The organism is Candidatus Pseudoscillospira sp. SGI.172 (genome assembly GCF_050313575.1).
Lineage (GTDB): Bacteria > Bacillota > Clostridia > Oscillospirales > Oscillospiraceae > Vermiculatibacterium.
The window spans coordinates 1-49,615 of record NZ_JBNPLQ010000023.1 but is presented as its reverse complement, the minus strand read 5'-3'; the positions used below and the strand labels follow the sequence as shown (position 1 = coordinate 49,615).

Sequence of the window (49,615 nt, the reverse complement as noted above, 5' to 3'; positions counted from 1 at the left end):
CGGGACTCTTCGCCGCACTCGATCTCCAGGAGATCTTCCGGCTCGGGGGGCTGCCAGTGAAATTCGCAGGTCTTGTCCTCGCAGCGCCCATCCACCATGATGGAACCGCACAACGGACACCGCTCGTTCTCAGGCTCTCGGGTGAACATACGATCCCTCCTCCCAGGTTTGAAATCGGGGTGCTTCCCCACCCTTATGATACCACAAAACCGAAAAAAGAGCAGGAGAAGGGACATTAAGATTTTCTTCACCTTCTCTTCAGGTTCTCTTGTTGACTCTCTGCTATACTCAGGGCATACTCACAAAGAAGAGAGGTCATGTGAAATGGCGGAAAATATCCTGGTGACCAGGGGGCTGACCAAACGTTACGGCGCAGCCCTGGCGGTGGACCACGCGGATATCACACTTCCCAAGGGAGAGATCTACGGCTTGGTGGGCCGCAACGGAGCGGGCAAGACCACGATTATCCGGATGGTGGCGTCTCAGACGGTGCCCACCTCCGGTGAGGTGGAGCTTTTTGGAGCCACCGGCGAGCGGGATCTGGAGAAGGCGCGCTCCCGCACTGGGGCTATGGTGGAGATCCCCAGCTTTTATCCCTATCTCACCGCCCGGGAGAATCTGGAATACTACCGCCGCCAGCGGGGGATCGCCGGTGCCCGGGTGGTGGAGGATGCGTTGGAGCAGGTGGGACTGACCGATACGGGAAAGAAAAAGTTCAAGACTTTTTCCCTGGGCATGAAACAGCGGCTGGGGTTGGCCCTGGCGCTGATGAACCGCCCGGAGCTGCTGCTGCTGGACGAACCCATCAACGGACTGGACCCGGAGGGGATCGTGGAATTCCGCAACCTGCTTTTGGAGCTCAACCGGCAGTATCAGACTACCATCCTCATCTCCAGCCACATCCTCTCGGAGCTGCAAAATCTGGCCACCTGCTACGGCTTTATCGACAAGGGACGCATGTTGGAACAGCTCACTGCCGTTCAGCTGGCGGAGAAGTGCCGGGACTGCCTGGAGCTTCGGGTGGACGACGCGCCACGCGCCGCCGCCATGCTGGAGCGGGAGCTGGGACTTCGGGACTTCGAGATTTTGCCCGGAGGAGCCATCCGGCTCTATGAGGGCCTCTCCGAGCCGCAGAAGGTCACCCGGCTCCTGGTGGAGCAGGGGATCGCCCTGTCTGGAATGGAGCATCGGGGAGCCAATCTGGAAGACTACTTCCTGAGCTTGATCGGGGGTGTTCACCATGCTTAAATACATGAATGCCGAGTTCTACAAGGTTACTCACCGTGTCTATCCGGCCGGTTTTCTGGGCGTCATTGTGGGCGGCATCGCCTTGATCATGGTGCTGCTCCGCCAAAACGCCGGGCCGGGGGCCAGCTTCGATTTTATGGCGGGGGCCCTCTGCATGGTTCTTTCCGTGGGGCTGTATCTGGTTGTGATCACCTGTGATATGGTGTTTTCCGATCAGTATAAGTACAATACCCTGAAAAATGAGGTGGCTTACGGTCTGCCCCGAGCTCGGATCTATCTGGGCAAACTAATCGCTGCGGCCATCGTCTCGGTTGTGCTCTGTGCCGTGATCCTGGCCTTCTATCTGCTTCTGGCCCGGCTGCTCTTCCCCCTGGGTGCGGCGACCGGGGAGACCATGACCGCCCTGGGGCAGGCTCTGCTGGTGGCATTCCCCCTGTGGCTGGGCGGCATGGGCCTGTTTCATATGCTCCTGTTCCTGATGAAGGGGTCCACCGCCGCCTCCATCGTGTATGTGCTGGTGGTAGGCGTACTGGGCGGCGGGACCCTGGAGCTGTTCAGCACGTTTCTCCCCCGCCTGCGCCCGGTGATCGAGGCGATCCAGGTCTGCCTGCTCACCACTCCCTTTGACCGTTTGCTGAGCGGCGGCCCCTCCAATGGGCTGATCGCTTACGCCTGGATCGTGGGGATGGCCTGGCTCCTGGGCTCCACAGCGCTGGGGCTGATCGTGTTTCGAAAGAGAGAGATTTCCTGATGCTCAACTATATCGGCGCTGAGTGCTATAAGCTCTGCCGCAAAAAGAGCCTTTTTATCGGCATGGCTGTGCTGCTGGTGCTGGAGAGTCTGGTTTTTCTGCCCATGCTCAGCGGGGAAGAGGTCGGGCGAGGCTTGGCCTATCTGTTTCTGCTGATGATGCTCCCCATAGGTCTGCTGGTGGCTCCTGTTTTTGCATCTCTCACCGTCGATGACCAGTACCGGAACGGGACGCTGAAAAATGAGATCATCTTTGGGATTCCCCGCTCCAGGGTCTACCTGGGCAAGTTGGCGGCGGCCATTTTGGTGGGGACGGCCGCGGCTGCTGTAACGGTCGGATGGTATCTGCTGCTGTGTCAGCTCTGCTGCACGCCGGAGGGCACTTTGGAACTGCCGCTGACACAGGTGCTGTTCCATGTGGCTTGTACGCTGCCCTTATGGATCGGGGCACTTTCGTTTTCATTTCTTTTGCTGATGCTGCTGCGCAGCGCCTCGGGCGCGATGGCGCTGACCTATCTGATCTGTGTGTTCGGCACGCCGGTGGCCCTGGTGGGCTGCGGGGAGGATTCCTCCCTGGCCCTGCGGCTGTTTGACACGCTCTTTTATGCGGCGCCCTTCCGTGCGCTTTACGCCGATCAGAGCGGCCTGCGCTTTTGGAATCTGTCCGGCGGATTGACCTGGCTTTCCTGCTGGGGCCTGGGACTGGGCTGGGTCGTTGTGACCAGTGCCATTGGTCTGGCTGTATTTCGGCGGAGGGAGATTCGATAATCAAAGGAGGCGGCTCCATGCTGCTGACGGCTATCCTGACCCTCCTGTGCATCCTGCTCCTGATCCGGGTCTATGCCCTGGAGCGGAATCTGAGGCTGGGAGCGGAACAACTGAAACAGCGGCGGCAGGAGGGGGGCGGCGCCCCCCTCCGTTTGGCTGCCCCCAATCGGGCCGCCGAGAAACTGATGGCCGAGGTCAACGACCTTTTAAAATCCGGAGAGGAGGCGCGGGCTGATTTTCGCCGCCGGGAAAAGATCCTGCGTCAGCAGATCGCCAACGTCTCTCACGATCTGCGCACCCCGCTGACCTCCATTTTGGGATATCTCCAGCTGCTGGAGTCCGAGACCCTTTCTGAGGAACAACGCCGGGAGTATCTGGAGATCGTGGAGAGTCGGGCAAAGGTACTTCAGGGGCTCATCACCAGCTTCTACGACCTGTCCCGGCTGGAGGCGGGGGAGTACCCCATCCAGAGGGAACGGGTGGATCTGCGAGAGGTGATCAGCGAGCTGCTGGCCGCTTTTTACGATGAACTGGAGGCATGTTTCCAAGTGACGGTGGAACTGCCGGACGACCTTTCGGCGGTGTGGGGGGACCGGGGAGCGCTCTCCCGGGTGTACACCAACTTGATTCGAAACGCGCTGGAACACGGCTCGGGGACTCTCACGATTTCCGCGCGGCAGGTACCGGGAGGCGTGGAGACCCGCTTTTCCAACGGGGGAGCCGATCTGAAGCGGGGAGAGCTGGATCACGTGTTTGACCGTTTCTTCACCTCCGATCAGACCCGCTCCGGACGAAACACCGGTCTGGGGCTGGCCATCGTGAAGGCGCTGGCCGGACAGATGGGGGGCACAGTCTCGGCCGGCCTGGACGGGGAGACCTTTACCGTGCTCCTGCGTTGGAAAATATGAGAAAATAAAGGCGGCAGAGTTCTCACGCAAGGGGAGAAATCTGCCGCTTTATCTTGACATTGCGTGCAGAAGCTGATAGAGTTTTTATATTGCATTTCGGCGAAAAACGAGGAAGAAAGAGGTCGTTTGCGCATGGCAAAAATCGTACGGAAACAGGTGCTCAATCCCACAGTGACCCTTCTGGAAGTGGATGCGCCTCTGATTGCTAAAAAGGCCAGGGCCGGACAATTTATTATTTTCCGGCTGGATGAATACGGGGAGCGGGTGCCGCTCACCATTGCCGATTATGACCGGGAGAAGGGGACTGTCACCATCATTTTTCAGAAGGTGGGTCTGTCTACACAGCTTCTGTCCGATTTGAATGAGGGGGACTCCATCCTGGATTTTGTGGGGCCGCTGGGGGTGCCCACGGAGATCCCCGAGGGGGCCAAACGGGTGTGCGTGATCGGAGGCGGCGTTGGCTGCGCCATCGCCTATCCCCAGGCCAAGGCCCTCCACGCCGCCGGGATCACGGTGGATGTCATCGCAGGCTTCCGCTCCCGGGACATTGTCATTCTGGAGGATGAGTTCCGGGCGGTGAGCGACAACTTTTACCTGATGACCGACGACGGTACATACGGAGAGAAGGGGCTGGTCACGCAGAAGCTCCAGGAACAGATCGATGGCGGTGTGGCCTACGATGCCGTCATTGCCATCGGCCCCATCCCCATGATGAAGTTTGTCTGCAAGACCACCCGGCCTTACGGTGTAAAGACCATTGTCAGCCTCAACCCTCTCATGATCGACGGCACCGGTATGTGCGGCTGCTGCCGGGTCACCGTGGGCGGGAAGGTGCGGTTTGCCTGCGTGGACGGACCTGATTTTGACGGACACCAGGTGGATTTTGACGAGTTGATGAACCGTAACGCCGTCTACCGAGAGAGAGAGGCGGAGGAAAAGGAACACCACGCCTGCCGTCTGGATCAGCTGGGCAAGTCCATGATCCATTGAGGAGGAGACAACGATGCCGAATATGAGCTTGACCAAGGTTCCCGCCGAAGAGCAGGAGCCGCTGGTGCGCAATCAGAACTTTCTGGAAGTCACCATGAGCTATACGCCCGACCAGGCGGTCGAGGAGGCCAGGCGGTGCCTGAGCTGCAAGAACAAGCCCTGTGTGGCGGGCTGCCCGGTGAATGTGCGCATCCCCGAGTTTATCGCCAAGGTCGCCGTGGGCGACTTCAAGGCCGCCTATGAGATCATCTCCGATACCAACGCTCTGCCCTGCGTCTCCGGCCGGGTCTGTCCCCAGGAGAACCAGTGCGAGGAGCGCTGTGTCCGGGGGATCAAGGGAGAGGCTGTGGCCATCGGCCGGTTGGAGCGTTTTGTGGCCGACTGGTATCTGAAACACGGCAATGCCCTTCCGGAAAAACCCCAGCCCAACGGCGTCAAGGTGGCGGTGGTGGGTTCCGGACCCGCCGGGCTCACCTGTGCCAGCGATCTGGCCAAGCGCGGCTATGCGGTCACGGTCTTCGAGGCATTCCATACCGCAGGCGGCGTGCTGGTCTACGGGATCCCGGAGTTCCGGCTGCCCAAGGCCATCGTCCGGAGCGAGGTGGACAAACTGAAGGCTCTGGGAGTGGACCTCCGCCTGGATGTGGTGGTGGGGCGTACCATCACCATTGATGAGCTGATCGAGAATGGCTATGAGGCCGTCTTTATAGGCTCGGGTGCGGGCCTTCCCATGTTCATGGGCATTGAGGGTGAGAACCTGGCAGGGGTCTACTCTGCCAACGAGTATCTCACCCGAGTGAACCTGATGAAGGCTTACCGGAATGACCACGATACCCCGCTCCGGCACAGCCGGGCGGTGGCGGTAGTGGGCGGCGGCAACGTGGCCATGGACGCCGCCCGCTGTGCCAAGCGCATGGGGGCGGAAAAGGTCTACCTCCTCTACCGCCGGGACGAGGAGGAGATGCCCGCCCGCCGGGAGGAGGTCAACCACGCCAAGGAAGAAGAGATCGACTTCCGCCTGCTGACCAACCCGGTGCGGATCCTGGGCAATGAAAAGGGGCAGGCCTGCCAGATCGAGTGCATGCGGATGCGGCTCCAGGCCCCCGATGAGAGCGGCCGCCGTTCGCCCAAGGCGGTCCCCGGCTCCAACTTTTTCCTCAATGTCGATACGGTCATCATGGCCCTGGGCACCAGCCCCAACCCACTGATCCGCTCCACCACACCAGGCCTGGAAACCAACCGGAAGGGCTGCCTTGTGGTGGATGAGGACACCATGCGCACCACCCGGGAGGGCGTCTACGCCGGCGGCGACGCCGTCACCGGCGCGGCCACCGTCATCCTTGCCATGGGCGCGGGGAAAAAGGCGGCGCAGGCCATGGACGAGTACCTGCGGGGCAAGCGGGCCTGACAGAAAAAAGATCATGGAAGCCTGGGCAGCGCCCATAAAACCCATAAAACAGGAAATCCTCCGTATGGCTGCGTTCATACGGGGGATTTTTGTATTCATGCACCGGCGTGGGACGCACCCGGCAGGAAGGAGGGCGCGTCCTTGCGCCCCAGGCGGGCTTTCAGCAGCCAGACAAACGGGAAGCTGTTTATTTCTTGGCTGCTCTTTTTATACCAAAGAAAATGGATGTAGAAATAATAATACCGAATGAGTTTAGAATAATATCGTTTATATCAAATGCTCTGCCGAAAATGGGTTGAAGCACTTCGATCACTACAACTACAAAAAGTCCGGCAGTGACGGTTTTCTTCCATGTGGGGGTTGCCTGTGATAACGGATAAAGAAAACCAAATGGAAAAAACATCAAAAAGTTTCCGATTGTTTCTCCGCTGATATTGTTGAAGAAATCGGGCACAAGGTCAATCTCGCCACCAGACCAATCTATCTCGATACCGGAATTCATAGAGTAGAACAGGTTATAATAAAATGTATTCATCAGGTCTAATCCGATTACCAAGCAGATAAGCCCTGTGATATAGCAGGCAAAAATACATGAGAATAGCTTTCTGCTCTTATGCGTTTCTTTGTCTTTCCTAAATCTAACAAAACCATATATTGTACTTGTCACCAATGCAATGGGCAGTGCTTGTAGAAAGTAACCTATATATGTATCAAAGAAGAAGTATTGGAAAGTCATATGATCAGGAAAATACATAATATCCTCCTTTGTCAAACCCCGACTGTGCGTACCATTTTATTGAGAAAGTATACCAAAAAACGCGGAAAAAGCAACCATTTACACAGAGGAACGCCCGAGCGGTTTGAACCTCTCTCGGGCGTTCTTCTCTGTATTCGGATCATGGCTTTCCCGGATTCGCTCTCTGCCTGGTTTGACGAACAGTCGGCTTATTATGCCTGCGCGGTATTTTTATGGCACTCGCCCTCGTCAGAGGGATCTTCCGCGGACTCTACGGCCAGGAGAGCCAGGCTGTCCCCCACAGTGGTGAAAAAGGCGGCCAGGAGAGCAAGCTGATCGGCTGTGACTTGATGGGAGATTTGAATGGAGATCAAAGAGGCCAGCAGCAGCAGCCCTTCATTGCCGGAACGCCCGCATTTTTCCATTTTCATCCCCACATCAGCTTATTTTACGCGGGGATGGGCTAAAAGGTTCGCCGGGCGCCCAGCTCGGAGACCAGTGCCCGCATTTCCGACCGACTGCCCACCTGGTGGGAGCGGGAGACATACCCTGCCTTTTCCTCCGGCGACAGGCGGCCAAAGGCATCCAAGGCCGCCGGGTCCTGGGCCAGAGCCATGGCAAAGCCCTCGGGCAATTCGGTAAAGGGATCAAAATGGGACATGAAAAATCCCTCCTTTCAGCCTTAGTATGGGCGAAAAAGGAGGGAAATATCGTCTGGATCACGGCTCCAGTGGATCCACCCGCTCCCGGCGCACTTTCCGATAGAGCAGAGCGGCAAGGGCGCAGGAAAAAATTTCTGCGGCGGGGAAGGAGAGCCAGACGAGAGAAGGATCCACCAGAGCCAGGATCAGGCACACCGGCAGAACGATGACGATCTGCCTGGTGAGCCCCAGGAGCAGGGCCAGATTGGGGGCGCCCAGAGACTGAAATGCGCCGGAGAGAATAAAGGAGGCCCCGGCGCACAGAAACGTGGCACTGATGACCCGCAGGGCAAAGATGCCGGTGGGGATCATCTCGGCCGGAGTGCTGAAGATGGCCAGGAGCTGAGAGGGGAAGAGCTGAAAGAGGAGCGTTCCTGCCGCCATGATTCCCAGGGAAACTTTGAGGGCGAAGTGGACGCCGTCCACGATGCGGGTCCGGTGCCTGGCACCATAATTGTAGCCGAGCACCGGCGTCATGCCGTTGTTGAGCCCGGCTACCGGCATAAAGACAAAGGACTGGAGCTTGAAGTAGGCCCCCAGCACAAAGACGGGGGCGTCCCCGGCCACAGCGGTCACCCGGGGCAGGCTGAGGATCTTATTGAGCCCCAGGGTCATGAAGGTGCCCAGAGACTGCATGGCCATGGCGGGAAAACCAATCCGGTAGATATCCCGGATGGCTCCGGTGTCGGGCCGGAAGCTGCGAAAAGAGATCTGAACCACCGGACAGCGGTGAACCAGAAGAAACCCGACACACATCCCCACAAGCTGTCCAAACACCGTGGCGATGGCGGCCCCGGTCACGCCAAGGGCCGGAGCGGGGCCTAGGCCGAAGATGAGAATAGGATCCAGGATCAGGTTGATGACAGCGCCGATCCCCTGAATCACCATCGGCCCCACCGGTCTTCCGCTGGCCTGGAGGACCCGCTCTCCGGCAAACTGCATGCACATCCCCATGGAACCGCACAGTACCACCGTGAGATACTGCCCGCCATAGGCCACCACCTGGGCATCCGAGCTGAAAAAGCCCACAAAGCGGGGCCCGAGAAGGACCCCCGCCGCCAGGAAGACCAGTCCGGTGAGAAAGTAGACAAAAAAGCCATTGGCGGCCACTGCGGCGGCCGCATCCTTCTTCCCCTCACCCAACCGCCGGGAGAGCATGGCGTTGACACCCACACCTGTGCCCACGCAGACGGAGATCATCAGCGTTTGCACGGGAAAAGCCAGGGAGAGGGCCAGGAATCCCTTGGGATCGCATAGGGAGACATAGTAGCTGTCCACCATGTTGTAAAGCGCTTGGATGAGCATGGAGAGCATCATGGGCCAGGACATGGTCAGAATAAGGCTCCGGATGGGCATTGTGCCAAATCGGTTCTCTCTCTCGTCCATCCACAGCACCTCGCTACGGGGAGAATAGGTGTAGAGTGCTTCTCCCTTTCAAGATATCCCCTTTCATAGGGGAAAAAAGAAATTTCAAAAAACGAAAAGTGTTTTCCTTTTCATCTGCTGCGCTGCAAGGGAATTACCGGGCAGAAACGGGTTCGCCCGAAGGTCCTTCCTCTGGATCCAGGGTGCGGGCACGCTGTTCCTTGGCCAGAGCCCGGGCGTTGGCAAGCATGAGCTTAATGCGGTTTTCCTGATTGATCCGGGTGGCGCCGGGGTCATAGTCGATGGCCACCACGTTGGACCAGGGGTAGTCGTCCTTGATCTTGCGGATCATCCCTTTGCCCACGATGTGGTTGGGCAGGCATCCGAAGGGCTGGGTGCAGACGATGTTGGGCACGCCGGTGTTGATGAGCTCCAGCATCTCGGCGGTGAGGAGCCAGCCCTCCCCCATCTTGTTGCCGTCGCCCAGGTAGCCGCTGATATAGCTGTGAAGATCGTGGAAGTCCCCCGGGGCCCGGAAGCGGCCGGAATTTTTCAACGCGTCGATCATGGCGTGCTGGTACTTCATCACATACTTCTGAAGCCAGCGGCAGAAGACCTCCTTGACCCACTTGCCGCCGTAGATGCCCACGTCCACTTCCCGGTTGTTGATTTTGAAGAGAATGAAATCAATGAGCCCGGGGACCACCGGCTCCGCCCCCTCGGCAAGGAGGAAGTCACACAGGTTGTTGTTGCCCAGGGGGGCGTATTTGACGTAGATTTCGCCTACCACGCCCACCAGCACCTTCTGCTCCCCAGTTACGGGGACGGCCTTGAAAGCTTCGATGATGCGGTCAAAGTTGGCCCGCATGCTCTTGAAGGTCATGCCCTTGCCCGCGTCCATGTCCTTCAGGAGGAAATCCATGCAGGCGCTGACTGCGGCGTCGGCGGCCCCCGGTGTGACCTCGTAGGGGCGGACCTGGTGGGCCGCATTCATGATGAGGTCGCCGTAAATAATGGCAAAGACGGCCTTGCGCAGCAGGTTCAGGCTCAGCTTGAAACCGGGGTTGGACTCCAGACCGGACAGGTTCACGGAGATGACGGGCACGAAGGAGAGCCCCGCCTTCTCCAGCGCCTTGCGCAGCAGATGGATGTAATTGGAGGCCCGGCAGCCGCCGCCGGTCTGCGTGATGACCAGCGCCACTTTGTGGGGATCGTATTTCCCGGACTGGATGGCGTTGATGAGCTGGCCGATGACCAGAATGGCGGGGTAGCAGGCGTCGTTGTGGACATATTTCTGCCCGGCGTCGATGACGGGGCGGCCGGTGTTGTCGAGCATCTCCACCTGATAGCCCTCGCCCCGGAAAATGCTCACCAGCATAGCGAAGTGGTCGGGGAGCATCTGCGGGATCAGGAGGGTATATTCTTTTTTCATCTCCTTGGTGAAGAGGAGACGTCCGGTTTTGTCATATTTCAGTTCTGCCATAAGTTCCAGGTCCTTTCTGCGGGACGGCAATCAGTAGAGCGCGAAAGAGGTGGATGCACCTGCGCTGCCCCAAAGCACACTTCGTGTATGATATACAGCCGCAATCAAGGCGTTCCTCGGCCGCTTTCTTTCTCGGAAGAAAGTGACCGGGCGTCCATGGCGGCCATGAGGGAGCGGATGCGGATCTTGACGGCGCCCAGGTTGTTGATGTCGTCGATCTTGAGCTGGGTGTAGAGCTTGCCGCCCTGCTCCAGGATGGAGCGGATCTCGTCGGCGGTGATGGCGTCGGTGCCGCAGCCGAAGGAGACCAGCTGCACCAGCTGCATGTCCGGCTGGGTGCAGACATACCGGGCGGCGTTGTACATCCGGGACTGGAAGGTCCACTGGTTGAGCACCTTCCGGGGCTCGTAGCCCTCCAGATGGGAGACGGCGTCCTCGGTGATGAGGACAAAGCCCTGGCCGGTGATGAGGTCGTTGATGCCGTGGTTGATTTCCGGGTCGATGTGGTAGGGCCGTCCGGCCTGGACCAGGATGGGGAGCTTGTGCTCCCGGGCATAGGCCACATACTGCTGACCAGTGGTCCAGAGATCCCGCTTGTAGGCGTCATAGGCGTCATAGGCCGCCCGGGCCGCCGCCACTGTTTCCCGCCTGGGCACGGAAAACTCGGATTCCATGAGAATGGAGATCCGCTTTTCAAAATCACGGTGCCGCCACAGCCCAACATAGGGATCCAGGAAGCGAGTCTGCTTCAGGGCCGGGACATTGGCGGCCAGAAGCTCGGGATAGTAGGCCACCACCGGGCAGTTGTAGTGGTTGTCCCCGATGCCCTCGTCGTAGTTATAGGACATGCAGGGATACCAGATGGCCTCCACGCCCATTTCCACCAGCGCCTCCACATGGCCGTGGAGCAGCTTGGCGGGATAGCACACCGTGTCGGAGGGGATGGTGTGCTGACCCTTGAGATAGAGCTTCCGGGAGGATTCAGGGGAGAGGACCACCTCGAAGTTGAGGCGGGTGAAGAATTCGTACCAGAAGGGGAGGTTTTCGTACATGTTGAGCCCGAAGGGGATGCCGATCCGGCCCCGGACGCCGGTGCCTGTGCCCTTGCCCTCCATGGCGCGGAGCTTCCGGTACTTGTAGAGGCCCAGGTCGGGGAGCTCGGCCTTTTCCCGTCCGAGCGGCCGGGAGCAGCGGTTGCCGGAGATGAACCGCCGCCCGCCGTCAAACTGGTTGACGGTGAGAGAGCAGTGATTGGTACAAAGGCCGCAGGTGGCAGGCTTGGCTGTATGGGAGAAGGAGCGCAGAGCCTCTTCGCTCAGCAGCTCGCTCTGCGCCAAACGGAGATCACGGGCGGCCAGCGCGGCCCCAAAGGCCCCCATAAGCCCGGCGATGGTGGGGCGGATCACGTCCCGGCCCAGCTCCTGCTCAAAGGCCCGGAGAACGGCGTCGTTGAGGAAGGTGCCCCCCTGGACCACGATGTGCTTTCCCAGGTCGTCGGCGTTGGCCGCTCGTATGACCTTGTAGACGGCGTTTTTCACAATGGAAATGGAGAGACCGGCGGAGATGTCGGCCACATTGGCCCCGTCCTTCTGGGCCTGCTTCACCGAGGAGTTCATAAACACGGTGCAGCGGGAGCCCAGATTCACCGGGTGCGGGGAGAAGAGGCCCAGCTTGGAAAACTCCGCGATGTCGTACCCCAGCGCCTTGGCGAAGGTCTCGATGAAGGAACCGCAGCCGGAGGAGCAGGCCTCGTTGAGCATGATGGAGTCCACCGCGCCATTGCGGATCTTGAAGCACTTCATATCCTGTCCGCCGATGTCGATGATAAAATCCACGTCGGGGTTGAAGTGCTTGGCGGCGTTATAGTGGGCCATGGTCTCTACCAGGCCCAGGTCGCACTGGAAGGCGTTTTTGATGAGCTCCTCGCCATAGCCGGTGACGGCGGCTCCCTTGACGACCACCCGGTCTCCGCAGCGGCGGTAGATCTCCCGGAGCTGTTCCAGCACGATGGCCACAGGGTTGCCCTGGTTGGAGTGGTAGTAGCTGTACAGGATCCCGCCCTGAGGGTCGATGAGGACCATCTTGGTGGTGGTGGAGCCGGCGTCGATGCCCAGCCAGGCATCCCCGGTATAGGCGGCCAGATCGGCCTCGGGGGGATGGTTGGCGTTGTGCCGGGCCAGGAAGGCGCCGTACTCGGCCTCATCGGCAAAGAGAGGGGGCATGGTGTCCAGCGCCTCGGAGGCGTCCACGCTCTCCTCCAGCAGCCGGAGGCATTCCTCAAAGGGGCGGGGGGCATACTCCTCAGCGCACAGGGCGGCGCCCATGGCGGCAAAGCAGTCGCCGTCGGCGGGGAACACGGCGTGCTCTTCATCCAGCTTCAGCGTGTCCACAAACCGCTCCCGCAGGCCCTGCAGGAAGTGGAGGGGGCCGCCCAGGAACACGATTTTGCCCTTGAGCTCCCGGCCCTGAGTGAGCCCGGCCACCGTCTGATCCACCACGGCCTGGAAGATGGAGGCCGCCAGATCTTCCTTCCGCCCGCCCTGGTTCAAAATGGGCTGGATGTCGCTCTTGGCGAACACGCCGCAGCGGGAGGCGATGGGATAGATCTTCTCATGCTTCAGAGACAGCGCGTCCAGTTCATCGATGGTGACGTTCAGAAGGGAGGCCATCTGGTCGATAAAGGCCCCGGTGCCGCCGGCGCAGGAGCCGTTCATCCGCTCCTCCAGAGCCCCGCCGAAAAAGATGATCTTGGCGTCCTCGCCGCCCAGCTCAATGACGGCGTCGGTGCCCGGAATGTAGGTGTTTACGGCGGCGGCGGTGGCGTAGACTTCCTGAACAAAGTCAATGCCGCTGGCTTTGGCCACACCCAGACCGGCGGAACCGGTGATGACCATATGTACGTCCTTGCCCGCCAGCAGGCCGCTGATGGACCGCAGGGTCTCGGCGGCCCGCTCCCGGGTTTTGGAGTAGTGCCGCTCATAGGAGCGGAAAAGGAGCTGATTGTGTTCATCCAGCACTACCACCTTGACAGTGGTGGAGCCGATGTCAATGCCGACGCGCAGGTTCATAAATACACCTCGAAGGGGTCATGCCCATAATTTCTTAGCCTATAGTTTATCCCAATTCGACTGGATTTACAACTATAAAATCATACGAAAACAGAAGGAAAAAAGAACCGGTTTGCGGGGATAGAAACGGTGGAGACCGGCGGAGCACCGAAAGACTTATCTCGGTGTTCTGCCGGTCTCAATGGGGCTCAGCCGATCCCGTGAAAGACAAAGCCCAGGATCAGGATGATCACGGTGAGGGGGACATACAGGTATTTGGCGCAGGGGCCGAAGAACTGGGAGAGGGGCTTTTGCCGTCCCAGTTCCAGCTCCCGCCGGATGGTGGGCCAGCCCAGCACATAGTAGATGGCCACCGCCCCCAGCATGGCCCCGATGGGGACCACCACGATGGTGATGAAGTCCATCCAGCTCCCAACCAGGGGTTCTGCCTCCAAAAAGACTCCGGCGGTCAGAATGATGCCGCTGCAGAGGAGGACCGCAGCGGTGCGGGAGAGCCGGAACCGGGTCTGCCAGCTTTCGCAGACGGCCTCCACCATGTTGACCAGCGAGGTCAGGCCGGCAAAAATGACAGAGACGAAGAACAAAACGGCAAAGACCCGGCCCAGAGGCATCTGAGCGAAGATGCCGGGAAGTGTGATAAACAGGAGGGAGGGCCCTGCGGAGGGGTCGATCCCGAAGGAGAACACAGCGGGCATGATGGCCAGGGCGGAGAGCAGGGCCGCACAGGTATCGAAAAAGGCGGTGCGGAGCGCCGCACCGGGGATATCCGCGCTCCGGTCCAGGTATGCGCCGTAGACGATCATGCCGGAGCCGGTGATGGACAGGGAAAAGAAAGCCTGTCCCATGGACATCACCCAGGTGAAGGGATCGAGCAGGGCGGACCAGTCGGGGGCGAACAGAAAGCGGTAGCCCTCGCCGGCGCCGGGGAGAAAGGCCACCCGTACCGCCACTACCAGGAAGAGCAAAAAGAACAGGGGCATCATGACCTTGCTGATCTTCTCAATGCTTCCCGCCGCGCCGGTGAGGAGCATCAGACACACCAGAGCCACCACCAGAACGTGCCAGGGGAGACTGCCGAAGCTGCCGGTGGCCTGGGCAAAGAAGTCCGGCTCGGTGAGCAGGGCCCCGGTGACGGCTCCGGCCGCGGAGCGGACTACCCAGCCCACAATGATGGCATAGCCGATGGCGATACCCAGTGAGCCCATCAAGGGGATCCAGCCCAGAGCTTTACCGACGGTTTCCCGGCCCCGGCTGCGGAAGCAGAAGGCATATGCGCCCAAGGTCCCGGTGCGGGCCAGGCGCCCAATGCCGAACTCGGCGGAGAGTCCCACCCATCCAAAGAGGAAAACGAACAGCAGATAGGGGATGAGAAAGGCCCCGCCGCCATACTGCCCCAGGCGGTAGGGGAACAGCCAGATGTTTCCGAGGCCTACGGCGGAGCCGACGCAGGCCAAAACGAAGCCGAAGGAGGAGCTGAAGCTCCCGTTGCGGTGGGTGTCTGTGGCCATGGAGAATCCTCCTTTTCAAGTGTGAGGTCAAAAGAAAGGGATGGCCCTTGAAAACGAATGTTTCCAAGGGCGGAAAGACTGTGCGGTGTTTCCTATTATAAAGGACTTCTGTGGCTTTGGCAAGACATGTCCGCCCGAGTGGGCGCATAAACTTCACAGAGGGGGTGGAATGGGATGGAGTGGAGCTTTGACAGTCCCGGCGGCGCGGTGACGGTACGGCGGGAGGGAGATCAGGCAATCTGCCAGGCCATCCGGGCCTCCGACGGCAGTGGGTTTTACAAGGCGTGGCTGCACGGGGCAGGGAAGCGCTTCCTGCTGGGAACGCTCATCCCGGAGGGCGGGGCGCTTCGGCTGCGGAGAGCGCTTCCTGTCGCCCAGCTGGAGCGTCGGGGCGTCTGGCCGCCGGTGGGGGCGGAGATCCTCCCGGCGGAACCCGCCGGGGAAAACCGGCCTCCGGCCGGCTGGAACTGGGTGGATTGCCCCGGCCGGCTCATGCGGGATCCCGTGGCGGCTTCCGCAGGGCGGAGGCTGACCCGGGCCCTGCTCCGCCGGGGGGAGGAGGGCTTTGAACTGGCGTTTCCCCTTGACCCCGCCGCGCCCTTTCCACTGGAGCCCCTGTTCTGCCTGTGCCGCCTGGAGCGGATAGAGCGGGCTTGGTACCTTCTTTTTTCCTTTTCTGCCCGGGGATGTCCGGAACTTCCGCATAGCGGCGGCATCTTTGGAGAGACTAAGAGGGAATCTTGAAAAGGAGGGAAAACCTATGGCTAATCTCAGTGCGAAGGAACTTGACGCTCTCGGCGATCAGCTCAATTTTGAAAAAGTGCTCTGCTGCAAGTATCAGGCCGCGGTACAGGAGGCGGAGGACGCCCAGCTCAAGGCCAGCTTTCAGCAATACGCCGACCAGCACCGGCAGAATTTTACCTGCCTGCTGAACTATTTGCGGTAAAAGGAGGGACTTGCATGAACGACCAGGAGCGTATCACAGATCTGATCCTCAGCGAGAAAAAAATGAGCGGCAACTATGACGCCTTCGCCTCGGAATGCGTCAACGTTCAGCTTCGGGACGAATTTTTGAAGATCCTGGATCAGGGTCACCAGACCCAGACCGATCTGTTCCAGGCGGCCAAGAGCCGCGGCTGGTATCAGGTGGAGCCCGCCCCGGCCAGCAAGGTCAGCGAGGCCTACAACAAGTTCAACGCCCAGAAGCCCTGAGGCTGAGCAGGGAGCGATTTTTTCGCTCCCTGCTTATTTTTTCCTTGACAAACAGAGATTTTTTGTTATAATCATATTAAACATATAGGAATTATATAAAATCGAAAATCCGAAAGGAGTTCTCTGATATGACAAGGATCGTTTACGCTGACCATGCGGCCACTACGCCTCTTTCCACGGCGGCTCGGGAGGCTATGGAGCCCTTCTTTTCCCAGCGCTTTGGAAACCCTTCCAGCCTCTATGCCTTCGGCCAGGAGGCCAAGACCGATCTGGACGAGGCCCGGGCCCTCATCGCGGCCTGCCTCAACGCCCAGCCCGGAGAGATCTATTTTACTTCCGGCGGCACCGAGGGAGACAATTGGGCGCTGAAGGGAGTGGCCGAGCTGCGGGGGAAGAAGGGAAAGCACATCATCACCTCTGCCATCGAGCACCACGCCATTCTCCACACGGCGCAGTATCTGGAAAAGCAGGGCTTTGAGGTCACGTACCTGCCGGTGGATGCCCTGGGCCGGGTGGATCCGGAGCAGGTGCGCGCGGCCATCCGCCCCGACACGATTTTGATCTCCATTATGGCGGCCAACAACGAGATCGGCACCATAGAACCCATTGCGGCCATCGGGGCCATCGCCCGGGAGCACGGGGTGCTCTTCCATGTGGACGCGGTGCAGGCGGTGGGCCATATCCCGGTGGATGTGCAGGCCTGGAACTGCGATCTGATGTCCTTCTCGGCCCATAAGTTCTACGGTCCCGGCGGTGTGGGAGGATTCTATATGCGCAAGGGCGTCCGCCTTCCGCCGCTCATCCTGGGCGGCGGACAGGAGAGGGGCCTGCGCTCCGGCACTGAGAATGTGGCGGGCGCCGTGGGCATGGCGGCGGCGCTGCGGGAGTCCGTGGAAGAGATGAAGACGGAATCCCGCCGGCTGTCGGCCCTGCGGGACCGGATTTTGGACGAGCTTTCCAAGCTGCCCTATTCCAAGGTGACCGGAGATCGGGAGAACCGACTCCCCGGTACGGCCTCCCTTATCTTTGAGGGGGTGGAGGGCGAGGCCCTGCTCCTCCATCTGGACAGCCGCGGCATCCGGGGATCCTCCGGCTCGGCCTGCTCTTCGGCCTCGCTGGATCCCTCCCACGTGCTGCTGGCCATCGGCCTGCCCCACGAGGTGGCCCACGGCTCCCTGCGGCTCTCCCTGGGCCGGGAGACCACCGATGAGGACGTGGATTATATTTTGAAGGAAGTGCCCGAAGTGGTGAATTATCTGCGGGCCATGTCGCCGGTCTGGGATGAGGTGCAGCAGCGTCCCGTCTGGTACGAAAAGTGAGAAAAGGAGCGAGTGAATATGCTTTATTCGGAAAAGGTCATGGACCATTTTGAGCATCCCAGGAACGTGGGCGTTCTGGAAAACGCCGACGGGGTGGGCCAGGTGGGCAACCCCAAGTGCGGCGACATCATGAAGATGTACCTGAAGATCGACGACGGCGTCATCACCGACGTAAAGTTCAAGACCTTCGGCTGCGGCTCGGCCATCGCCACTTCTTCCATGGCTACCGAGCTGATCAAGGGCAAGCGGGTGGAAGAGGCACTGAACCTCACCAACGCCGCTGTCGCCGAAGCGCTGGATGGCCTGCCCGGGTACAAGATGCACTGTTCCGTGCTGGCCGAGGAGGCCATCAAGGCGGCACTGGGCGACTACTACCGGAAGCAGGGACTGCCGGTACCGGAGAGCTGTAAACTGCCCTGTGAGGATGAGCACGGAAGCTGTGCCTGCGGTCACTGAGACAGTTTGCCCCAATGTTTGAAATCGATGCCCGGACGTAGTGCTGCTGAAGCAGCACTCGCCCGGGCATTCTGCGCCGGATGGGAAAAACAGTTGCCCCCGCTTTTGCCCGGTGCTATACTGGGAACAAGACAAAAGAGGAGGGAAGGTCATGGAGAGCCTTTACAGCGTTAAGCTGTCCACGCTGGTGGAGGAGTTCGGCCTGGATGTCCTGCGGAAGGGGAAAGGGTACGACAAGTGCCTCATCCGCACCGAGGACGTGAATCGGCCCGGACTTCAGCTCATCGGTTTTTTCGATTATTTCGACCCCATGCGTCTTCAGGTGCTGGGCAAAGTGGAGTCCACCTTTTTAGAGGGAATGTCTCCGGAGGAGCGCCGCAAGAGCTTTGAACAGCTCCTGGCGCAGGACATCCCCGCTCTGATCCTCACCCGGGGAATGGAGCCCTTTCCCGAGTGCCTGGAAATGGCGGAAAAATACGACCGCACCCTGTTGAGCAGCCAGGAGACCACCTCGGCCTTCATGGGTGCGCTGATCTCCGGCCTGCGGACCAACCTTTCTCCCCGTATCACCCGCCACGGCGTACTGGTGGAGATCTACGGCGAGGGTGTGCTCATTCTGGGCGAGTCCGGCGTGGGCAAGAGCGAGACCGCCATTGAGCTTATCAAGCGCGGCCACCGGCTCATTGCCGACGATGCCGTGGAGATCAAGCGGGTGGCCGCCCACCAGCTGGTGGGCAGCGCCCCGGAGCTCATCCGGCATTATATGGAACTCAGAGGCATCGGCGTGGTGGATGTGCGGCAGCTCTTCGGCGTTTCCGCCGTCAAGGACGAGGCCAACATCGACCTGGTGGTGAATCTGGAACAGTGGCGCGATGGGGCCATGTACGACCGCCTGGGGCTGGAGGAGCTTTTCACAACGATCCTGGACGTCCAGGTCCCCGCCGTCACCATCCCGGTAAAGCCGGGCCGGAATCTGGCTGTTATCGTGGAGGTGGCGGCTATGAACAACCGCCACAAGAAGATGGGCTACAACGCGGCCCAGGCCTTTACCGAACAGATCAACAGGCACTTCGACGAGGCCATGGCCGCCCAGAACCAGCAGGAGGAAGAAGAGTAGAATTTTTCTCCGGAAAAAGGGAAATAATCCTTGCATTATGAACCCTTTCATGATAAAATACCAGAGCATGTGACCAGAACACACACCCCAGGGATGGCGGTCTTGTGTCCCCCACAGGGGATAGACCAGGCCAGATGACCAGGGTGGCGGCACAACAAAAAAGGAGGAAAACAAACTATGGCAGTCGTATCTATGAAGCAGCTTCTCGAGGCGGGCGTTCACTTTGGCCACCAGACCCGTCGGTGGAACCCCAAAATGGCCGCTTATATCTACACCGAGCGCAACGGTATCTATATCATCGACCTGCAGAAGACCGTGAAGAAGCTGGAAGAGGCCTATAACTTCGTCCGCGATACTTCCGCTCAGGGCGGCACGCTCCTGTTCGTGGGCACCAAGAAGCAGGCTCAGGAGGCCATCAAGGAAGAGGCCGGGCGCTGCGGCATGTACTATGTCAACGCCCGCTGGCTGGGCGGCATGCTCACCAACTTCAAGACCATGCGCGGCCGCGTGGATCGTCTCAATCAGCTCAAGAAGATGCAGGAGGACGGCACCTTCGACATGCTTCCCAAGAAGGAAGTCATGAAGCACATGGGCGAGATCGCCAAGTTGGAGAAGTACTTGGGCGGCGTCACCGAGATGCGCAAGCTCCCCTCCGCCATGTTTGTGGTCGATCCCCGCAAGGAGCGCAACGCCATCAATGAGGCCCGCAAGCTGAACATCCCCATCGTGGCCATCGTGGACACCAACTGCGATCCCGATGAGATTGACTATGTCATCCCCGGCAACGACGACGCCATCCGCGCCATCAAGCTCATTTCCGGCGTGATGGCCAACGCCATCCAGGAGGGCCGTCAGGGCCAGGATGCTCCCACTGCTGAGGCCTAAGTCTCTTATCACAGAAGAGAAAATGCGGAGCGCCCGCCCGTGCGCGGGCAGGCGCTCCTTTTATTTAAATTATTTGGAGGTATATACCATGGCTGCAATTACCGCAAAAGACGTACAGGCTCTGCGCGAGAAGACCGGCGTTGGCATGATGGAGTGCAAGAAGGCTCTGGTTGCCACCGAGGGCGATATGGATAAGGCTGTCGAGTTCCTGCGTGAGAAGGGCCTGGCCGCTTCCATCAAGAAGGGCGGCCGCATCGCCGCCGAGGGCGCCGCTTACGCTGCCGTGATCGACGGCGTGGGTGTGGTGGTCGAAGTCAACGCCGAGACCGATTTCGTGGGCAAGAACGAGAAATTCGTGGACTTTGTCCACGGTGTGGCTGCCGTGGTGGCCAAGTCCGCCCCCGCTGACTTGGACGCCTTGATGGCCGCTCCCTACGGCAACGGCCGTACCGTCCAGGAGGAGCAGCAGGAGATGGTCCTGGTCATCGGTGAGAACATCAAGGTCCGCCGTTTTGCCCGTTATGCTGAGAATATCAGCGTGCCATACGTCCACGCCGGCGGCAAGATCGGCGTGCTGGTGAACCTGGAGAGCGACCTGCCCGCCGAGAAGGTGGAGGTCATCGGTAAGGATGTGGCCATGCAGATCGCCGCCCTGAACCCCCGCTTCTGGGATAAGTCCCAGGTGGATGACGCCACCTTGGAAGAGGAGAAGAAGATCATGATGGTCCAGATGGCCAATGATCCCAAGATGGCTGCCAAGCCGGAGAAGGTTCGCGAGGGCATTGTCACCGGCAAGCTGCGCAAGTTCTACGAGGAGAACTGCCTGCTCCAGCAGTCCTTTGTCAAGGACGGCTCCATGAGCGTGGAGGCCTATATTGCCTCCGCCGCCAAGGCCGCCGGCGGCAGCGTGAAGTTCCTCACTGCCGTTCGCTTTGAGAAGGGCGAGGGCATCGAGAAGAAGCAGGAGAACTTTGCCGAGGAGATCGCCAAGCTCCAGAAGTAAGCAGTTCTTGTTGGCGTCCCCTGAAAACGGTCACTTGGTCTGCAATGTTGACCCGTTCAGCCGTTTCAACAAGTCCATTTAGAAAGACTCTAAGACACATTTTCGTGCCTTAGAGTCTTTTTTATCTATTTTCAGGCTCAAAGACGTCGCCGTGACGGCCTCACAAGGCGGGTTGCGCCATGCGGAAACGGATTCCTGCCCGCCCGATACTGTCTGCCGTGAAAGAAGAAGGCTTGTGTACCAACGGTTTCCAGGGAGGATGACGAGGAGATTGAATCCGGGGCCATAGAAAAATGGTTTTGGAAAACGGGAATGATGGGGGTAAAATCTAAAATAGGGAGGAAAAGGCCGCTGTGAAGCGGACTCTTTCTTGCAGCGGAATCCAGTCCCTCAAAATTCAATCCCGAATTGCTGAGACTGTATTCCACGGCCGGTTTTTGCCATGCCATCCTCGCTCCTCCCAATAAGAGTAATCCGGTTCGATATTCAGGGAGTGCATGTGCGCAAACCTGACGGCATAAAACCAGAATTTTGCCTTGAGGCTTGGCGCGGAGGGGGGATTGTTCCTGCGGATCTTGTTTGCCAGAGCATCTGTTTTTCGGTGAATCTTCTGACGTATTTTTTCCGGGATTTCCTTTGGCCCGGCGGCTCGAACAGCGAATCCAAGCCGGTAGATTTTTGGAAGACCCCAGAACATCAGGCTGTGATACATGTCCTGATTGGTGCTCCGCATACCCCCGCCCGCCGCCGTGGAGATGCAGACGCCCTGTTTATGAAACATGCGCTCGTCGGGCCGATGTACCATCCAGCGGGTTCCGTAGTGGTCGAGAAAGGACATCATCTGGCCGGTGGCGTGAAACACGTAGACGGGGCTTGCCAGAATGATCAAGTCTGCCCGATCCATTGCATCTGTAAGCTTTTGCAGTTTCCCATAGTGGGGGCAATGGGACAGTTCGGTCCGAAAACAGGTCCAACAGCCAATACAGGGTTCGTCAAAATCCCGGGGCAAGAAGAATTCTGTAATTTCTCCGCCCACCTTTTCAGCAAGCTCCCGCGCCACAAGGTATGTGCTGCCTTTGTGATTTTGACCGCTGATGATGACGATATTCATGTCTGTTGTCCCCCCCTGTTTTTGTGCCGCCCTTTTTTAAATGAAGTACTGGGACCTGCTCCAGGGCATCTTTCATGATTTTTGATTATATTCTTTTTCAGCAAAAATACAACCGGACGATGGATCCTGCAGGATGTGCCGACTCGAAACGACCTGAGTTCAGATCTGAAATGCAGGAATTGTTTGCCCCAAAAGTGCCGGACGCCTTGAATTTAAGCGGAGAGTGCTCCACAATATCTTTGTGATACGGTCAAAGGCCGGATCAACATTAAAATTTTAGGAGACTGCTGTTTGAAAAACAACACCTTGGAGATTGTCGGCTGACCGGGAGGTTTGTGCCAGACGATTTCAACCAAACCTCCCCAAATTGAACGCCAACAATTTTAGGAGGAGTACCATGAAAAAAGACGGTATTATTCGGTTAGAGACCGCAGAAGACTATCGTGAAGCAGAAAATTTGACCCGGGAGGCATTCTGGAACGTATATCGTCCCGGGTGTCTGGAGCATTATGTCCTGCACAGCTTTCGGGGCAGGCCGGACTTTGTTCCGGAACTGGATTTTGTGCTGGAACGGGACGGCAAACTCATCGGCCATGTGATGTATGCCCGCTCTGAGATCCGGACGGATGGCGGCGGCACAGTCTCCAGTATGACGTTTGGACCCATCAGCATAGCCCCGTCGGAGCAGCACAAGGGCTACGGCACCGCCCTGCTCCGGCACTCTATGGAGGTGGCTGGACGTCTTGGAGCGGGGGCCCTTGCCATAACCGGAAATATCCATTTTTACGGGAAATCCGGCTTCGTGGTTGCCGGTACCAAGGGGATCCACTACTACCACTCACTTTACTCTGGGGATGCGGCGCCTCAATCCGCTTATTGCAGACATACATTTCACATCGTGCAGCAATGCCGTCAGGGAAGTGACAAAGGCCTTGTCCTGTTCTGCCGTTCGATTGGAAGAGTCCTGAACCGGCCGCCGTTACGAATCTTTTGGCTGGGTACCGCGCCGCCAGCAGGGGGGCGATGATGCCGCCCGGATCTCTTCATCCGACACCGGGCAGCCATCGGCATTCGCATGGTTTGCCCCTTCTGTCAAACAAATGCGTTTCCTTGAAGTCTATTTGGCCATAGAAAACTGATACGCCTCGTTGATCCGGTCCAGCAGCTGTGCATCCAGATCTTCCGCCCGCTCTATGATCACGTGGTGCGTCCATCGACCGGGATATGCCTCCACCGCCGCTGCGATGCGTGGTGATTCCTTTTGCACCGCCAGCCCGAAGGAGACCATCAGGTATTTGTCGGGCCAGTCTTTTTTGCGCCGGCAGGGCAGTGAAACCATGGTGAACACGTATCTGCTCCGAAAGGAAATTTGCGTTTTCGTTACCCTGACGGTCATCTCCGGGTAACGCGCTGCGAGGGTGTTCTTCAGCGCTTCGTAGACAGACAAAAATTGTGGCAGCGGGTCAAAGAACAGCAGTTCATCCGTAGTCATGGATACCTCCTCAAACTTTCCGGATCGGATGCCGAATCACCGTTTTCCACTTTTCCGGGGCGACCTTACAGGCGTCGGTCAGATAGATTTCATGGTGCAGACGGGTGCCGGAAAGGTCGTTTTCGCAGCCGTTTTCTGCGAGATAGGCGTCCATCCGGGCTACGGAGGCGGGCTCGTCGTCATACGGCCCGAGGTGCATCATCTGTACGCAGGGCCCCTCGTCGACGGTCAGAAATTCGGCGGCGGAGCAGTCCGGCGTTTTCTTCTTCGAGGCGGTTTCCAGCGCCCAGCCAAAGTCCTCCCGTGCCGCGAAGTACGGAAGGCGGATGACCGGGATCAATTGAAACGAATCCTTGTGCGCACTGTCCACACCTCGCACGCCCTCCTGCCACCAGAAGCCCTCCAGCGGCGGCACTACGAAATCGAAATGACCTTCGATGCGCCGGTCGCCCATCTTGCTCATCTTAATGGCGTAGGCAACGGCGTAGACAACACCCACCGCCGCTTTGTACGCACCGCCCTCCTCATTGGGGTCGCCCTGTCCGCGCACGGCAATGTAATTGGCCTTCGGCACCGTCACGATTGGGGGGTACTTTTCGGCAAATAAAATTCCCCGTACTCTTTTTTAAAATCAAACGCCATCGTGATCCATCCTTTCCGCCGCTTTCAACTCTGACTTTTCCCACTTGCGCAGCACAGACAGCTGCTCAGGCGTATGGAACCAATGCTCGCCGTTTTCCATGACGGTCAGCGCCGCACTGTGGGCGGACGCGAACCGCTCCACGGTTTGGCGGCCGGTCATGTCGTCCCGCCCGGCATAGAGAATCGCCGTGGGGCAGCACCAGTTTTGTATGGGATGCTCCCGCTCCCAGGTTAGATAGCGCCACGAAAGAGTCTGACCAGAATGAGTGACGATTTCGCCCCGCTCTTTTAGTTCCTGATCGGTGATGCCTGCCCAGCCCATCATATCAGCAATCAGCCGCTCCATGTTGACAATGGGTGAGACGAAAAGCGCCTTGTGAATATGCTCTCCTGTAAAGGCAAGCATGGAGAAATGCGCGCCGATGCTGTTGGCGCGGAGGCTGATTTTCCTCCAACGGGACTTCATGTACCCCTCCACTGCCCGCAGCTCCGGCACCACCGTCCATGGGTTGAAGCGGCTTTTCCCGCCCTTGCGAGCACCGTGCTCCGGCAGATCGATTGCCAGCACCTGATACCCCGCGGGGCAGGCAATTTCGGCAAAAGCCCCACCCTCCTCCTTGCATCCGCATTGACCGTGGACAAATAAGTATATATTTTGGGACGGTTCTCCATAGAGCACGGCGGGGATATGGTCAATCAAAAATGTTTTCTCTGTCACCGATCTCATTCCTTCTCGTTCAACTGCCGCAGTACGGCGACGATATCCTTCAAAATCAGCGGCCGCATACTGTCCCCACCGGAAATCTGCGGCTCCTGCCCAATTTACCGTGCTCATATTTGTCCGGTGGCGTTTATACAGCGCAGTCCTTGGAACTGCCCTTCCGAAAGACCATTTTATACTTTTTTCGCGTCAAACAAATTCCAACGATTGCCGCTATCAGGACAATGGGGGCCAGCCTGACAAACAACCATTCAAACGCGTGAAAAACCGTGCCTGCAACGGCAAGTTCCGGGGCACTATAATCCCAACCCAAATAAGGACTATTTACTACGATCAAGACCACAGAAACTGCCGCTGTGACCACGCATAATGAGATCAGCAGCCGATGAAGGAGTTTCCTTCTGAGCGTCTTTCTCCGTGCGAGCTGCAAATTGATGATCTCCAGCTTTTCGGAGATCGCATTTATGGCATCAACCTCCGATTCAATCACAGTCTCTCCAAGTAACGTGCTCACGGGCGTCTCAAGCGCTTCCGATAGGGAGATCAATAGATCGGAATCCGGGACTGACAATCCTTGCTCCCATTTAGAGACTGTTTGCCGCACCACATTCAGCTTAATGGCAAGCTCTTATTGTGAAAGTCCCTTTGATTTTCTGATTGCCTTTATGTTTTCGCTTAACATGAGGGATAACTCCTTTCGCTTAGGTGTTACCGCCATTGTAAGGAGAATGGCCCGTTGCTGCAAGCAACGCAGATTAACACGGCTCATTTCAGCAATTTCTTCCGCAAATCGTCCAGATACAGCGTCTGCTGCCGTTTTAGATATCCGGGGACAAAGGGGCGCATCCACCAGTGCTTGCCTGTGACGGTCTCAGTACAGGTCAGTCGAGCGCCGCCCTCAGCCGCCTCGAAGATGCCCTCCCAGGCGCCGGACATGTTGCCGTTCTCCATAGTAAAAGCCCAGCGGCAAAGGGGTTCCCAGGCCGTGACGGTAAAATTCGTGGCGTAGCCGCTCTTGGTGTGCTCCACAAAATGGGTTTCGTCCAGAACTTCCACTCGGGCTAAATCACTGCGCCAGGCGGTATGGGCAAGGTCGGTCACCGTCTGCCACACCAGCTCTACCGGGCAGGGAAAATGGACTGTCACCTTGGAAGTCACCATGCGATCACCCCTTCTTCGGTTTCTTGCTGAGCTTCAGGCTGACGCCCCGGCGGTCTGCCGCCTGCTGGAGGAGTTCTATGGCGGCGAGGGCACGCTCCTTAATCGGCTGCTCGTCCAGCTCAGACCGGCTGCCCAGAGCGGCCATTACAGAGCGCAAATCCTCCAAGGGCAGGAGATGGACCGCCATGTTGAAAAGGATCTTGCGGCGGCCATCGTTGTAATGAGTCAGCAGCTCATCCAGAATCGCCCGTTTTTCTTCCAACTGGGCAAGGTAGGCTTCCAGTCCCAGATCTCGGGCCTGGGCAATATCCTGCTGTCGGTTCCGGTGTGGGACAAAGGAATCTCCGTCGTCAAAGCCTTCGTAACGGGGACAGGGGTACTCTGGACACTCCCAGCAAAACTGGACGCTGCCGTGTTTCAGGGAACATTTGGCTATGGCGCAGCTTTGGTTACCTGCTCCGCCGCCGCAGCCGGGACAATGCCCGCCTAGGTGCATGGAGCACAGGGCGCAGTTGAGGCCGCATAGGGAGAAGCGGGTTTCTGTACGGGTAAAGCCATTCATATCGTTTCCTCCCTTAGAACCACAGCGCATGCTTTTCCCGAAATACCGGGGTTTTCCCTTGGGCGTAGGGGTCGTAGCGGTTTTCGTTGCAGCCGAATTCCTGCAAAAAGCAGATCTGTCCCACCTCATTCCAGCGGATGAGGGAGAGACCGTCAAAGCTCTGGATCACACCATCCGTCATGGCGCACCGGAAGGACCACTCCACCACGGTCTGATTCTCTTTGTGGAAGTATTGCCGAATGTCCCAGCACTGCACGGTTCCACGGGTGTTCCATTCATCAAACCACAGCTTGATCTTCTCGCTGCCGTGATACTCCGGCCCCCAGCTTTCAATGTAGACGGCATCAGGCGCAAAGAGGTCCCCAATGCCCGTGTCCTGCCCGTCAAGCCACATGGAAAACCAGCGGCGGACTTGCGCTTCCCGGTGGTTGTATCCTGCCTTGTTCATCCGTTGTCCTCCTTGCGGTACTGCATCTCTCGTATCGGCATTCCGCCAATCTCGTCATCTACATAGGTTCCATTGGGACCGAACCCCATGCGCTCATAGAAGGTCCTGGCTCGCTGATTTCCCTCCAGCACCCACAAAAAGAGATCCCGGTAGCCCATGGCCTCCAACTGTTCCACCACAGCGGAAAACAGCAGTTTCCCGTAGCATTTTCCCCAGTATTCCGGCAGAAGATAGAGCGAAACGATCTCTCCCCAGTCCGACAATTCTGGGAAGCGGCTGGCACAGCAGTTGGCGGTGCCAACGATTTTTTCTCCATCCAGCAAGAGCAGAGACTCTCGGCCTGCCTGCTCCAGATAGGGAACCCATTTTCCCGCCGGAATGCCGTCCAGATAGGCCTGGGGCAACAGCCCGCGATACGCCCCGCGCCAGCTCTCCTCATACACCCGGCTAACGGCAAAGAGATCGTCACCGTTACGAAGTTTTCTGATTTCCATGGTGGATTCTCCTCATTCTGCCTGTTTGATCGGCTGCCGGATGACGGTTTTCAGCTTTTCTGGCTTGCAACGCCTGGCATCGCTCAGGTAAATCTCGTGGTGGAACCGGCCTTCCCCAAAGTCTTCCTCGTAGCCCTGGGCCCTGGCGTATTCCTCCATGGCGGACACGGTGGCGGGCTCATTGTCGTAGGGGCCGATGTGCATACACTGGACGCACAGTCCCTCCTCCCAGGGGAAGAACTCCACCGCCGAGAAGTCCCGCTGCTTTTTTTCTGTGGCTTCCCGGACGGCCCAGCGGAAAACATCTTCCGTCACAAACTCCGGCAGGCGGATGAGGGAGATCCACCGGAAATCCGCCTTGCGGGTGTAGTCCACGCCATGGCCCCCCTCCTGCCACCACAGGCCCTCCAGGGGCGGCACCGCATAGTCGAAATAGCCTTCCAGCTTGTGCTTGCCCAATTTGCTCATTTTAATGGTGAAGGCCACCGCATAGAGCAGTTCCAGGGCCTGCTTGTAGGTGCCGCCCTCTGCATTAGGATCGCCCTGGCCCCGCACGGCCAGGAAATTCATAGCGGGCACGGTGACGATGCCCGGCGTCTTGGGGGGCAGATAGAATTCCTTGTACTCCTTCTTGTAGTCAAAAGCCATGATCATTTCCTCCGTTTTTTCGGCTGGGCCTGAAGGGCCAGACAGGTGAGGCGGGTGAGGGCGGCCATGGTGTTCCGGTCCTCCACATTCTCCACCCAAATGTAGTCCCTGGCCCCCTCATAGGGCGGGGCCTTGGGCAGATCGGGAAAGGCCCCTTCGCCCTGCGGGGTGACCTTTACGAAAAGCTGGTCGCCGCAGATGACGGCGAAGAACACCCCGTCGCAGTAAAGGCCGTATTCGCCGAACATTTTCCGGCTGCGGATGGCTCCGGCCTCCCGCAGCTGCTCGGCCACATAGTCCACAAAGTCCTGATGAGAGGCCATGTCAATCCCTCCTGTAACGACGGGCCAGTGTTCCGGTCAACTCCCTCAACTGCTCCCGCAGCTCATGCGGCTCCAGCAATTCCACCTTGTCTCCGAAGGTCAGAACCCAGCTGAGCACGCTGTCCGCATCTGGAAAGCCGCCGGTAAAGCGCAGTTTGCCATCCGGTTCCACGGTGAAGCGGTCTGCCCCGTATTCCTCCACCAGCCGCCAGCGGCAGGCCGGATCAAAGAGAATAGTGACCTGGTATTTTACCGGAAAGACCTGCTCCGGCTCCAGGTTGGGCAGGGGTGCAGAACGAGGAGTAAAGGGGCCATCAGTGGTGAGCTCTGTCATACGGTTCAATTTGAACAGGCGGAAATCCTTCCGCATTTGACACCAGCCCCACACATACCAGGTGGACCAGTGAAACACCAGGTAGTAGGGCTCGACCGTGCGCACCGATTCCTCCTTGGGAGAGAAATAGGTAAAGCAAATGGTGCGGTGCTGCTCGATGGCTTCCTGGATGAGCTCAATCTTCGGCGGCAGGTTGGTCTTGTACCAGGAGGAGAGGTCAATGAGCATGTGGGCGCCGCCGGGCACCAGCCCGCCTGTCCCGGCGGACAACTTCTCCATCAGCTGCACATAGCGCCGATTGCCGCTGACACTGTCCAAGCTTCGCAGCCCTGCCAGAATGGCCTGCATCTCCGGATCGGTGAGCACCGTGCGGTCTACCCGGTAGCCCTCCATGATAGAGAGGCCGCCGCCAGCACCCTGGGCGGTGGAGATGGGGATACCCGCTCGGCACAGGGACTCGATGTCACGCTGGATGGTCCGGCGGGACACCTCGAACCGCTCCGCCAGTTCCGGGGCAGTGACCTTTTCCCGCTGGAGCAGAATGGAGAGGATGCCGATGAGCCGCTCCATTTTCATGGGATGCACCGCCTTTCCTGTTTTTTTCTGTATTATACCACAGGAACACGACAACTGTCTGTCATGTTTCTTTTTGCCTTACTCTTTTTGCAACTCTTGGGTACAATAGGGGCAACGGAGGGGATCGTCATGGGACAGATTGTGTTATATCTCGTCATGAGCGTGGACGGATATATTGCGGACGAGCAGGGCGGCGTGGGTTGGCTGGCGGGCGACGGCAGTGAGCCGGATGCCCCCCGGCAGTTACCCGGCATTTTTGGATACGGTGGACGCCATCGTCATGGGCTGGACCACTTATCACTAGTTGGTCACGGAGCTCTCCCCGGACAGTTGGCCCTATGAGGGCCGCCTTTGCTATGTGGTGACCCACCGGCAGGAAAAAGACCAGGAGGACATTTCCTTCTGAAATGGGGAACTGACTGTCCTGGTGGACAAGCTGAAAAGGTCGCATGCGGGCAATGTCTGAACCTGCGGCGGCGCGTCCGTGGCTGGGCAGCTTTTGAAAGAGGGGCGCATCGATCAGCTGTGGCTGTCGATCATCCCCTCATTGCTGGGCAAAGGCGTGCGGCTGTTTCAGGAGATTCCTAAGGAACTGCAGATGAAGCTGGTGGGGACGGAACTTTGGAACGGGATTGTGGATCTGGTGTACGAAAAGCGGTGGTAAGTGATGAGTGACCAATTTATCAATCTGACGGAAGAAAATCTGGCCTGGGAGCATCTGTGCTGCATCATCCGCAGCAAGAAGCCCCACCCCGGTGTGGAGGCCAAGCGGGCCTGGCTCCGGGAGCGGCTGAAAGAGGGGCATGTGTTCCGCAAGCTGGACGCCAAGGGCGTGGTATTCATTGAGTACGCCCCCTTGGAGACTGCCTGGGTGCCGGTGGAGGGGGATAACTTCCTCTATATCTACTGTCTTTGGGTCACCGGGGACTTCAAGGGCAAGGGCTACGGCAGGCAGTTGATGGAGTACTGCCTGGCTGATGCCAGAGCTAAGGGAAAATCCGGCGTGTGTATGCTGGGTGCGGAAAAGCAAAAGGCCTGGCTATCGGACCAGGCTTTCGCGGAAAAGTATGGGTTTGAAACGGTGGACACCACTCCGGACGGCTACCGGCTGCTGGCCCTCTCCTTTGACGGGACAAAGCCCCGGTTTGCGGAGAACGCCAAGCGGCAGGCGATCGAAACCCAGGAACTGACCGTCTATTACAGTTCCCAGTGTCCCTACATCCACCAGAGCGTGGAATTGGTGCATAAGACCTGCCGGGAACTGGAGGTGCCCTACACCCTCGTTCCGGTGGGTACCCTGGAAGAGGCCAAATCTCTGCCCTGCGTGTTCAACAACTGGGCGGTATTCTATCAGGGAAAGTTTGTGACGGTGAATCTGCTGGATGCCGCCGCGCTGAAGCGGCTTCTGAAACAGTAAAGTGTGCCCATGAAAATCAAAAAAGTTGAAAGGGATAAAAAGAGATACCTTGATTTACTTCTGCTGGCGGACGAGCAGGAGGACATGATCGACCGCTATCTGGAGCGGGGAACCATGTATTTGCTGGAGGACGATGGTGTCAAGGCCGAATGCGTGGTGACCGATGAGGGGGGCGGCGTCCTGGAGCTGAAAAACATCGCCGTGGAGCCTGCCTTTCAGGGCAAGGGTTGCGGAAAAGCCATGGTGGACTTTCTCATCCGAACCTACACAGGACAGTATACGGTGCTGCAGGTGGGCACCGGAGACAGCCCATCCACCTTTTCACTCTGGCTTACCCGCTGGGGGAACACGCCGTCCTGACCGGCATCCTTGAGCCTCTGGAGCTCCCGGTCTGCCGCCGTCACAGTCTCTTTGGAGACGTAAGACGGATTCGGGAAGTTGTTGAAGGCCCGCTCCGGAAGGCTTCCGCTGCGCTCCGTCCGGCCCCAGGCGTCGATGTAGGGCATCTGCTGGAACTGACCTGGCAGCTTGTTTATGGTCTGCCGGTCCCTGATCTGCCCGGCGGCGCTCTCGGAATATTTGCCGGAGCCGAGAAGCTGTTCCTCCACGTTGGCGATGTCACCGAAGCAGGCCCTCACCAGCGCGCGATCACTCTGAGAGGCCGGATTCAGCGCGGCCTTCGTCCGCACGATCCCTTTGGGGGAGAGGTAGTCCACGCCGGACTCCAGCACGGTGGCGATGGCGTCCTTCACCATCCGCACCGGCACGAACCCGGCGTTGCCCACGATGTTCCGCACATGGGTGCGGGGGTTGCCCAGCATGGAGAGATACCGCCACGCGTTCCACTTGTCCGTCCAGGTGGCCGGGACCTGATCGGCCACGTTCTGGAGGATCTTCTCCATGGCGGCGTCTCTTCCGGATTGGTCCCCCGCGTCCAAAAACTCCTGATAGAGGGCCTTGTCCACTGTGATCTCCGGGGCTTTGTCTCCCAGCCTCTTTTGAAGTTCCGCCTGGTAGTTCTCCACGCTTCGCCGCACGGCGTAAAGCTGCCCCTCCGGGGAGAGCTTTTTCAGCATCCTCTGCGCCTGCATGGCCTGGGCGGACGCCGTGGACAGGGCGGAGTAGTCGGTCAGGATATCAATGACGGCTCCGCTGTCTCCGGCGTTCATGGCGTTGTTCAAAAGCACCTGCCCCAGCGCGATGTTGTTTTTTGACACAACGCCCCTGGAGGCGGCCTGATGAAAGAGCACCTTTGCCCCGTCAAATCCGTTTTCCGCAACGGTTTTCCGCGCCCGTTCCCCGGCGGCCTGATCCGTAATGGTGTCGAAGGAGAACTCTCCCCTTGCAATGGCGTCCCGAATGACGGCAACGGCGCTGTCCGGCGCAGCCTGAGATTCCATCACCGTGGCGGCGGATTTTGGGATGCTCCGCCCGTCGTAGTCCTGCGTGGGGACATCCACCTGGCGGAAAGCCTTTTCCCCGTCCGGGTGGAAGGAGCCGCTCTGATTCTGCAAATGGCTGTACGGGTCGAACCCCAGCGGAGCCGCCCCCGTGCTGTCCTCGGGGGATACGGCGTCTGTTTTCGGGGAAAACTCCCCCTTGACGCCTTCCCCGGTTTGGGGTATCATGGTGTTAGAAGAAGAGGTGCTTTTCCAGGCGGGCGGCGGGTTTTCACCGTTGTCACCGCGGGCGGAGGGGCTCTCTTCTTTTTGTATCTCGGTGATATCGTGGAACACCCGTCCCCGGGCTGTCACTTTCGTTTTGACCACACCGGAGTATGTTCCCGTATCTGTTTGGAACTTTACATAGAAATTATCCCATCCACCAATGGCTTCTGGATGGTGTCCATCGTCCTCGACATTAAGAAGAAACACCGCGGGTTCAAGAGTTGTATCCAAGTTTGCCCCAGCGGCCATTTTAGCCGTTTTTATCTCTCCATCCATCCGCTTCGCCGGGAAAGTGAACTCCTCAATTCCGCCTTTATCGATATACACCTTATGGTCAGAGCCAACCTTTAGGACTTTTCCTTTGAAAAGTTTGCTCATGTACTTTCTAATCGCCGCCGGAATTTTATTCTCTGCGACTTGAACTCCATCCGGCCCAAGCAAGGCATCCTTTGGCATAGACACATACGGAACTTGATAACCCGCATTCGGCATATCACTGACCATCTCACGAATGGTCTGACGTGCGCCAGGATTAATTTTTTCCGCCTCCCCCGTGGAGGCGGTTTTTTGCGCCTGCGGAGCGGCGGCAGCGTTGACCTGATTGCCTTCCCGGTCAAATAGGGGAAGCGGTGCGGCGGTGGGACGGAATACAGGAAGCCCGATGGCCCGGTTGGCCTCGTGCCGGGCCTGCGCGGCCTGATCGGAGAATACCCCGTCTGCCTGCATGGCATGATAGGCGCGGTCAATGGCGCGGCGCTCCCGCCGCCCCTGCGCCCCGTTTGCGTAGCCGATGAGCTGTGCCCCTCCGCCCATAATGCCGCCCATCAGAGCGCCGGCGGCGGCGGCCTGTCCCACATTGGAGAGATAGAACTGTTTCGCCGCCGCGTTCCGGGCGCTCCGCTCGTCCATGCCGCCCTCCATGAGGGAGCGGGCGTAGTTTTCATATTGGGACTTGTCCCCCATGATGGCCTGATCCGCCAGATTGTCGGCGATCTCGGTGACCGCCTCCTGCGCGCCCTCGCTGCCCATGGTACCGAGCAGATTCCGCACGACCTGCCGCACCCCGGTTTTCCCGGTCCCCTTGGCCAGATCGAAGAGCTGATCCACCGGGAGCTTTTCGGTCAGCACCTCGGCGGCCCCGGCGGCGGTGGCGTTGGCAAGGGCCTGTCCCGGCGTTCCGCCCCGTTCCAGGGAATCCAGCGTGGTGTCGCCGGCCACGGAGGCCCCCATCAGGCCGAGAGAGCCGACCTTTCCGACCAGACCGCCAACCCCCATCTGCATCACCATGTCGCCCAGGTTCAATCCGAAGGCGGCGGAGCGCTGGGAATCCTTCCGGCCCGCGTCCGCGCGGGTCTGCCGAGCCCTTCGGTCTGCCGCGCTCCGGTCCAGCGCGTCCGCCTGCGTGAGCAGAGCCTTGGCCGCCCTGTTGCGTCCCGCCGTGTCCCCGGTGGCGGAGGTAATGCACATCAGCCCCCCTGCGCTGCTCCAGCCACTCCCGGCGGCGTTGGAATGGAGATTGCCCGATCCTTGTAGCGTCGGTCGGAGGCGATGCGGAGGATGGCGTAGGGCTTGCCGGCGGTCTTATTCATTTTCAGTTCCATATCGTTGGTCAGGTTTCCGATTGCAGTAATTTTCAGCATAGGTCTGTTCTCCTTTATCATTGTAATGGTATGTTGGGTTGGAAAAGGCGGCCCGTCCATACGACTCCCCGGCTTGGTGGTCAGGGTGATGGTGTCCCCAGACTCCAGCTCGTGAATCCGTCCAAAGTGATTATTCACCCCGCGATTGTGGCCAGCAACATTCCCATTCCAGATGGAGGTGGCCTCGAAGCGGCCCGAGCCCTTTTTCAGCGCAGCGCTGTCTGTGCCCTGATAAATTTTGACGCTCAGGCCGATGGTGGGAATCTTCAGCGTGCCCAGGTGGCCGCCGCTTTAGTAGAAGTCACTGGTGACATCGGTGAAAGCTGTGGTGCTTTCAATCCGGGAACCGCCACTGTCAACTTCAGGACAGGTCGCTTTGGCGCCGGGAACGGAGTTGACCAGACCGCCAGACAGCCCGCCGGGAAGCAGGTTTTGGGTCAGAGCCTCACCACTGCTGGGAAGGTAGCTGGTAGGACTGCCGAAGGCAGGCGGGATGAGGGCGGTATGTTTGCTTCGATCCACATTGGGGCCCTTTTCCTCGTAGATGGTGTCCTCCGAGGTAGGCCGTCCGAAGGTATAGTCATCCGGAGGAGCAACGGTGTATTCCGGTGCGCTGGCCGGAGCCACGCATAGAGCGCACAGCATGGCGCACAACAGAAACAGGCGGATGTTCTTCATTCGCATCATGATCTTCTCTCTTTGAACTTCTTCACAGCGAACACGCCGCCCACTGCCATGGCCCAAACAACGGCCCCAATGACCAGAGGCTGGGTTGCCATGGGTTCAGCGGTGACGCTGCAGCCGTCCTCGGTGGGTGTCTCTGTGGAAGTCTGCTCCTCCGGGATGGGCATACTGCCGAAGATGGCAGTGTAGGTCACGGTTTCGCAGTCTGTCTGGGCCAGCACCTTTTGCAGATCGTCCGTATCGCTTTTGGCGGTGATGGTTTCAATATGGGGGCGGGTGACCACACCCACAGAGTCCTCACGGGTCATATCCAGCAGAAAATACAGCCTGCCGTCCCGTTCAAAATCCTCGGTGGAAATCTGGGCGGGGTCGTCCGACAGGGCAAGCTGGTACACCTTCCGGATGCGGGAACTCTCTCCCTCCGGATATTCCTCTACCTTGATGGGATAAAAGGCGCTGGGGTTCTCTCCGGCCGCAAGGGCCGGGACGGCTCAGGTCATGGCAATGGCTGCGGCGCACAGGGTGGTAAGGATTTATTTCATGGTTGGGATTTCTCCTTTTTCAGATAATCTTTGTTTGATCCAGATATGGGTCCTGTTTCTTTGGCATCACTCCCTCTCTCGCCTGGGCTGCCGGTGGCAGAGGGCCTCGTTCCAGTCCTTGCCGTGGGGAGGCAGGCGATCCGCCACGATGTACCCCAATTCCTGATACTTTGCTGTGATCTTCTCTGCGGCCTCCCGCCCCCGCTTGTCCGCGTCCAGACACAGGATGCTCCTCTTTAAGTGCGGGTTTTCCTTGAGGTAGGTTTCCAGAGCGCCGTCATGGAGGCAGCGCAGGGCCACGGCATTGCTGCGCAGGGAACGGTTGAGGGTGCAGCAAAAACAGGGTTCCCATCGAAACCCAGCGCAGCAGGTTCGATGGGAAAAGGAGAAGCAAGGAGGTGGGCGCAGTTTTGCCGCAGGCGGAAACGGAGACAAACGGACTTTGCGACCATGTGGTCCCACGCTTGCCGGCGAACACCGCCTTGCCCGTTTCGTCCCGGCCAACGAACACACAGTTGTGGTGTTCTCCGTCCTCATACAGTAGGCCGAAGTCCAGAAAGCCACGGATGACCTGAGAGGCGATGCCTCTTTTTCTCAGGTAGGCAAACACTCTGCGGCTGTCCTGGTGTGGGGGCGGCAGGGCAAAGGGGACGGGTTCTTTGGGCTTCTCCACCGAGGCTGGATTTGGTCTGACGGACAGTGTGGGGGAATCTCTGGCCCTGCCGTGGTAGGACAGCAGGTACCCCGCCGCTTCGGGAAAGGTCTTACCGCAAAACCGTCGGAGGAAGCTGATGGCATCCCCACCCACATTTTCTGAGTAGCGGAACCATGTGCGCTGGTTTTTGATGCGGAGGCTGTCTATCTCTTTGGTGGTGTGGTAGCTGCCGATCCGCTTTACCTGATAGCACAGATGGGTCGGTAGGTTCGGCAGATTCGTGTTTTTTGCCATATTCATTTCATCCTCTGTCAATCGATTTTTGTGCTGCAGGCCATCTCTCAACCCTCCTTTCTTCTTTTTTAACTTTTCCCACACCTCGCCAACACGGCCCTTTTTCTTGGGTGGGGCAGGGATGCCACCCTCCGCAAAAGAAGGCCACACGGGGCAGCGGCGGGGGGAGCGCTCATCCACTCCGGTGAAAACGAAAAAAGGGGCTGGGGACTCCCTGTTTTGGGAATCCCCAGCCCCCCGTGGGTTGCTGCGGTTTGTCTTATTCAGCTGGCTGCTCCTCGGCTGTGCGGGTGTTTTCCGCTTTGGTCAGAGCCTGCTTGATAAAGCCCAGTACGAAGTCCCGCTGAGTTAGCTCCTTGCCAGTGCGGTTGCTCTCGTGGGTGAGGTGATTTTTGATAAAAATGTGAAAATTTCTGCCATCTGCACAAAGAAGTGCCCGAACATTTTCGCCCGGGTGTTCTCGATGTCAATCGTAAATCAGTTCAAACTTTACAATTTCATATGCCTGTGCGTTGCAAACATTCATTGTCCGTACCCATATCATTTGGCTATCGGCCTTTTGCCTCAATAACGGAAACTGTTATATGGGCGCCGTCCTATCTGCCAGGAGGTCCTTTTTACGCGCCGGATCAGCAACCGGCGTCCTGGCCGATCATGAGCTTGAGGATGACGTGGTCAGTCTCCTTCATGCCCTGGGCGGCCATGGTGCCGATGGTGGCAATGGTCTCTTCCACGTTTTCCATCACCAGGCCCTCGCCGGCCCCGAATGTATTGCCATCCATAGACATCTCGTGCCCCAGGATGGCTGCGTCCACCGAGGCGGCGATCTTGGCGGCGCAGCTGCCCTTGGCGCCGTCGCAGACGATGCCGGACACATTGGCCAGGGTGTTGGTGATGGTGCGGGCGATGGTGTCGTAGTCCCCGCCGTGGAGGTAGGTGATGCCGGCGCCCGCGCCGCAGCCGGCGCAGACCGCGCCGCAGAAGGCGGACAGGCGGCCGATGCCCCGTTTCTGGAGGAGGGCCACCAGGTTGCTCACCACCAGGGCCCGGTACATGACCTCGTCCTCCACGCCCAGGTGCTGGGCGTAGACGGCGATGGGTACGGAGCAGGTGATGCCCTGGTTGCCGCTGCCCGAGTTGATGATCACGGGCAGGACGCAGCCGCCCATGCGGGCATCGCTGCCGGCGGCAGCCATGGCCCGGGCACGGAGACGGACATTCTCCCCGTAGTGGCGCATCAGGGTGGAACCCACCCGGCCGCCGTAGGCGTGGGTCATGCCCTCTCGGGCAATCTTCAGGTTATAGGCGACCTGCCGCTCCAGCATGGGACGCACATCCTCCATGTCCACGGTGTCGGCAAAGGTCAGGATGTCGGACAGGTTCAGAAGCTTCAGGTCGGAGTCGGACTCGTCCTCCTCGGACCGGGCCGCCTCCTCCTTCCGGAAGAGGACCTCGCCGTCCTTCTCCAGGCGGATAAGGTTGGTGTGCTCGTCCCGGATCTCGGCCAGGGCGGTGTGTCCCGCCCCCTCCATCTCCACGATGATGTGGAGCTGGGCGGGGGTGTCCAAAATCTCGGTGGCGCAGATGCCCCGGGTCAGGAGCTCCCGGGTCTTCTCCAGGGCCACATGGTCCACCTTGCTCAGGACCTCCAGGCCCAGAGAGGGGTCGCCGGCCACAGCGCCCAGGACGGCGCTGGTGTCGATGCCCTTCATGTTACCGGTGGTAGGGACGATGACCCCCTTGGCGTTCTTGATGATGTTACCGCTGCAACGGGCAACGATCTTCTCGGGCATGGCCCCCAGAGCCTCCCGGGCCTTGGCGGCGGCCAGGGCGATGGCGATGGGCTCGGTGCAACCCAGAGCGGGGACCAGCTCGTTCTTCAGGATGCGGACATAAGCCTCGTAAGTAGCGTTGTTCAGCATGGGGTCCTCCTTATTTTTTCTCCTGCTTGCCGCAGGAGGCGCAGTTTTTCAGTTCGCCGTCGGCCAGGCCTTCCTGGTCCTTGACGTAGGCGGAGTACAGGGTGTAGCCGCCGGACAGGTTGTGGACTTTGGCCCCGTTCTGGGCCAGGATGCGCTGGGCCACATAGCCCCGCAGGCCTACCTGACAGCTCACGTAGATCTCCTTGGACAGGTCCACCTCACCCAGGCGGTCCCGGAGCTGGTTGACGGGAATGTTCACGAAGCCGGGGATGGTCCCCAGCTCGTCCAGCTCCTCGGGGTTCCGCACATCCAGACAGACGGCGTTGGCGGGGATGTTGGCCACATCCTCGGCGTAGAAGGGCACCATGGTGCCCTCCAGCACGTTCTGGCCCACGAAGCCCACCATGTTCACGGGGTCCTTGGCGCTGGAGAAGGGGGGCGCGTAGGCCAGCTCCATCTCCTGGAGGTCATAGACGGTCATGCCGAAGCGAACGGCATTGGCTAAGTCGTCGATGCGCTTATCCGTGCCCTCGCCGCCCACGATCTGCGCGCCCAAAATCTTGCCGGTCTCGGGAGCGAAGAGGGTCTTGACCACCATCTGGGTGCCGTCGGGGTAGTACCCGGCATGGCTGGCGGAGACGGTGAAGATCTTGTGGTAGGGGATACCGTTTGCCTTCAGGCTCTCCTCCTTCTCGCCGGTGCAGGCTACCACCAGGTCGAAAAACTTCATGATGGAGGTGCCCTGGCTTCCCTTGTACCGGGCGTTCTTGCCGCAGATCACATCGGCCACGATGCGGGCCTGCTTGTTGGCGGGACCGGCCAGGGGAATGACCTGGGTACTGCCGGTGACGATGTTCTTCACGGTGGCGGCGTCGCCCAGGGCGTAGATGTCGGCCACGCTGGTGCGGAGCTGGTCGTCGATGAGAATCTCCCCTCGCTTGCCCAGCTCCACGCCGCTTCCCTGGAGGAAGCGAGTCTCGGGCATGACGCCGATGCTCAGGATGACCATGTCGGCAGGAATGGAGGTGCCGTCCTCCAGGAGCACGGCGTCACGGGTGAAGCTGGCGCACTTCTTGCCCACGTAGAGGCCCACGCCCACGCCCCGGATGTAGTTGTGGACGGGATGGGCCATATCCAGGTCGATGGGGGCCATGACGTGGGGGGAGGCCTCCACCACGGAGACCTTCAGCCCCCGGTGAGCCAGGTTCTCGGCCATCTCCAGGCCGATAAAGCCCGCGCCGATGACGGCGGCGGTCTTGGGTTGGTTCTGCTCGATATGGTCATAGATGGCGTAGGTGTCGGGGATGTTCCGAAGGGTGAAGACGTGGTTGTCCTCCATCCCGGGCATGTTGGGCCGGATGGGGGAAGCGCCGGGGGACAAAACCAGCTTATCGTAGCGCTCGGTGTAGGTCTCGCCGGTAGCGTGATTCTTCACAGAGACGGTCTTGGCGGCGGAGTCCACGCTCAGGACCTCATTGTTCACCCGCACGTCCACGTTGAAGCGGGCGCGGAAGGCCTCGGGGGTCTGGAGCTGGAGCTTCTCCCGCTCGGTGATGGTCCCGCCGATGTAGTAGGGTAGGCCGCAGTTGGCGAAGGAGATATACTGCCCCTTCTCAAAGAGAATGATCTCGGCCTTCTCATCATTACGGCGAAGGCGGGCGGCGGCGCCGGCGCCGCCCGCCACGCCGCCTACGATCAGAACTTTCATGGTAAAGTTTCTCCTTTGCGATTTTTAAAGGTAGTGGGGGGTGGCGGGGGTGAGGACCTCGCAGCCGTCCTCGGTGATGAGGACCATGTCCTCGATGTTGAAGCCGTTGACCCCGCGGATGTAGCAGGGGACCTCCATGGCAAGGACCATGCCGGCCTCCAGGGGCCGGGTGGTGGTGGGGTTGATGAAGGGGGCCTCAGCGGTGGCGGGGCCCATGCTGATGGAGTGGCCCTGATGGCCCCGGCGGTAGGCGGGGAAGGCCTCCTTTACATAGTCATAGGCGATGTGGAACAGCTCGTTCATGGGCAGGCCGGGCTTGGCGGCGGCGATCATCCGGCGCTGGCCCTCGTAGAGGCGGTCCTTCAGCTTCAGGATGGTGGGGTCGGCCCCCTCCATGACCCAGGAACGGGAGGTATCGGTGGTGTAGAAGTCGAACTCGGCGTTCACACCGGCATCGAACTTCACCACGTCCCCCTTTCGGATGATGTTCTCCTCGGGGATGGTGAGGCGGGCGCCCGCCTCGCCGGTGGAAAACATGGACCAGGCGCTGGGGGCGGCTACGCCGGTGGCGATGACGGTCTTGCGGAAGGTCTCCACCAGCTCCCGCTCGCTCACGCCCACCCTGGCGATCTTGCTCACGGCGGTGAACCCCTCGTCGGCGGCCCGGCAGAGGGTGCGGAACATCTGGATCTCCTCGGGGGTCTTTACGCTGCGGGCGAAGACGAAGAGATCGGAGATGTTCTCGTACCTGGCCTCGGGGAAGGCCTGGCACAGGCTGTTATAATAGCCGGCTGTGAGATAGTCCAGCTCCACGCCCAGCTTCTTGTTTGCCAGGTCCATGTCCTTGACCATCTTCTTCAGCACGTCCATGGAGTTCTCCATCTCGGCGGCGGGGAGCGCCTGGCCGGTGGTGATCTCATCCCAGACCTTCACGCCGGTCCAGGTGTCGTACTTGCGGACGAGAAAGCGGCCCTGGCTCTTCTTCTCGAAGGTGGGGACCTCGAAGTCCATAGTGGTCAGCTGGGTGGGCACATCCTCCCGGGCGGAGACCACGGCTACGGAGAAACCGGGCTGACGGGAGACGGTGTGCTGATGGCCGGCAAAGCCGGTGACGTAATGGAAGTTCTCGGGTGAAGAGACAATCGCACCGTCCAGGCCGTGCTGGCGGAGCAGTTCTTTGATTTTTTCCTCTTTGGGCAGCATGGGAAATTCCTCCTTTTGATGTACATGAACCTACTTTGCCCGAGCCGCTGACGCTGCTCGGGCAAAGGGAGGGTGTCCTTTTAGGCAGGATAGAACATGGGGGAGCCGGGGCCCAAGGGCAGGCCGAGGACATAGAAAACGGTGAACAGTGCGATCCAGCCAATGAGGAAGCAGATGGAGTAGGGCAGCATGGTGGAGATGACGGTGCCGATGCCGGCGTCCTTCTTATACTTCTGGAAGAAGGCCACGGTGAGCACGAAGAAGGGCATGGTGGGGGCGATGATGTTGGTGCAGGAGTCCCCGATGCGGTAGGCCACCTGGGTCAGCTCGGGAGACATGCCAAGGCGCATGAACATGGGCACGAACACGGGAGCCATGATGGCCCACTTGGCGGAGTCCACAGCAATAAAGAGGTTGATGATGGCGGTGAGGAGGATGAGGGCGACGACGAGGGGCAGGCCCACGAAGCCGATGTCGCTGAGGAAGTTGGCGCCGGCCACGGACAGGATGGTACCCAGGTTGGAGAAGGTGAAGAAGTTGGTGAACTGGGCGGCGAAGAAGATGAGGACCATGAAGCCGGAGATGCCCTGGATGCCCTTGGTCATCAGCTCGACTACGTCCTTGTCGCTCTTGATGGTGCCGGCGCCCACGCCGTAAGCGATACCGGGGATGAGGAAGAGGAGCATCATGATGAAGATGATGCCGCTCATGAAGGGGCTGTGCAGGAAGCCGCCGTCGGCGCCTCGGAGCAGGCCGTTGGTGGGCACTACGGTGATGGCGATGAGAGCGATGTAGATGAGGGCGGCAATGCCGGCGAACTTCATGCCACGCTTCTCAGCGGGGGAGAGCTCGGTGCTGGTGTCCTCGTCGATGGCGCCCTCGTACTTGCCAAGGCGGGGCTCCACGATCTTATTGGTCACAAACGTGCCGATGGCGGTGATGACGAAGGTGGAGGCGAACATGAAGAACCAGTTACACAGGGGGGAAACGGTGTAGTTGGGATCCAGCATATTGGCGGCCTGGGTGGACATGCCGGCGAACATGGGGTCGTTGGTGCCGATGAGCAGGTTGGCGCTCCAGCCGCCGGACACGCCGGCGAAGGCCGCGGCCAGACCGGCGATGGGGTGACGGCCCACGGCCATGAACAGAATGGCGCCCAGGGGGACCAGGACCACGTAGCCGGTGGAGGAGGCGATGTTGGACATGATGCCCAGGAATACCACCATGGCGGTGATGAGGGTCTTGGGCGCGGAGCCGGCGGCCTTCCGCAGCAGGGAGGCCAGCAGGCCGGAGCCGTCAGCCACGGAGACGCCCAGGATGATGGTGAAGACGGTGCCCAGAGCGAAGAAACCTGTGAAGTTGCTCACCAGCTTGGTGATGAGGGTGCGGATGGAATCCACGGAGAGCAGATTCACGGCGGCCACCGTGACCTCTTCCACATTGCCAGTGGTGGTGTTGATGGCCTCATAGGTCACCGAGACACCGGCGTTGGCGCAGATGGCGGAAATGACCATCACGGCCAGGGTCAGGATCAGGAAGATGGTGGCGGGGTTGGGCATGGCGTTGCCGATACGCTCCACGCGGTCCAGCGCGCGGATGACCAGGCCCTTTTTCTCTAAGGTGTTGTTCTTAGACATCAGGGAAATACCTCCTCAAAATTAATTATCCAACCCCCGTCAGGACGAAGGGGGAACAGATACACACAGATTGCGGGCATTTAGCGGCCCATGCGCTTATCCACGGCGGCCTTGAGCTGGGCCATGGCCCGCTCCACCACACCGCGGGGGCAGGCGATGTTCATCCGCATATAGCCCTCGCCGTCCACGGGACCGAAGCCGCGGCCGTCGTTCAGGGCCAGGTGGGCTTCCTCCGCCATAAAGGCGGGCAGAGCGTCGCCGGGCAGGTCCAGGCCTTTGCAGTTGAGCCACAGCAGATAGGTGCACTCGGGACGGTGGAGCTTGATCTCGGGGATGTGGGCCTTCAGGAACTCCTCCACGTAGAGAACGTTGCCCTCCAGATGGGTCAGGAGCTGGTCCACCCACTCCTCGCCGTGGCGGAACGCGGCCTCCACGGCCACCAGGCTGAAGCAGTTGTTGCGGTGCACGTCCAGGCTCTTCCAGAACTTCTGGTACTTGTTCTGAAGCTCCTCATTGGGGAAAATCAGGGTAGCGGCCTGGAGGCCGGCCAGGTTGAAGGTCTTGGTGGCCGAGGTGCAGGTGATAGTGTGGGCGGCGATCTCCCCGCTCACGGAGGCCAGGGGGGTGTGCTTGTGTCCGAAGAGCATCAGGTCGCTGTGGATCTCGTCGCTCACCATGAGGGTGCCGTACTTCACGCACAGCTCACCCATGCGGCGGAGCTCCTCGGGAGTCCAGACCCGGCCCACGGGGTTGTGGGGATTGCACAGGATAAAGATGGGGGGCTTGCGCTTCAGGGCGGCCTCAAAGGCATCAAAGTCCACGCTGTACCGGCCGTCCTCGTCCTGGAGCAGGCTCACGGTGAGGGGCTTGCGGTCCCAGTTCTCCACCGATTCAAAAAACTCGCCGTACACGGGGGTGAGGAACAGGATCTCGTCCCCGGGGGCAGAAAACTCCCGGACGCAGGTACACAGGGCGGGGACGACCCCCAGGGCAAAGACGCAGTGCTCCTGGTCGGGGCGCCAGCCGTTGCGCTTTTCCTGCCAGTCGCAGACGGCCCGGAAATAGGAGTCGGGACGACTGGTGTAGCCGAAGATGCCCTGCTTGTTCCGGGCGTCTATGGCCTCCAGGATGGCGGGGGCGGTCTTCAGGTCCATGTCCGCGATCCACATGGGGAGCAGATCCCGGCGGCCGTACTTGGCCTCCATCTCGTCATATTTGACGGCGAAGTTGTCCCAGCGGTCAATGGGCTGGTTAAAATCATACTGCAATGGTTTTCTCTCCTTGCTTCCATTTGGGCGGCATCGGAAAAATCCCGCCGCCGTTTTCACCCAAATAAAAAGCAAGTTCTGTGCCAAGTTTTTAATTTCTCGTTTTTTTGTGTGTTTTACCCGAAAATAAGCGGATTTATTTGGCGATTTCCACAAAAGGAAAAAGGGAAATGGGCCAGTTTCTGGGAGATGCTCCCAGAAACTGCACCCATTTCACACCGCTTTTCACCATTTTTCGCCCGTTTACGACCAGTTATATCTCCCATTTCGGCCCGCCGGCGGCGCCTGGCCCGCCCTCCAGCCGCTGGGACACCGCCCTGCCCAGGAGAGTGGGGCGGCTCCCGCCCCGGCCCCGGCGGATCTCCACTAGACCCAGCTCCTCCAGACGGGTCAGGGCGGTGCGGGCGGTCTGCTCGGTCATGGAGACCCCCTGGGCCCTGGCCTGGGCGGCCAGGCTCTTCCGCCCTGTGGAGGCCCCGCCGCAGAGGGCGGCCAGCACAAAGGCGTAGGCCGCCAGATCGCTCCCCGCCCGGCGGCGGAGCCGGGCCAGAACCTCCTCCTCCCGATCGGGTTCGGCCTGCTCGGACGCAGACGCGAAGGGGGCGGCCCCAGCGGTGGCCAGGATGGTGGGGGGCAGGTCCTCCGGCGCGATGACCGGTTTGTCCAAATAGGCCAGGTACTCCACGCAGTTGCGAAGCTCCCGCACATTGCCGTCCCAAGAATGGGCTATGAGGAGCTGGAGGGCGGCGGGGGAGAGGGCGAACTTGGCCCCCAGCCCTTCCTTCATCTCGTCCAGGAGAAGCCTCACGTCCTGTCCGCGGTTCCGCAGGGGCGGGAGCTGGAGAGGGAGGACACTCAGGCGGTAAAACAGGTCCTTGCGGAAGGCCCCCCGCCGCACGATGGCGGGCAGGTCCTCGTTGGTGGCGGCGATGACCCGCACATCCACGTGGATCACGTCCACACCGCCCAGGCGGATGATCTCCTTTTCCTGGAGGACCCGGAGGAGCTTGACTTGGAGCATGGGGCTCATGGCCTCGATCTCGTCCAGGAAAAGGGTGCCCCGGCGGGCCGCCTCGAAGAAGCCGATGTGCCCACCCTTCCGGGCTCCGGTGAAGGAGCCCTCCTCGTAACCGAAGAGCTGGCCCTCCAGCAGAGAGTCCGGGATGGCGGCGCAGTTGATGGCTACGAAGGGCTCGGCTGCGCGGGGGCTGGCGGCGTGGATGGCCTGGGCGAAGAGCTCCTTGCCTGTGCCGCTCTCCCCGCTGATGAGGATGGCGGCATTGCCGGCCGCCATTTTCCGGGCCAGGGCCTTGGCGTTGAGCATGGGAGCGCTCTGGCCCACAATAGAATCAAAGGTGTATTTGGTCACATGGCCCTTGCCCAGGATCTGCCGGCGCATCTTCTGCTGGCGGTTCTCCTCGTCCCGGAACCTCTGGAGGATGCAATAGGCCCCCATGAGGCGGCCGTTGCGGAACATGGGCTGGATGCTCACGTTCACCGGACTGCCGCCGATCTCCACCAGGCGGGCCTGGACCGCCTTCCGGTCGGCAAAGCACTCCTCGAAGGGGAGGGCTGACAGGGACTCCTGGGCCCGGCTGTCCAGAAGCTGGTGGGCGGACACATCCAGGATCTCCTCCGCCTTGGGGTTGCAGGCGAAGATGGTCCCGTCGGCGTCCACCCCCAGCAGCCCGGCGTCCAGGGCCTGCTGGAAGAGGTCAAAGAGGCTCTCCATCTGGGTGGAGCGCTGGAGCATCCGTTCAATGCTGTGGCTCCGCTCGGCCAGATTCGCCAGATAGGCCTGGAAATGGGGCTGGCCGATGACGTGCTCCCGCTTTAAGTAAAAAGCCAGCTCGGTAAGGGTGTTTCCGCTGAGGAGTCTTGGCCCCAGGTCGATGATGGTCTCCACCCCGTCGGGGACGTAGCGGCTCTCCCCGGTGGTGATCGCCAGCGGTAGGGCTGGTGGCTCGGGCGCGCCCGGCCAATAGGGGACGAACTGGATGTTGGTCACCCCCAGCTGGTTGAGCATGGCGATGGTCTCGGTGGCCATGGGCTGGTTGATGTTCACCAGCAGGGCTTTGGTATTCCGGGACACCTCCATCAGGCGGCGGAGCCCCTCCCGGGTGATACGGACCTCGCTGATGACCACCTTTCCTCCGCCGGGCAGGAGCTGGGCGAGGTCCCGGTCCGCGAAGGCGCAGGTGGATACCAGATACACGTCGGCCGGGGCCACCTGCCGGGCGTTCCCTCCCTGGACGCTGTAAGTCTCAATGTCGATCTCCTCCCCCAAGAATTCCCGGACCTGGCGGGCGTAGAGTGCCACCGAGTCGGAATCCCAGGTGAGGATGGCCAGCCGTTTCGCCATATGGGTTCCCCCTTTTCTCCTGTTTCTCCATTTTATCCTCGCCATTATGGCATGTTCCCCCCATTTTTGTCAAGGGAAAAAGCCGCCAATCCCAATCAGAACAGGGACTTCAGGGGATTTCATCCTGCTGGCACAGAATTTGCTATTGTAATACATATAGAAAAAAAGGCCGCCCAGCGGCCGGAAGGAGCAACAGAATGTTGGAAATGAAAGCCCTTTACGAGGAGGCCCTCGCCCGCAGGGCGGATCTGACCGCCTGCCGCCGAACCCTCCATCAGATTCCCGAGCTGGGTATGGACCTGCCCGAGACCACCGCCTATGTCTGCCGGGAGCTGGAGGCCTTCGGCCTAGTCCCCCGGCGCGTGGCCGGGGGCGTCACCGCCACCGTGGGCAAGCCCGGCGGGCCCGTTTTCCTACTGCGGGGAGATATGGATGCCCTGGGGATGAAAGAGCAGAGCGGCCTACCCTTCTCTGCCGCCGGGGACACCGCCCACACCTGCGGTCACGACATCCACACCGCCATGCTTCTGGGGGCCGCCCGGCTCCTCAAGGCCCACGAAGACCAGCTTCCCGGCCAGGTAAAGCTCATGTTCCAGCCAGGGGAAGAGATCCTCCAGGGGGCCGCCGCCATGGTGGCGGCTGGGATTTTGGAGAACCCCAAGGTAGACGCCGCCATGGCTCTCCACGTCTTCCCCGGCCCCATGCATGTGGGCACCATCGCTTGGCGGCAGGGGCCCGCCCTGGCCTCCTCAGACAGCTTCCGCATCACGGTTACTGGAAAAGCGGGCCACGGTGCCATCCCTCAGAACGCTGTGGACCCTGTAAACATCGCCGCCCACATTCTCCTGGCCCTCCAGGAGATCAACGCCCGGGAAGTGGATCCCCAGGACCCCCTGGTCCTCACCGTCTGCACCCTCCACGCCGGAAAGCTCCACAACTCCATTCCCGAGTCCGCTGAGCTCACCGGCAGTATCCGGGCCTTCTCCAACCACAACCGTGCCTTTGCCAAGGAGCGTCTGGTCCAGATCTGCCAGGGCATCGCCACCGCCTTCCGGGGCTCCTGCGAAGTGGAATTCCTGGCAGGGGTGGCCTCCCTCCACAACCAGCCTGAGCTGGCCGCCGAGCTTTCCGGCTACGCCGGGCAACTGGCCAACCTGGAGGAGCTCCCCCGCCAGATGGGGAGCGAGGACTTCGCTGAGGTCACCCAGAAGGTCCCCTCCGTTTTCATGGGCATCGGCGCCGGCGGGCCCGAGGAAATCTACCACCGGGCCGGCTCCCATCACCCCGCCATCGTCTTCAACGAGGCTGTCCTCCCCCTGGGGGCCGCCGTGCTGGGCGGATGCGCCGCCAACTGGCTTTTGACCCACGCCGAATAACCGTAAAAAGGACCGCTGAGGCGGTCCTTTTTTTGTCGCATTTTCTGCCTCATACACCGCTTTTACAGCATTGAACAAGTGGTCTGTTTTTTAAGACGGCGTGCAATGAGTCAGGAGGAAACGAGCGCTCAGGCACGTCAACACATCCTAGATGCGGCGATACGGGAGTTTTCCGCAAAGGGCTACGAGAGTGGTGCGTCCCTCAATACCGCCTGTGCGGAAAACGGAATCTCCAAGGGCATCGTCTGCCACCACTTCAAGGACAAAAACGAGCTCTATCTGCTCTGTGTGGAGGAGTGCGTCGACACCCTGACAGACTATTGAGCGCCGCGGCGGAAGCCTTCACGGGGCCGGGAGAGGAGGGGATACAAGCCTATTTTCAAGCACGGTTCCGCTTTTTCGCGAACATCCCCTGTACTTCGGCATCTTTGCCGACACCGCTTTCCGGCCCCCACCGCCCTTGGGGGCCGAGATTGGAAAACGCCGCCGGGTCTTCGATCAACTGAATCTGTCGGTCCTGACCGCGTTTTTGGAGGGCAGGCCCCTGCGAAGTGGCCTTTCAGCGGCGGCCATCGCGGAGGAATTCCGCGTGTACATGTTTTTTTTAATCTGTGCTTTCAGGCGGCCCTCCACCAGGAATTTCATTCGTTTTTGTTTCTTAATTTCTTTCATATACAGCATCCCACAAACGGGAGGCGGCGAAATTCTGCCGCCTCCCGTTTTCCGTTTTTGCTTCCCAGCGGAAATCCCGTCGGATTGTTGTTGATTTGTGGATTACACGACAAGTTCAAATATCCGTCTGATCGGCACAAAACCGCATCAAAATGGTCGCCAGCTGGGCACGGGTAGATACATCAGCCGGAGAGAGGGTGGTTGCAGAGGTTCCGCCGACAATTCCGTTGGCGGAGGCCCAGGCCACAGCGTCCGTATAGTACCTACCGGTCCGCAGCCGCATCGCTGAACACCGCCACACTGGAGACGGCCAGGGTATTTTCCATGCGATATAAGATGGTGGCAATCATGCCCCGGGTGGCCGTGATATCCGGTCCAAAAGCGGCGTTACTGATCCTGTTCATCAGACCCGCGCTGTGAACATAGTCGACAGCGGCCTTGTACCATGCGTTCTCCGCCACATCCACGAAGGGATTCTCAGCAGTTTCCTCCACCGCCCTGAACACTGCTTTAATGGTGTGCGCGGCACGGACATTCTCAAAGGTGTACCGGGACACAGCGCCTACGTTCTTGCCGTCCACCAAAACGTCCTTCAGTTCGTACCCGCTGCCGGTTTTCACTGTGAAGGTCTGGTCACCGCCCCTCTCCACGCGGATGGATCCGTTGGCAGAAATGGTGGGCCTCAGCCCTGATGGTGTACTGACTGGAGCTGCTGGAGGAGGAGCCGCCGGAGGCAGCTGCTCTGACGATGGTAACAGCATAGCTCTTTGTCGTGCTGCCATCCTCGGCGGTGGCGGTGACAGTGAAGGTATTCTCACCGACAGACAGAGCCTTTACACCCACATTCCCGGTTACCACGGCTTTGCTGCCGTCAGCTGTGGCGGCGATGGTAACGGAAGTCAAGCTGTTGGCCACGGAAGCGGTGTATGCCAGAGTATCAGCGCTGAAGGCGGGAGTGATCGTAGCGCCGGTCACGGTCAGAGCGGACAGAGCGGCATCCGTGGAGGGGGTCTGCTGGGCGATTTTGTTGATGGTGAAGGTGTCCAGCACGGACATGTCATTCACATTGTAGGTGGTGATGGTGAAGGTGTTTTCAGAGACCGTCGCCTTGGAGATGCTGGGCTTCTTACT

51 protein-coding genes and 6 pseudogenes are annotated in these 49,615 nt (G+C 59.7%); 21 read left to right on the top strand and 36 right to left on the bottom strand.

What is annotated here, in order from left to right; all coding sequences use genetic code 11:
- Positions 1 to 324: 324 nt before the first annotated feature.
- From ACQRD3_RS09765 to gltA, 6 genes are all read left to right on the top strand, one after another.
- Positions 325 to 1,248, top strand: coding sequence for an ABC transporter ATP-binding protein (locus ACQRD3_RS09765; RefSeq protein ID WP_080907704.1), 924 nt, complete (start codon positions 325 to 327; stop codon positions 1,246 to 1,248).
- Positions 1,241 to 1,999, top strand: coding sequence for an ABC transporter permease (locus ACQRD3_RS09760; RefSeq protein WP_080907705.1), 759 nt, complete (start codon positions 1,241 to 1,243; stop codon positions 1,997 to 1,999). Before ACQRD3_RS09765 ends, ACQRD3_RS09760 begins: the two co-directional genes overlap by 8 nt.
- Positions 1,999 to 2,766, top strand: coding sequence for an ABC transporter permease subunit (locus ACQRD3_RS09755; protein WP_080907706.1), 768 nt, complete (start codon positions 1,999 to 2,001; stop codon positions 2,764 to 2,766). Before ACQRD3_RS09760 ends, ACQRD3_RS09755 begins: the two co-directional genes overlap by 1 nt.
- Positions 2,767 to 2,783: 17 nt before the next feature.
- A complete protein-coding gene (locus tag ACQRD3_RS09750) occupies positions 2,784 to 3,674 on the top strand; it encodes a sensor histidine kinase (protein ID WP_427781242.1) in 891 nt (296 codons plus the stop codon).
- A gap of 132 nt (positions 3,675 to 3,806) precedes the next feature.
- Positions 3,807 to 4,664, top strand: coding sequence for a sulfide/dihydroorotate dehydrogenase-like FAD/NAD-binding protein (locus ACQRD3_RS09745; RefSeq protein ID WP_080907708.1), 858 nt, complete (start codon positions 3,807 to 3,809; stop codon positions 4,662 to 4,664).
- 13 nt (positions 4,665 to 4,677) lie between these two features.
- Positions 4,678 to 6,072: an NADPH-dependent glutamate synthase gene (gene gltA, locus ACQRD3_RS09740; RefSeq protein WP_427781241.1), complete on the top strand. Its 1,395-nt coding sequence runs from the start codon at positions 4,678 to 4,680 to the stop codon at positions 6,070 to 6,072.
- A 187-nt stretch (positions 6,073 to 6,259) separates the two neighbouring features.
- Here the strand turns inward: gltA and ACQRD3_RS09735 are convergent, their stop codons facing one another.
- From ACQRD3_RS09735 to ACQRD3_RS09705, 7 genes are all read right to left on the bottom strand, one after another.
- Positions 6,260 to 6,826, bottom strand: a complete 567-nt coding sequence (locus ACQRD3_RS09735) for a VanZ family protein (protein ID WP_427781239.1) — start codon at positions 6,824 to 6,826, stop codon at positions 6,260 to 6,262.
- 194 nt (positions 6,827 to 7,020) lie between these two features.
- The gene (locus ACQRD3_RS09730) at positions 7,021 to 7,239 is read right to left on the bottom strand and encodes a hypothetical protein (RefSeq protein ID WP_427781237.1); all 219 of its coding nucleotides are present in this window, start codon (positions 7,237 to 7,239) and stop codon (positions 7,021 to 7,023) included.
- Between the two features lie 32 nt (positions 7,240 to 7,271).
- On the bottom strand, positions 7,272 to 7,469 hold the full coding sequence (locus ACQRD3_RS09725) for a YdeI/OmpD-associated family protein (RefSeq protein ID WP_080907712.1): 198 nt from the start codon (positions 7,467 to 7,469) through the stop codon (positions 7,272 to 7,274).
- A gap of 58 nt (positions 7,470 to 7,527) precedes the next feature.
- A complete protein-coding gene (locus ACQRD3_RS09720) occupies positions 7,528 to 8,895 on the bottom strand; it encodes an MATE family efflux transporter (protein ID WP_427781235.1) in 1,368 nt (455 codons plus the stop codon).
- Positions 8,896 to 9,028: 133 nt separating this feature from the next.
- On the bottom strand, positions 9,029 to 10,357 hold the full coding sequence (locus ACQRD3_RS09715) for a 2-hydroxyacyl-CoA dehydratase (RefSeq protein WP_080907713.1): 1,329 nt from the start codon (positions 10,355 to 10,357) through the stop codon (positions 9,029 to 9,031).
- Between the two features lie 104 nt (positions 10,358 to 10,461).
- Positions 10,462 to 13,425, bottom strand: coding sequence for an acyl-CoA dehydratase activase (locus ACQRD3_RS09710; RefSeq protein ID WP_427781233.1), 2,964 nt, complete (start codon positions 13,423 to 13,425; stop codon positions 10,462 to 10,464).
- A gap of 188 nt (positions 13,426 to 13,613) precedes the next feature.
- On the bottom strand, positions 13,614 to 14,933 hold the full coding sequence (locus tag ACQRD3_RS09705) for a sodium-dependent transporter (protein ID WP_427781231.1): 1,320 nt from the start codon (positions 14,931 to 14,933) through the stop codon (positions 13,614 to 13,616).
- A 174-nt stretch (positions 14,934 to 15,107) separates the two neighbouring features.
- Between ACQRD3_RS09705 and ACQRD3_RS09700 the strand changes: the two genes are divergently transcribed.
- The 8 genes from ACQRD3_RS09700 to tsf all read left to right on the top strand — a co-directional run bounded on the left by ACQRD3_RS09700 (position 15,108) and on the right by tsf (position 20,925).
- Positions 15,108 to 15,677: a hypothetical protein gene (locus ACQRD3_RS09700; protein WP_143476651.1), complete on the top strand. Its 570-nt coding sequence runs from the start codon at positions 15,108 to 15,110 to the stop codon at positions 15,675 to 15,677.
- A gap of 16 nt (positions 15,678 to 15,693) precedes the next feature.
- On the top strand, positions 15,694 to 15,879 hold the full coding sequence (locus tag ACQRD3_RS09695; protein ID WP_080907717.1) for a hypothetical protein: 186 nt from the start codon (positions 15,694 to 15,696) through the stop codon (positions 15,877 to 15,879).
- A 14-nt stretch (positions 15,880 to 15,893) separates the two neighbouring features.
- Positions 15,894 to 16,145: a spore coat protein gene (locus ACQRD3_RS09690; protein WP_080907718.1), complete on the top strand. Its 252-nt coding sequence runs from the start codon at positions 15,894 to 15,896 to the stop codon at positions 16,143 to 16,145.
- Between the two features lie 128 nt (positions 16,146 to 16,273).
- Entirely contained in the window at positions 16,274 to 17,464 is a 1,191-nt protein-coding gene (gene nifS, locus ACQRD3_RS09685; RefSeq protein WP_080907719.1) for a cysteine desulfurase NifS, read from the top strand.
- 18 nt (positions 17,465 to 17,482) lie between these two features.
- The gene (gene nifU / locus ACQRD3_RS09680; RefSeq protein ID WP_080907720.1) at positions 17,483 to 17,920 is read left to right on the top strand and encodes a Fe-S cluster assembly scaffold protein NifU; all 438 of its coding nucleotides are present in this window, start codon (positions 17,483 to 17,485) and stop codon (positions 17,918 to 17,920) included.
- Positions 17,921 to 18,071: 151 nt separating this feature from the next.
- Positions 18,072 to 19,037 carry an HPr(Ser) kinase/phosphatase gene (gene hprK / locus ACQRD3_RS09675; RefSeq protein WP_080907721.1) on the top strand — a complete coding sequence of 322 codons (966 nt, stop codon included), beginning with the start codon at positions 18,072 to 18,074 and terminating at the stop codon, positions 19,035 to 19,037.
- Between the two features lie 177 nt (positions 19,038 to 19,214).
- On the top strand, positions 19,215 to 19,922 hold the full coding sequence (gene rpsB / locus ACQRD3_RS09670; RefSeq protein ID WP_080907722.1) for a 30S ribosomal protein S2: 708 nt from the start codon (positions 19,215 to 19,217) through the stop codon (positions 19,920 to 19,922).
- Between the two features lie 88 nt (positions 19,923 to 20,010).
- Positions 20,011 to 20,925 (top strand): translation elongation factor Ts, encoded by a 915-nt coding sequence (tsf, locus tag ACQRD3_RS09665; RefSeq protein WP_080907723.1) that lies wholly within the window; start codon positions 20,011 to 20,013, stop codon positions 20,923 to 20,925.
- Between the two features lie 397 nt (positions 20,926 to 21,322).
- Here tsf and ACQRD3_RS09660 read toward each other — a convergent pair whose 3' ends face one another.
- Entirely contained in the window at positions 21,323 to 22,036 is a 714-nt protein-coding gene (locus tag ACQRD3_RS09660) for a flavodoxin family protein (protein ID WP_427781226.1), read from the bottom strand.
- A 397-nt stretch (positions 22,037 to 22,433) separates the two neighbouring features.
- On the opposite strand from ACQRD3_RS09660, the gene ACQRD3_RS09655 reads away from it, so the two are divergent.
- A complete protein-coding gene (locus tag ACQRD3_RS09655) occupies positions 22,434 to 23,063 on the top strand; it encodes a GNAT family N-acetyltransferase (protein ID WP_427781224.1) in 630 nt (209 codons plus the stop codon).
- 90 nt (positions 23,064 to 23,153) lie between these two features.
- Here the strand turns inward: ACQRD3_RS09655 and ACQRD3_RS09650 are convergent, their stop codons facing one another.
- The 11 genes and pseudogenes from ACQRD3_RS09650 to ACQRD3_RS09600 all read right to left on the bottom strand — a co-directional run bounded on the left by ACQRD3_RS09650 (position 23,154) and on the right by ACQRD3_RS09600 (position 29,437).
- The gene (locus ACQRD3_RS09650; protein WP_427781222.1) at positions 23,154 to 23,528 is read right to left on the bottom strand and encodes a DUF5655 domain-containing protein; all 375 of its coding nucleotides are present in this window, start codon (positions 23,526 to 23,528) and stop codon (positions 23,154 to 23,156) included.
- Between the two features lie 10 nt (positions 23,529 to 23,538).
- A pseudogene (locus ACQRD3_RS09645) lies at positions 23,539 to 24,170 on the bottom strand (GyrI-like domain-containing protein).
- Complete coding sequence (locus ACQRD3_RS09640) at positions 24,160 to 24,870, bottom strand: alpha/beta hydrolase (protein WP_427781220.1); 711 nt, start codon at positions 24,868 to 24,870, stop codon at positions 24,160 to 24,162. The pseudogene ACQRD3_RS09645 and the gene ACQRD3_RS09640 overlap by 11 nt, the downstream one beginning before the upstream one ends.
- 151 nt (positions 24,871 to 25,021) lie before the next feature.
- Positions 25,022 to 25,573: pseudogene (locus tag ACQRD3_RS09635) on the bottom strand (helix-turn-helix domain-containing protein).
- A gap of 83 nt (positions 25,574 to 25,656) precedes the next feature.
- Complete coding sequence (locus tag ACQRD3_RS09630; RefSeq protein ID WP_080907737.1) at positions 25,657 to 26,052, bottom strand: SRPBCC family protein; 396 nt, start codon at positions 26,050 to 26,052, stop codon at positions 25,657 to 25,659.
- A gap of 4 nt (positions 26,053 to 26,056) precedes the next feature.
- Positions 26,057 to 26,614 carry a DUF3795 domain-containing protein gene (locus ACQRD3_RS09625; RefSeq protein WP_427781218.1) on the bottom strand — a complete coding sequence of 186 codons (558 nt, stop codon included), beginning with the start codon at positions 26,612 to 26,614 and terminating at the stop codon, positions 26,057 to 26,059.
- A 13-nt stretch (positions 26,615 to 26,627) separates the two neighbouring features.
- Positions 26,628 to 27,062 (bottom strand): nuclear transport factor 2 family protein, encoded by a 435-nt coding sequence (locus ACQRD3_RS09620; RefSeq protein WP_427781216.1) that lies wholly within the window; start codon positions 27,060 to 27,062, stop codon positions 26,628 to 26,630.
- A complete protein-coding gene (locus tag ACQRD3_RS09615; RefSeq protein WP_427781215.1) occupies positions 27,059 to 27,556 on the bottom strand; it encodes an N-acetyltransferase family protein in 498 nt (165 codons plus the stop codon). Before ACQRD3_RS09615 ends, ACQRD3_RS09620 begins: the two co-directional genes overlap by 4 nt.
- Before the next feature lie 12 nt (positions 27,557 to 27,568).
- On the bottom strand, positions 27,569 to 28,204 hold the full coding sequence (locus ACQRD3_RS09610) for a GyrI-like domain-containing protein (protein WP_427781213.1): 636 nt from the start codon (positions 28,202 to 28,204) through the stop codon (positions 27,569 to 27,571).
- Positions 28,205 to 28,206: 2 nt separating this feature from the next.
- On the bottom strand, positions 28,207 to 28,527 hold the full coding sequence (locus ACQRD3_RS09605) for a TfoX/Sxy family protein (RefSeq protein ID WP_427781211.1): 321 nt from the start codon (positions 28,525 to 28,527) through the stop codon (positions 28,207 to 28,209).
- A gap of 1 nt (position 28,528) precedes the next feature.
- Positions 28,529 to 29,437: a helix-turn-helix transcriptional regulator gene (locus ACQRD3_RS09600; RefSeq protein ID WP_427781209.1), complete on the bottom strand. Its 909-nt coding sequence runs from the start codon at positions 29,435 to 29,437 to the stop codon at positions 28,529 to 28,531.
- A 175-nt stretch (positions 29,438 to 29,612) separates the two neighbouring features.
- Here ACQRD3_RS09600 and ACQRD3_RS09595 point away from each other — a divergent pair, with 175 nt between their 5' ends.
- The 4 genes and pseudogenes from ACQRD3_RS09595 to ACQRD3_RS09580 form a co-directional block, all read left to right on the top strand.
- Positions 29,613 to 29,741 (top strand): hypothetical protein, encoded by a 129-nt coding sequence (locus ACQRD3_RS09595; protein ID WP_427781207.1) that lies wholly within the window; start codon positions 29,613 to 29,615, stop codon positions 29,739 to 29,741.
- Positions 29,742 to 29,921: 180 nt separating this feature from the next.
- Positions 29,922 to 30,101, top strand: coding sequence for a dihydrofolate reductase family protein (locus ACQRD3_RS09590; protein ID WP_427781205.1), 180 nt, complete (start codon positions 29,922 to 29,924; stop codon positions 30,099 to 30,101).
- 3 nt (positions 30,102 to 30,104) lie between these two features.
- Positions 30,105 to 30,854 carry a GNAT family N-acetyltransferase gene (locus ACQRD3_RS09585; protein WP_427781203.1) on the top strand — a complete coding sequence of 250 codons (750 nt, stop codon included), beginning with the start codon at positions 30,105 to 30,107 and terminating at the stop codon, positions 30,852 to 30,854.
- A gap of 9 nt (positions 30,855 to 30,863) precedes the next feature.
- Positions 30,864 to 31,184: pseudogene (locus ACQRD3_RS09580) on the top strand (GNAT family N-acetyltransferase); the annotation flags it as partial.
- Here ACQRD3_RS09580 and ACQRD3_RS09575 read toward each other — a convergent pair.
- The 13 genes and pseudogenes from ACQRD3_RS09575 to ACQRD3_RS09515 form a co-directional block, all read right to left on the bottom strand.
- On the bottom strand, positions 31,118 to 33,988 hold the full coding sequence (locus ACQRD3_RS09575; RefSeq protein ID WP_427781201.1) for a hypothetical protein: 2,871 nt from the start codon (positions 33,986 to 33,988) through the stop codon (positions 31,118 to 31,120). The pseudogene ACQRD3_RS09580 and the gene ACQRD3_RS09575 sit on opposite strands and share 67 nt — an antisense overlap.
- A gap of 53 nt (positions 33,989 to 34,041) precedes the next feature.
- Positions 34,042 to 34,161, bottom strand: a pseudogene (locus ACQRD3_RS09570) (single-stranded DNA-binding protein); the annotation flags it as partial.
- 60 nt (positions 34,162 to 34,221) lie between these two features.
- A pseudogene (locus ACQRD3_RS09565) lies at positions 34,222 to 34,806 on the bottom strand (sortase domain-containing protein); the annotation flags it as partial.
- 38 nt (positions 34,807 to 34,844) lie between these two features.
- Positions 34,845 to 35,240, bottom strand: coding sequence for a hypothetical protein (locus ACQRD3_RS09560; protein WP_427781199.1), 396 nt, complete (start codon positions 35,238 to 35,240; stop codon positions 34,845 to 34,847).
- A gap of 213 nt (positions 35,241 to 35,453) precedes the next feature.
- Positions 35,454 to 35,687, bottom strand: a complete 234-nt coding sequence (locus tag ACQRD3_RS09555; RefSeq protein WP_427781197.1) for a toprim domain-containing protein — start codon at positions 35,685 to 35,687, stop codon at positions 35,454 to 35,456.
- Positions 35,665 to 36,336 carry a DUF3991 domain-containing protein gene (locus ACQRD3_RS09550; protein WP_427781195.1) on the bottom strand — a complete coding sequence of 224 codons (672 nt, stop codon included), beginning with the start codon at positions 36,334 to 36,336 and terminating at the stop codon, positions 35,665 to 35,667. The genes ACQRD3_RS09555 and ACQRD3_RS09550 overlap by 23 nt, the downstream gene beginning before the upstream one ends.
- Before the next feature lie 466 nt (positions 36,337 to 36,802).
- Positions 36,803 to 36,895, bottom strand: a pseudogene (locus ACQRD3_RS09545) (TnpV protein); the annotation flags it as partial.
- A gap of 70 nt (positions 36,896 to 36,965) precedes the next feature.
- Positions 36,966 to 38,258 (bottom strand): serine dehydratase subunit alpha family protein, encoded by a 1,293-nt coding sequence (locus tag ACQRD3_RS09540; protein WP_427781193.1) that lies wholly within the window; start codon positions 38,256 to 38,258, stop codon positions 36,966 to 36,968.
- 10 nt (positions 38,259 to 38,268) lie between these two features.
- Positions 38,269 to 39,966 (bottom strand): FAD-dependent oxidoreductase, encoded by a 1,698-nt coding sequence (locus ACQRD3_RS09535; protein WP_427781191.1) that lies wholly within the window; start codon positions 39,964 to 39,966, stop codon positions 38,269 to 38,271.
- A 24-nt stretch (positions 39,967 to 39,990) separates the two neighbouring features.
- The gene (locus ACQRD3_RS09530; RefSeq protein ID WP_427781189.1) at positions 39,991 to 41,169 is read right to left on the bottom strand and encodes a M24 family metallopeptidase; all 1,179 of its coding nucleotides are present in this window, start codon (positions 41,167 to 41,169) and stop codon (positions 39,991 to 39,993) included.
- A gap of 80 nt (positions 41,170 to 41,249) precedes the next feature.
- The gene (locus ACQRD3_RS09525; RefSeq protein ID WP_080907749.1) at positions 41,250 to 42,806 is read right to left on the bottom strand and encodes an AbgT family transporter; all 1,557 of its coding nucleotides are present in this window, start codon (positions 42,804 to 42,806) and stop codon (positions 41,250 to 41,252) included.
- 80 nt (positions 42,807 to 42,886) lie between these two features.
- Entirely contained in the window at positions 42,887 to 44,074 is a 1,188-nt protein-coding gene (locus ACQRD3_RS09520) for a MalY/PatB family protein (RefSeq protein ID WP_080907750.1), read from the bottom strand.
- 253 nt (positions 44,075 to 44,327) lie between these two features.
- Positions 44,328 to 46,436, bottom strand: coding sequence for a sigma-54 interaction domain-containing protein (locus ACQRD3_RS09515; RefSeq protein ID WP_427781186.1), 2,109 nt, complete (start codon positions 46,434 to 46,436; stop codon positions 44,328 to 44,330).
- Positions 46,437 to 46,633: 197 nt separating this feature from the next.
- Here ACQRD3_RS09515 and ACQRD3_RS09510 point away from each other — a divergent pair, with 197 nt between their 5' ends.
- Both ACQRD3_RS09510 and ACQRD3_RS09505 read left to right on the top strand, forming a co-directional pair.
- A complete protein-coding gene (locus ACQRD3_RS09510; RefSeq protein ID WP_427781184.1) occupies positions 46,634 to 47,812 on the top strand; it encodes a M20 metallopeptidase family protein in 1,179 nt (392 codons plus the stop codon).
- Positions 47,813 to 47,917: 105 nt separating this feature from the next.
- Complete coding sequence (locus tag ACQRD3_RS09505) at positions 47,918 to 48,136, top strand: TetR/AcrR family transcriptional regulator (protein ID WP_080907752.1); 219 nt, start codon at positions 47,918 to 47,920, stop codon at positions 48,134 to 48,136.
- A 174-nt stretch (positions 48,137 to 48,310) separates the two neighbouring features.
- Here the strand turns inward: ACQRD3_RS09505 and ACQRD3_RS09500 are convergent, their stop codons facing one another.
- The 4 genes from ACQRD3_RS09500 to ACQRD3_RS09485 all read right to left on the bottom strand — a co-directional run.
- Positions 48,311 to 48,484, bottom strand: coding sequence for a hypothetical protein (locus tag ACQRD3_RS09500; protein WP_427781182.1), 174 nt, complete (start codon positions 48,482 to 48,484; stop codon positions 48,311 to 48,313).
- Positions 48,485 to 48,599: 115 nt separating this feature from the next.
- Positions 48,600 to 48,767, bottom strand: a complete 168-nt coding sequence (locus ACQRD3_RS09495) for an S-layer homology domain-containing protein (protein WP_143476657.1) — start codon at positions 48,765 to 48,767, stop codon at positions 48,600 to 48,602.
- Positions 48,748 to 49,104 (bottom strand): S-layer homology domain-containing protein, encoded by a 357-nt coding sequence (locus ACQRD3_RS09490; protein WP_427781179.1) that lies wholly within the window; start codon positions 49,102 to 49,104, stop codon positions 48,748 to 48,750. The genes ACQRD3_RS09495 and ACQRD3_RS09490 overlap by 20 nt, the downstream gene beginning before the upstream one ends.
- Before the next feature lie 13 nt (positions 49,105 to 49,117).
- On the bottom strand, positions 49,118 to 49,615 hold a 498-nt coding region (locus tag ACQRD3_RS09485), incomplete at its 5' end, for a cadherin-like beta sandwich domain-containing protein (protein WP_427781177.1).

Coding starts and splice junctions, on each gene's coding strand:
- ACQRD3_RS09625 (WP_427781218.1), bottom strand. CDS start 26,614: ATGAATGGCTTTACCCGTACAGAAACCCGCTTCTCCCTATGCGGCCTC.
- ACQRD3_RS09655 (WP_427781224.1), top strand. CDS start 22,434: ATGAAAAAAGACGGTATTATTCGGTTAGAGACCGCAGAAGACTATCGT.
- ACQRD3_RS09750 (WP_427781242.1), top strand. CDS start 2,784: ATGCTGCTGACGGCTATCCTGACCCTCCTGTGCATCCTGCTCCTGATC.
- ACQRD3_RS09765 (WP_080907704.1), top strand. CDS start 325: ATGGCGGAAAATATCCTGGTGACCAGGGGGCTGACCAAACGTTACGGC.
- ACQRD3_RS09575 (WP_427781201.1), bottom strand. CDS start 33,988: ATGTGCATTACCTCCGCCACCGGGGACACGGCGGGACGCAACAGGGCG.
- ACQRD3_RS09755 (WP_080907706.1), top strand. CDS start 1,999: ATGCTCAACTATATCGGCGCTGAGTGCTATAAGCTCTGCCGCAAAAAG.
- ACQRD3_RS09630 (WP_080907737.1), bottom strand. CDS start 26,052: ATGGTGACTTCCAAGGTGACAGTCCATTTTCCCTGCCCGGTAGAGCTG.
- ACQRD3_RS09535 (WP_427781191.1), bottom strand. CDS start 39,966: ATGAAAGTTCTGATCGTAGGCGGCGTGGCGGGCGGCGCCGGCGCCGCC.
- ACQRD3_RS09515 (WP_427781186.1), bottom strand. CDS start 46,436: ATGGCGAAACGGCTGGCCATCCTCACCTGGGATTCCGACTCGGTGGCA.
- ACQRD3_RS09715 (WP_080907713.1), bottom strand. CDS start 10,357: ATGGCAGAACTGAAATATGACAAAACCGGACGTCTCCTCTTCACCAAG.
- ACQRD3_RS09710 (WP_427781233.1), bottom strand. CDS start 13,425: ATGAACCTGCGCGTCGGCATTGACATCGGCTCCACCACTGTCAAGGTG.
- ACQRD3_RS09500 (WP_427781182.1), bottom strand. CDS start 48,484: ATGAAAGAAATTAAGAAACAAAAACGAATGAAATTCCTGGTGGAGGGC.
- ACQRD3_RS09605 (WP_427781211.1), bottom strand. CDS start 28,527: ATGGCCTCTCATCAGGACTTTGTGGACTATGTGGCCGAGCAGCTGCGG.
- ACQRD3_RS09690 (WP_080907718.1), top strand. CDS start 15,894: ATGAACGACCAGGAGCGTATCACAGATCTGATCCTCAGCGAGAAAAAA.
- ACQRD3_RS09610 (WP_427781213.1), bottom strand. CDS start 28,204: ATGGCTTTTGACTACAAGAAGGAGTACAAGGAATTCTATCTGCCCCCC.
- ACQRD3_RS09720 (WP_427781235.1), bottom strand. CDS start 8,895: ATGGACGAGAGAGAGAACCGATTTGGCACAATGCCCATCCGGAGCCTT.
- ACQRD3_RS09705 (WP_427781231.1), bottom strand. CDS start 14,933: ATGGCCACAGACACCCACCGCAACGGGAGCTTCAGCTCCTCCTTCGGC.
- ACQRD3_RS09505 (WP_080907752.1), top strand. CDS start 47,918: ATGAGTCAGGAGGAAACGAGCGCTCAGGCACGTCAACACATCCTAGAT.
- nifU (WP_080907720.1), top strand. CDS start 17,483: ATGCTTTATTCGGAAAAGGTCATGGACCATTTTGAGCATCCCAGGAAC.
- ACQRD3_RS09600 (WP_427781209.1), bottom strand. CDS start 29,437: ATGAAAATGGAGCGGCTCATCGGCATCCTCTCCATTCTGCTCCAGCGG.
- ACQRD3_RS09700 (WP_143476651.1), top strand. CDS start 15,108: ATGGAGTGGAGCTTTGACAGTCCCGGCGGCGCGGTGACGGTACGGCGG.
- rpsB (WP_080907722.1), top strand. CDS start 19,215: ATGGCAGTCGTATCTATGAAGCAGCTTCTCGAGGCGGGCGTTCACTTT.
- gltA (WP_427781241.1), top strand. CDS start 4,678: ATGCCGAATATGAGCTTGACCAAGGTTCCCGCCGAAGAGCAGGAGCCG.
- ACQRD3_RS09650 (WP_427781222.1), bottom strand. CDS start 23,528: ATGACTACGGATGAACTGCTGTTCTTTGACCCGCTGCCACAATTTTTG.
- ACQRD3_RS09735 (WP_427781239.1), bottom strand. CDS start 6,826: ATGTATTTTCCTGATCATATGACTTTCCAATACTTCTTCTTTGATACA.
- ACQRD3_RS09540 (WP_427781193.1), bottom strand. CDS start 38,258: ATGCTGAACAACGCTACTTACGAGGCTTATGTCCGCATCCTGAAGAAC.
- ACQRD3_RS09510 (WP_427781184.1), top strand. CDS start 46,634: ATGTTGGAAATGAAAGCCCTTTACGAGGAGGCCCTCGCCCGCAGGGCG.
- ACQRD3_RS09695 (WP_080907717.1), top strand. CDS start 15,694: ATGGCTAATCTCAGTGCGAAGGAACTTGACGCTCTCGGCGATCAGCTC.
- nifS (WP_080907719.1), top strand. CDS start 16,274: ATGACAAGGATCGTTTACGCTGACCATGCGGCCACTACGCCTCTTTCC.
- ACQRD3_RS09585 (WP_427781203.1), top strand. CDS start 30,105: ATGAGTGACCAATTTATCAATCTGACGGAAGAAAATCTGGCCTGGGAG.
- hprK (WP_080907721.1), top strand. CDS start 18,072: ATGGAGAGCCTTTACAGCGTTAAGCTGTCCACGCTGGTGGAGGAGTTC.
- ACQRD3_RS09725 (WP_080907712.1), bottom strand. CDS start 7,469: ATGTCCCATTTTGATCCCTTTACCGAATTGCCCGAGGGCTTTGCCATG.
- ACQRD3_RS09495 (WP_143476657.1), bottom strand. CDS start 48,767: ATGCGGCTGCGGACCGGTAGGTACTATACGGACGCTGTGGCCTGGGCC.
- ACQRD3_RS09615 (WP_427781215.1), bottom strand. CDS start 27,556: ATGGAAATCAGAAAACTTCGTAACGGTGACGATCTCTTTGCCGTTAGC.
- ACQRD3_RS09730 (WP_427781237.1), bottom strand. CDS start 7,239: ATGAAAATGGAAAAATGCGGGCGTTCCGGCAATGAAGGGCTGCTGCTG.
- tsf (WP_080907723.1), top strand. CDS start 20,011: ATGGCTGCAATTACCGCAAAAGACGTACAGGCTCTGCGCGAGAAGACC.
- ACQRD3_RS09530 (WP_427781189.1), bottom strand. CDS start 41,169: ATGCTGCCCAAAGAGGAAAAAATCAAAGAACTGCTCCGCCAGCACGGC.
- ACQRD3_RS09745 (WP_080907708.1), top strand. CDS start 3,807: ATGGCAAAAATCGTACGGAAACAGGTGCTCAATCCCACAGTGACCCTT.
- ACQRD3_RS09760 (WP_080907705.1), top strand. CDS start 1,241: ATGCTTAAATACATGAATGCCGAGTTCTACAAGGTTACTCACCGTGTC.
- ACQRD3_RS09525 (WP_080907749.1), bottom strand. CDS start 42,806: ATGTCTAAGAACAACACCTTAGAGAAAAAGGGCCTGGTCATCCGCGCG.
- ACQRD3_RS09620 (WP_427781216.1), bottom strand. CDS start 27,062: ATGAACAAGGCAGGATACAACCACCGGGAAGCGCAAGTCCGCCGCTGG.
- ACQRD3_RS09550 (WP_427781195.1), bottom strand. CDS start 36,336: ATGGCAAAAAACACGAATCTGCCGAACCTACCGACCCATCTGTGCTAT.
- ACQRD3_RS09660 (WP_427781226.1), bottom strand. CDS start 22,036: ATGAATATCGTCATCATCAGCGGTCAAAATCACAAAGGCAGCACATAC.